The following is a 56979-nucleotide window of genomic DNA, read 5'->3' as shown; positions in this document are numbered from 1 at the left end:
GCCGTCCTGAATCGACACCTCGCCCGCGGCAAACCCCGGCAGACGCTCGGCCGCGACCGGCTCGTCCAGCGTCAGGCCCTCGGCGCAATCCGCGATCGAGGTGGCCGCGATACCGGCCTCGGCCCAGCGCGCGCGCAGGCCGTCCCGCGTGGCGCGACGCGCGTTGACGCGTACATGCATTGGCGCGCGCGCATTGCCGGCGGCCAGGACCGCCGGGGCCTCGGTGCCCCAGTCGTCGGCGATCATGCCGGCCAGCCAGTCGGGATAGCTTTCACGCACCGCAACGCTGGCATCGTCCAGCGACGCCGGTTCGCGCTGGTGCCCGCGCAGCACCGCGTTGACCAGCCCTCGCGCCTTGGCCAGCTTGAGTTTTTGCGTCGCGGCTACGGTGGCATGCACCGCCGCATGCGGCGGCACCCGCGTGGCCTCGAGCTGGTAGAGCCCGACTCGCAGCAGCGCATCGAGCAGCGGCTGGGGTTTCTTTCTCAACCGGGGCGCCAACAGCGCGCCCAGCCGACGATGATCGCGCAGCGTGCCGTAAGCCAGCAGCCGCGCCAGCGAGCGATCGGCCCCGGCCAGCGTGGGTGGCCAGGCGGCAATGGCGGCATCCAGGCTGCGGCCCCGGTCGATCACCGCCGCGACCGCACGCGCGGCGTGAACGCGCGCTGCCGTGCCCGCGGAATCAACCAAAACGGACGCCAATCCAGGCGCGGCCGTTGGCGGCATCCGCCGCGCTCATACGGCGCTTGCCGGGCAGCTGCAGCTCGGTGACGCGCAACACGCCGTCGGCCGTGGCGATATCGATGCCGTCGCGCCCGGCGGCGATCACCGCGCCCGGCGCGGCCGGCGCCGTCTCATCCCGGCTGACCGCCTGCCAGAATCGCACCCGATCGCCATCGAGCTCGGCATGCGCCACCGGCCAGGGCGAGAATGCGCGCACGAGCCGGGCGATGCGCACCGCCGGCTGCGACCAGTCGACCGCGGCCTCGGCCTTGTCGAGCATGGCGGCGTAGGTCGCGCGCCCGTCGTCCTGGGCGGCGGGCGTCAGGCCATCGGGCAGCGCATCGAGCACCTCGACCAGGGCCGCGCCGCCCTGGTCGGCCAGCACGTCGTGCAAATCGCCGGCCGTGGTGGTCTCATCGATCGGCGTGCGGCGCACGGCCAGCATGTCGCCCGTATCCAGCCCCACGTCCATCTGCATGATGGTCACGCCGGTTTCGGCATCGCCGGCCTCGATGGCGCGTGCAATGGGGGCCGCGCCCCGCCAACGCGGCAGCAACGAGGCATGCACGTTCAGGCAACCCCAGGTCGGCAGGTCGAGCACGGCCTTCGGCAGGATCAGGCCGTAGGCCACGACCACCATCACGTCCGGCGCGAGTTCGGCGAGTCGATCGAGCGCCTCGGTGTTGTTCTTCAGTTTTTCCGGCTGCAATACCGGCAGCCCGAGCTCGAGCGCGCGCGCCTTGACCGGCGACGGCTTGAGCCGGCGCCCGCGACCGGCCGGGCGATCCGGCTGGGTGAACACGCCCACCAGTTGGTGGCCGCTGGCCGCGATCGCCTCCAGCGTGGGCAGCGCGAATTCGGGGGTCCCGGCGAAGACGATGCGCATGGGTCAGTCCGCCTTGGCGCTTTCGCGCTTGGCCGCCTTGGTCAGCTTGCGCCGGATGCGCTCGCGCTTGAGCCGGGAGAGCTTGTCGATGTACAGCCCGCCGTCGAGATGGGCAAGCTCGTGCTGCACGCACTGCGCCAACAGGCCTTCGGCGTCCATTTCGTATTCACGTCCGTCGCGATCCTGGGCGGCAAAGCGCAGCCGCGTGGCGCGGGTGACGCGATCAAAGTGTTCCGGCACCGACAGACAACCTTCGTCGACCACTTCCTCCCCCTCGGACCAGAGAATGCGCGGATTGCACATCACGATGCGCTCGCTCTTGTCCTCGGAACAATCCATGACCGCCACACGCCGCGTATCGCCGACCTGGGTCGCGGCCAGCCCCACGCCCGGCGCGTCGTACATGGTCTCGAACATGTCGTCGATGAAACGTGACAGCGTGTCGTCGAAAACCGTGATCGGGTCGGTCACCGCGCGCAGGCGCGGATCGGGGAAATGCAAAATCTCGAGAATGGCCATATTCTGTCGGCAGTTGACTGACGTCGATTGTTCAGACGGCGGCGGTATGGCCGCGGTCGGCGGTCGAAACGCGGGAGTATAACGGTTTGAGGCAGATGCGGATTGGGGGATGGCGGCTGCTCGGGCTCGGCCTGGCGCTGCTCGCGTCGGGCTGCGCGCACGGGCCCGGCCAACAGGCGGGCGGCGCGCAGGCGAACGGAGCCACGGCCGGCGCGACGCGCGATGCCGGCCGGACCACGCCCCTGCCTGCCAGGCCCGCCCCCGTGCCGAAGAACCTGACCACGGCGAATCTGGCCGGACACATGCGCGACAACGCGCCGCTGCGTTATGTGGTCAAGCGCGGCGATACACTCTGGGATATCGCCAGCAAGTATCTCGATGATCCCTGGTACTGGCCACAGCTATGGGATGCCAATCCCGACATCGCCAATCCGCATCGGATATACCCCGGCGAAGTCCTGGTGCTCACACGTGGCATGAACGGCCAGCCGCGGCTGGCGCGCGGCAAAACGGTGCATCTGGAACCGCAGGTGCGCGAGGAACCGTTGCCGCAGGCGATTGCGGTCATCCCCTATGCCGCGATCCGCGATTTTCTGCAAAGCCCGCGCCTGGTCGACGGGAAAACGCTCGAGAACGCGCCCTACGTGGTGTCCTTCGACGATCAGCATGTGGTCGCCGGCAACGGCGCCACGGTGTATGTTCGCGGTGCCGATCGCAACGGGCCCGACCACTATGAACTGGTCCATCCGGCCGGCCCCTACCGCGACGCGGAAACCCACAAGGTTCTGGGCCGCAAGGTCGTGCCGGTCGGCCGACTGACCATCCAGTCCTTCGGCCCGAAGATCGCGACGGCCCGGATCGACAAGACCTACCGCGAAGCCCGGCGCGGCGATCGCCTGCTGCCGTTGACCCATGAAAACCTGCTGCACGATTTCTATCCCCATGCGCCCGGCAAGGCACTGAGCGCCCATATCATTTCGGTCTACGGCGGCGTCGACGAGATCGGCCAGTACGATGTCGTCACGCTCGATCGCGGCCACAACATCGGGCTGCGACGCGGCGATGTCCTCGACATCTACAAATCCGGGCGCACCGTGTCCGACCCGGTCGCCGGCGGCCAGGTCACGCTGCCCGAGGTGAAAGCCGGCTATCTGATGGTGTTCAAGGTCGACGACAAGGTGAGCTTCGCGCTGGTCATGCATGCCACGCGCGCCATCCACGTCGACGACGTCGTGCATTCGCCCGCCGCCACGTGAGCGATCGCTCGGCCTGGCTGCGCCTGGCGACCACGCCGGGGATCGGCGCGACTCTTGCCGGACGCCTTGTCGCGCGTTTCGGCAGCGCGCAAGCGGCGCTCGCGGGCAGCGACGCCGGCTGGCGCGACGCCGGGCTGCCGGCGCCAGCGCGCCGGGCGCTGGCCGAACCGCCCGGCGATGTGATGGCGAGAACCGAGGCCTGGCTGGCCGAGGACGGACACCATTTCCTCACACTCGACCATCCGGCATATCCACCGGCGCTTGCCGAACTCGATCCGCTACCACCGTGGCTGTACGCGCTGGGCGATCTCGATCTGCTGGATTATCCGGCCATCGCCATCGTCGGCAGCCGCAATCCGAGCCACGCCGGGCGCGACGCCGCACATGAATTCGGGCGCGCGCTGGCAGCGGCCGGACTGGTGGTGGTCTCCGGCCTGGCCCGCGGCATCGATGCCGCCGCGCACGAAGGCGCGCTGGCTGCCGATGGCTACACCATCGCCATCACCGGCACGGGGCTGGACCGGGTGTATCCGGCGGCCAACAAGGCGCTGGCCGAACGCATTGCCGAACGCGGCCTGCTGTTGTCGGAATTCGGCCTCGGCACCCAGCCGCTGCGTGGCAATTTCCCGCGGCGCAATCGCGTGATCGCCGGTTTGTGCACCGCCACGCTGGTGGTCGAGGCGGCGCGCGCCTCCGGCTCGCTGATCACCGCGCGCATGGCCAGTGCGGCCAACCGCGAGGTCTTCGCCCTGCCCGGTTCGATTCACAATCCGCTGGCGCGCGGCTGCCATCAACTGATTCGCGAAGGCGCCAAGCTGGTCGAAACGACCGACCACATCCTGGAGGAGATCGCCGGTTCGATCGGCGGCTATCGCCGGGGCCCGGCGCCGCGCGCCAGCACGCAGAATCCCGAAGCGCCGGAGGCCGACGGAAACGACAATACCGCCGAACTGCTCGCGGCCGTCGGCCACGATCCGGTGCGCGTCGATGATCTGGTGGCGCGCACCGGCTGGCCCGCGGACGCCGTATCCTCGACACTGCTGATACTGGAGCTCGAAGGACGCATACAGGCCGTGGCCGGCGGCGCCTACGTTCGTTCGGGCTGAGTCGTCACGCGCGTCATCGGCCCGCCCGTTGCAATGATCATGGTAAAGTTGGCGGCATGAACGAAAATGTCCTGGACGTCCTGCTGTATCTGTTCGAGAACTTTTCGTTGACGGACGTCGGCGCGACCGGCGACGTCCGCCGGGATCTCGGCGACGCAGGGTTTTTCCCCGACGAGATCGACGACGCCTTCGACTGGTTGCGCGCTGCCCAGCCCGAAGGCCGGGCGCCGATCACGCCGCCTTCGAACGACAGCATCCGTATCTATGCCGGGCCGGAACTATACGTGCTCGATGCCGAGTGCCGCGGTTACATCGTGCGGCTGGAGCGCGCCGGCGTGCTCTCGGCGGCCAACCGCGAGTTGGCCATCGACCGGCTGATGGCGCTGGTCGACGATGAGTACGAAGGCGCCGAGCTCGAGCAGGTGAAGTGGGTCGTGATGATGGTGCTGTCCTCCGCCGACGGCCACGAGACCGCGCAGGCACGGATGGAAGCCATGCTTCACGCCGAGGCCCCGGGCGCGAGTCACTAGGGTCTTTTAACGCTGCCCGCATGGAGCGCGCCGGCCGGCGGCTGTCGAAGTTCGACGTTGACAGGCTGTTTGCGCTCGCCTCGATGGCTTGCAAGCCGCGCGCTCGATCCGCCTCGTCCGGTCGACGTATCTTGACGCTGGCGCATCGCGCGTGCTTCAAAGGCTGTGCTAGGGTTCGCCACGCGGTGTTGTTGCCGTCTTATCCATCCCCTTTCAAGTGTGAGTCGATGAGCCGAAATCTCGTCATCGTGGAGTCCCCGGCCAAGGCCCGGACCATCGAGAAATATCTGGGCAAGGACTATCAGGTCCTGGCTTCGTACGGCCACGTGCGCGACCTGATCCCGAAGGAAGGCGCGGTCGATACCGACAACGACTTCGCGATGCACTACGACATCATCGACCGCAACGCCAAGCAGGTCGACAAGATCGCGAAGTCGCTGAAGCAGTCCGATACGCTGCTGCTCGCGACCGACCCCGACCGCGAAGGCGAAGCGATCGCCTGGCACCTGTTGGAGCTGCTCAAGGATCGCGGCCTGCTGGAAAACAAGCACGTGGCGCGGGTGGTCTTTCACGAGATCACCAAGCGCGCCGTGGCCCACGCGGTCGAGCACCCGCGCTCGATCTCGAACGATCTGGTCAACGCCCAGCAGGCGCGCCGGGCGCTCGACTATCTGGTGGGCTTCAACCTGTCGCCGCTGCTCTGGCGCAAGGTCCAGCGCGGCCTGTCCGCCGGCCGCGTGCAGAGCCCGGCGTTGCGCCTGATCTGCGAGCGCGACGCCGAGATCGAGGCCTTCGTGCCCGAGGAATACTGGCGCATCGAGGCCAAGGCCGAGAAGGACGACATCCCCTTCTCCGCGCGGCTGGCCCAGCTCGACGGCGAAAAGATCGAGCAGTTCACGATCAACGACCAGGGCGGCGCGGACGCCGCCTACGAAAAACTGGTGGCCGCCGCCCAGGGCCAGCTGCGCGTCGCCACGGTCGAGAAGAAACAGCGCCGGCGCAATCCGTCGCCGCCGTTCACCACCTCCACGCTGCAACAGGAAGCCGCGCGCAAGCTCGGCTTCAACGCCCGGCGCACCATGCGCACCGCCCAGGGCCTGTACGAAGGCGTCAAGCTCGGCGACGGCGAAGAGACCGGCCTGATCACCTATATGCGAACCGACTCGGTAAATCTGGCCAACGACGCGCTCACCGAGATCCGCCAGACCATCGGCGATCGCTACGGCGACAAGAATCTCCCGGATTCGCCGCGCACCTTCAAGACCAAGTCGAAGAACGCGCAGGAGGCCCACGAGGCCATCCGCCCGACCGCGAGCGCGCGTATTCCAAGCGAGATCAAGCAATACCTGACCTCCGACCAGTTCCGGCTGTACGAGCTGGTCTGGCAGCGCACGGTGGCCAGCCAAATGGTGCATGCGCTGTTCGATACGGTATCGGCCGATCTGGCCGCGGGCGACGACAACCGGCATCTGTTCCGCGCCAGCGGACGCACGCTGCGCGAGGCCGGCTTCCTGTCGGTGTACAAGGAAGGCCGTGACGACGGCGACAAGGCCGACGACGACAACGACAAGCGCCTGCCCGCGCTGGAAGAAGGCGAAACGATCGCCCTGCAGGAAATCGTGCCGACCCAGCATTTCACCGAGCCGCCGCCGCGCTTCACCGAAGCCGCGCTGGTCAAGACGCTCGAGGAATACGACATCGGCCGGCCGTCCACCTATGCCGCGATCATCTCGACGCTGCAGGATCGCGAATACGTGGAAATGGACGGCAAGGCCTTCATGCCGACGCCGCTGGGCAAGATCGTCAACAAGTTCCTGACCGATCACTTCACCCGCTACGTCGACTACGAGTTCACTGCCAACCTCGAGGATCGACTGGACGCCGTCTCGCGCGGCGAGCAGGAATGGCGGCCGCTGCTGGCCGAGTTCTGGGAGCGTTTCTCGGATCAGATCGAGGCCAAGCAGGATCTGTCGCGCGAGGAGGTCGCCCAGGCGCGCGAACTCGGCACCGACCCCAAGACCGGCAAACCGGTGATCGTGCGCATCGGCCGCTATGGCCCGTTCGTGCAGATCGGATCCAAGGACGACGAGGAAAAACCCAAGTTCGCCGGCCTGCGCAAGGGCCAGGACATGGACAAGATCACGCTCGACGAGGCGCTGTATCTGTTCAACCTGCCACGCGACCTGGGCGAAACGCCGGAGGGCGAGGAGATCCAGGTCAATATCGGCCGCTTCGGCCCCTACGTGCGCTATGGCAAGAAGTTCGCCTCGCTCAAGGAGGATGACCCCTACACGATCTCGAAAGAGCGCGCGCTGGAGGTGATCGCCGCCAAGAAGGAAGCCGACGCCAAGAAGCTGATCAAGCACTTCGAGGCCGAGAACATCAAGGTCCAGCATGGCCCGTTCGGCCCCTACATCACCGACGGCAAGAAAAACGCCAGCGTGCCGAAGGACATGGAGCCCGAATCGCTGACGCTCGAGCAGTGCCGGGAGATCATCGCCAAGGCGCCGGAAAAGAAGAAACGCGGCCGCAAGAACGCGAAGACGAGCGCCAGCAAGAAGGCCTCGAGTAGCGCCAAGACCGGCCAGACGACGGCATCGAAGGCCAAGACCTCGAACAGCAAGACGGGCAACGGCAAGACGGCCGCCAAAAAAGCAGCCTCGTCGAAAAGCGCATCGCCCCGCAAGAGCGCGGCCAAGACCAAGACAGGCAAGACCAGTTCGAGCCGCGGCAAGTCATCCAGCGGGCCGGCTTCCAGCTGACCGGATTCAGCGCCGGTGCAGCCCACAGGCCGCTGATCCAGCGTACAATTCGAGGCCGTTTTCCGGGTCGCCGCCCGGGGCCGTGGCCCCGGTGACCCGGTCTCGTTTCCGGGGGACCCGACATGAACGGTATGCATGTATCGCCGCATCGACTGCGCCGGGCGGCGCGCACACTGGCCGAGGGCGGCATCGTCGCGCACGCCACCGAAGGCGTCTGGGGCCTGGCCGCCGACGCCTTCGATGCGGATGCGGTGTGGCGCGTCATCGCCGCCAAGCAGCGCGACGTCGCGCGCGGACTGATCGTGGTCGCCGCCGACTCGGCCCAGCTTGCGCCGCTGGTCGACCCCGATGCCGGCGCCGCCTGGCAACGCGCCGTCGAATCCTGGCCCGGGCCGACCACCTGGCTGTTGCCCGCGCGGGCCGGTGCACCGCAGTGGCTGACCGGCGGCCAGCCCACGATCGCCCTGCGCGAGACGGCCCACGCGCTGACACGCGCCCTGTGTGGCGAATTCGGCGGTCCGATCGTCTCCACCAGCGCCAATGTTTCCGGCCGCCCGCCGGTGGACTCGCCATGGCGCGCCCGGGCGTGCTTTGGCGACCGGATCGACATGGTGCTGGGCGGACGCGCCGACACGCCCGGCCGGGCCAGTACCATCCGCAACGCCAGTACCAACGAGACCATCCGTGGCTGAATCCAATCCTGCGCGCGACGTCGCCGACCCCGATGCCGCGACCGCCTATTTCCGCGACCTGCAGAACCGCATCGTCGAACGTCTGGCCGCCTTCGAACCCAGCGCGCGTTTTCATGCCGACACCTGGACCCGCGCCGAGGGCGGCGGCGGCGATACCCGCGTCCTGGCCGACGGCGAGGTATTCGAACGCGCCGGCGTGAATTTCTCGCGCGTGCTGGGCGGTGCGCTGCCGGCCTCGGCGTCGGCGCGGCGGCCCGAGCTTGCCGGGCGCTCGTTCATTGCCACCGGCGTGTCGCTGGTCATCCACCCGCGCAACCCCTATGTCCCGACGTCACACGCCAACGTGCGCCTGTTCGTGGCCGAAAAGGCGGGCGAGGATCCGGTCTGGTGGTTCGGCGGCGGCTTCGACCTGACCCCCTACTATCCGTTCACCGAAGACGCCGTGGCCTGGCACCGTGCCGCGCACGCCGCCTGCGCACCGTTTGGCAAGGATCTGTATCCGCGCTTCAAGCACTGGTGCGACGAATACTTTTATCTGCCGCACCGCAACGAAACCCGCGGTATCGGCGGGCTATTCTTCGACGACTTCAACGAATTGAGCTTCGCCGACGCGCTGGCCTTCGTACAGTCGGTAGGCGATGGCTTCATCGAAGCCTACGCGCCGATCGTGGAAAAACGACGGCATCACGACTGGGGCGAGCGCGAGCGCGCGTTCCAGTTGTACCGGCGCGGGCGCTATGTCGAGTTCAACCTGCTCTACGACCGGGGCACGCTGTTCGGCCTGCAGTCGCGCGGGCGCACCGAATCGATCCTCATGTCGATGCCGCCGCTGGCGGCCTGGCAGTACGGCTTCAAACCCGAGCCCGACTCGCCCGAGGCGGCCCTCACCGAACGTTTTCTGGTGCCGCGTGATTGGCTGGCGGCGGAATAGACTATAAGCTTGATAGACGATGCATATCACACTCACCGAACTGCGTTATCTGATCGCGCTCGACAAGGAGCGCCACTTCGGTCGTGCGGCCAAGCGCGCGTTCGTGAGTCAGCCGACGCTGTCGGTTGCGGTCAAGAAGCTGGAGGGCGAACTCGGCGTGACCGTGTTCGAGCGCAACCGCGGCGAGGCCCGGGTCACGCCGATCGGCCGGCGCATCATCGAACAGGCCTATCGCGTGATGGGCGAGGTCAGCGCGCTGGAAGCGGTGGCCGAACAGGGCCGCGACGAGCTCAAGGGCCCACTCAGGCTCGGCGTGATCTATACCGTCGGCCCCTATTTGCTACCGCACCTGATCCCGCGCCTGCGCGAGAGCACGCCCGAGATGCCGCTGATCATCGAGGAGAATCTCACCGGCAACCTCACCCAGCAGCTGCGTAACAATGAGCTCGACGCGGTCATCGTGGCAATGCCGTATGAGGTGCCGGGCGTGGCGACCTGGCCCATCTACGATGAATCGTTCGTGGTGGTCATGCCACAGAATCATCCCTGGACCGAACGCGATGCCATCGAGCCCAATGAGCTGGCGCGCGACAACCTCTTGCTGCTCGGGCCGGGCCATTGCTTCCGCGACCAGGTGCTGGCGCTGTGCGCCGAATGTCGCGAATCCGAGGACGCCAATCGAGCCCGCTCCGGGTCCAGCCTGGAAACCATTCGGCATATGGTCGCCAGCGGCCTCGGGGTAACGGTCCTGCCGCGTTCGTCGATCCCCAATCTGGCCGCCGAGTCGCGTCTGCTCGAGACCCGGCCGTTCGCCGGCGAGCCCCCGCAGCGCCAGATCGCCATCGCCTGGCGCCGAAGCTTCCCGCGGCCCAAGGCGATCACGGCCCTGCGTGCGGCCGTGATGCAATGCGACCCCGCCGGGGTCACGCTGTTGCCTGATGCCGTCGCCAGCAACGCCGACGACACCATTCTGGACGCCTCCTAGGGCCCCGATACCAACAGCGGATACGGTACACTCGCCCGATCATCCGCCGACTCCGATCCGCCATGCGCGCGCTCTTGATCGCCGCCGGCCTCGCTTGTGCCGGGCTCGCCCACGCCGCCAGCAGCGACGCCATGCGCAGCGAATTCCTCGACGCGCTGTCGGCAGCGCGTCACGGCAACCTGGACCAGAAATCGGCCGAAGTCGCGGATCTGCGCGACTATCCGCTCTACTATTATCTTGAAGCCACCCAGCTCCGAGCCGAGCTGAGCATCAACCCGGGCCAGGGGCTGGATTCGCGCATCGCGCACTTCATTGCCGCCCATCCCGACCTGCCGCCGTCGCAGCGGCTGCGTCATGCCTGGATCGCCAACCTCGCCGATCGTGACCGGTGGCAGCGGGTGATCGACGAAACGCGCGCTTCCGATGGCACCAGCGCGCAGTGCCGGGCAGTACACGCGGCCATCGAGCTGGGGCGCTCACCCGCCGGCAAAGCGATCGACCTGTATACCGTCGGCCAGAGCCAACCCTCGGCCTGTGACCCGGTCTTCGCCTGGCTCAAGCATACAGGCCGGCTGACCGCCGCGGTGATCCGCCAACGCGCCCACGCGGCAATCCTGAACGATCAATACGGCCTGGCGCGCTATCTTTCGCGGCAAATGCCGACCGCCGATACCCCGACGATCGATCGCTGGCTCGATGTCGCCGAAACACCGTCGCATCTGACTGACGCCCCGGCCGATCTCGACCCGGACATCGCAGTCTACGCGTTCAAGCGACTGGCCCTGCGCGACCTCGACCGCGCGGCCGGCCTGATCAAGCCGCTGGTCGCCCGGCTCGGGCTCAACGACACCCGGCGCTACCGGATGCGGCGCTATGTCGCGCTGTTGTATGCCGAGGATCATCGTCCCGAGGCCCTGCTATGGTTCGCGCGCATCGACCATGCCCGCATGACCGGCGACGAACATGCACTGGGCTGGGAGATTCGCGCGGCGGTCTATCAGCAGCGCTGGCCACTGGTGCTCGATGCCATCAACAGCCTGCCGGCCGAGGCCGCCAGCGACGAACAATGGCAATACTGGAAAGCGCGCGCGCTGGCGAAAACGGGCCGGAAACAGCAGGCCCGCGCGATCTACAAGCGCCTGGCGGCCCATCGCTCCTATCACGGCTATCTCGCCGCCGATGCGATCGGGCACGGCTACAGCTTCAACGCACAGCCCGTGCCGGACAACGCGGCGGCGCTGGCCCGCGTCGAGGCCCACCCGGCGCTCGCGCGTGCCCACGAGCTGCACGAGCTCGGCATGACCCACGATGCCTATCTGGAATGGCGGCACCTGATCGCGAACCTGAATTCGGCCGAGCTGGCCCAGGCCGCGAAGCTTGCCTATCAGTGGCAGTGGTACGCCCGGGCGATCACCACCCTGGCCAAGGCTGATTACTGGGACGATCTGGATATCCGCTATCCGACACCGTTCGCCGCCGCCGTGCGCCGCGCCGCGCACAACAACGGGCTGGACCCGGCCTATGTATTCGCCATCATGCGCACCGAATCGCTGTTTCAGCCGACCGTGCGCTCGCCGGTCGGCGCCCGCGGCCTGATGCAGCTCATGCCGGGCACGGCCGATCACCTCGCCCGGGCCATGGGCCGGGCCGCGCCGTCGACGCACGACCTCAACGACCCGTCCACGAACATCAGCCTCGGCGCGCGCTATCTGCATGACATGCTGGCCGATTGGTCGGGCAACATCGCCCTGGCCACGGCCAGCTACAACGCCGGCCCGCGCAAGATCGCGCATTGGTTGCCCGACGCCGATATGCCGGCCGATATCTGGATCGCCAATATCCCGTACACGGAAACCCGGCATTACGTACAACGCGCCATGTCGCACATGACCGTCTTCCAGCATCGTCTGTCGGAATCCGTCGTCCCGCTCGACAAGCGCATCGACGACGTGAAACCGAGCTATCCGGACGACACCCAGACGACCTTCTGATGCAGCGCTATCTGGTCGGCGGCGCCGTACGCGACGCATTTCTGGGGCTGGCGATCTCCGATCGCGACTGGGTCGTGGTGGGCGCCACGCCGGAGGAGATGACCGCGGCCGGCTACACGCCGGTCGGGCGCGATTTTCCGGTTTTCCTGCACCCGGATACGCACGAGGAACACGCGCTGGCGCGCACCGAGCGCAAGTCCGGGCGCGGCTATCACGGTTTCGTTTTCCACACCGGCGCCGACGTCACGCTGGAGGCCGACCTCGCCCGGCGCGATCTGACCATCAACGCCATGGCGCGCGCCGACGACGGCACGCTGATCGACCCCTACGGCGGCCATGCCGACCTCGATGCGCGCGTGCTTCGGCATGTCTCCGACGCCTTTGCCGAGGACCCGGTGCGGCTGTTACGGCTGGCGCGCTACTACGCCCGCTTCGCGCCGCTGGGCTTCACCGTGGCCGAGGAAACCATGACGCTGGCACGCGAAATGGTTGCTGCCGGCGAAATCGATCATCTGGTGCCCGAGCGGGTCTGGGCCGAGATGGAGCGCGCCCTGATGAGCGCCGAACCCCAGCTTTTCTTCCACCTGCTGCGCGCGACCGGCGCCCTGGCCGTCGTACTGCCGGAACTGGATGCACTGTTCGGCGTGCCGCAACCGGTGCAATACCACCCCGAGATCGACAGCGGTGTGCATACGCTGCTGGTACTCGCCCAATGCGCCCGGGCCGAAGCCAGCCTGGCGGCGCGTTATGCCGCGATCTGTCACGACTTCGGCAAGGCAGCCACACCGGCCGGGCTGCTGCCGGGCCATCGCGGCCACGAGGAACGCGGCGTCGCGCCCACCGACGCCGCCAGCGCGCGCCTCGGCGTACCCAAGCGCCTGCGTGAAACCGCGCGCCTGATCACGCGCTGGCACACGCACTTGCACCGCATCGACGAACTCAGGCCGGGCACGGTCCTCAAACTGCTCGAAGCCATGGATGCCTTTCGCCGGCCCGAACGACTCGAGGATCTGATCGCGGTATGCGCCGCGGACGTGCGCGGCCGGCTCGGTTATGAGGATCGCGCCTACCCGCAGGCCGGGCGGATCCAGGCCGCGCGGGCGGCGGCCGTGGACATCGATGGCGCGGCGCTGGCCGAACGCGGCCTGAAGGGCCCGGAGATCGGCCGGGTTCTGCGCCAGGAACGCATCCGCGCGATCGCGACCGCACTCACCACTGCCCCGACCGACGCCGGAGCGCAACCATGACCGACCCGCAATCCGCCGTCGAAACGGCCCCGGTCGTCGTCACCGGGGCCAATCGCAACGTGGGCACCCACCTGGCGCATCGGTTCCTCGACGACGGTTTCGCCGTGATCGCGCAATATCGAACCCCCACGCAGGCCATCGCGGGTCTGGCCGATCGCGGCGCGCTCGCGATTCAGGGCGATTTCGCCGACACCGATTCGATTCTGGCCGTGGCGGACGCGATCGCCGGGCGTGCATCGCGTATTCGCGCCCTCATCCACAACGCCTCGGCGTTCTCGCCGACTGACGACGATGCCGAGGCGGCGTCCGCACAGTTCCAGGCGTTCTTCGAGGTACACATGCGCGCGCCCTATCTGCTCAACACCCGGCTGGCCGATCGTATTCGGGCGGCCGAGGGCGCCGGCGACATCGTGCACATCACCGATATCTATGCCGACAACCCGGCGCCGCAGTACGATATTTACTGCGCCACCAAGGCGGGTCTGCAGAATCTGGCGATCGCCTTTGCCAAGCGGCTGGCGCCGGCGGTGAAGGTCAATGTCATCCAGCCCGGGCCGATCACCTTCGAGGACTGGGCCGATACGGAGCAGCGCACCCAGGTGCTCGACAGCACACCGCTCGGTCGCACCGGCGCGCCGGAAGACATCTATCGCGCGGTGCGCGCCGTACTGGACAACGACTACCAGACCGGGGCCGTGATCGCGGTGGACGGCGGACGGCGATTGGGACGATAACCCCGATCACGGCCGCTCACCGGGCCGGCAACCACTACGACGGGTCAAGCCCGAGGCATGTCGGTTCCCGTGTTGTGCCGGACGATGGTCTGGCACGAGGCAAAACGCGCCGCGACGTCCGCAAACCGCCCGGCCAGGACGCGCGTCGCGCAAGCGGGCCGGCCTCTCGGCCCGCGAATATCTTTGACGAATCCTACTGCGCACGCAGCGCGTCGAGCGTGATCTCGGTCAATGGCTGGTCCGGCCGATCGAAGGTCGCCCAGAGTTCGCGATAGCTTCGGCCATCGATTGGATGCCGGGCCTGCGGGCGCATCTCGGCGAGCGGGCGCAGGACGAAGGCGTAATCGAGAATATCGGCCCGAGGCACCCGAATATCGCCGTTGTCGAACACGGTGTCGCCAAACAGCAGCATATCGAGATCCAGCGTTCGCGAACCATCGCGCGCGGCAAGATCGCGTCCGCCCTCGGCCTCGATCGCGCGCAGACCGGCCTGGACTGCTTCGATTGGCTCGCCGGTGTCGAACGCCACCACGAGATTGACGAAATCGGCGCCCGAAAAACCAACCGCCGGGCAACTATAGACCGGGGACACATCAAGCCTGCCGAAGCGCTCGGCCAGCCGTCCGAGCGCAGCACACACATGCCGCCGGGGCTCGATATTGGAGCCGACACCGACCACGACTTCCGTCATCGACCGCGCTCCCGCGTGATCCGGATGCCTACCCCCTGCGCGCCGCGCAGCGCATGCGGCTTATCCAGGCGCAGCGTAACCCGCGTGACCGGGAACTCGTCGAGGATGACCGCCGCGATGCCCTCCGACAGCGTTTCGACCAGATCGAACTCGCTCGCCTCGACAAAGGCGATCACGCGTTTGGCGACGGCCTTGTAGTCGAGCGTCTTGTCCACGTCGTCGCTGGCCGCGGCCTGGCGAATGTCGAAATCCATCTCCAGGTCGACGATCACCCGTTGCCGGATCCGGCGCTCCCAGTCGTACAACCCGATGACGGTATCGATGGCCAACTGATCGATGAAGATCGTATCCACGCATGCTCCCAGCCCGTTGCGGCGAGGCGCAGCTTATCAAAACCAAACCCCGCGCAATTACACTGAGCCGACGCGTACGGTGTCTGTTGCGACCCGCGGCGCGGCTGATGCGCGCGGCGGCGCCAGATCCTCCAGTGGCCAGCGGGCCACCGCCGCGGCCGGCGCGATGCCGGGCCGGAACTCGCCACGGCGCAGATAGCCGGTCAGCGCGATCATGGCGGCATTGTCGGTACAGAACGCCTGGCGCGGGAAATACAGCGCGAAGCCGTCGCCGGCCGCGCGTTCACCCAGCCCGGCACGCAGCGCGGCGTTGGCCCCGACGCCGCCGGCGACGACCAGCCGCCGCATGCCCGTCTGCTGGATGGCGCGCGCGCATTTCGCGACCAGCGTATCGACCACCGCCTGCTGAAAACTGGCGGCGATGTCGGCGTAGGCCGGGCGCGAGGCCTCGGCCGCCTTGACCGCCAGCATCACCGCCGTCTTGAGCCCGGAAAAAGAAAAATCCAGCCCGGGCCGCTTGAGCATAGGACGCGGGAAAGCGTGGGCGGCCGGATCGCCCTCGGCCGCCAGCGCGGCCAGCGCCGGTCCGCCGGGATAACCGAGCCCCAGCATCTTGGCGCTCTTGTCGAAGGCCTCGCCGACCGCATCATCCACGCTGCGCCCGAGCAGTCGGTAACGACCCAGGCCCTCGACCGCCACCAGCAGCGTATGCCCGCCCGACACCAGCAAGGCAACGTATGGGAATGCGGGCGCCGGCTCTTCCAGCAACGGCGACAGCAGATGGCCTTCCATGTGATGCACGCCAAGCACCGGCAACCCCAGACTCATGCCCAGCCCGGCCGCCACCGAGGCCCCGACCAGCAAGGCGCCCATCAAACCCGGCCCGCGCGTATAGGCGATACCGGCGAGTTCGGGATGGCCGGCATCCGCACGAACGCGCTCGATCAGCGGCAGGAGCTTGCGGATATGATCGCGCGACGCCAGCTCCGGCACCACGCCACCGTAGTCGGCATGCAGCGCCACCTGGCTGTGCAGCGCATGGGCCTGCAGACCGGCATCGCTGTAGATGGCGGCGGCGGATTCGTCGCAGGAACTCTCGATGCCAAGGATCGCGAAGGGGCGTTGCAAAGTGGCGCTCTCGGGCGTATTATTCATCGCCCTATTCTAGCCGGTCGTTCCAACTCGGTCACCGGCACGAAAGCTACACATCAGATTTCCCGGAGAGTGATGCTCAATGCCTAGCGTACGCGTCAAAGAGAACGAGCCGTTTGAAGTCGCACTGCGTCGTTTCAAGCGCAGTTGCGAAAAAGCCGGCGTCGTGACCGAAGTACGCCGTCGCGAGTTCTTCGAAAAGCCCTGCCAGACTCGCAAGCGCAAGCGCGCGGCCGCCGTCAAGCGCCACGCCAAGCGCATACAGCGTGAACAGCAGCGTTTTACGCGCCAGTATTGATTCTGGCCGTCGCATCGATTCACGAATCGATTGCGGCAATCGATTTGAATCGATGATTGCAGCGGCCCCGGGGCCGCTGTTTTTGTGTCGGTATCTCGTGCGTATTTCATCACTCGTGTCAGGGAGTTCGAACGTGAACATCAAGGATCAGTTGTCCGAGGACATGAAGTCGGCCATGCGGGCCCGCGACAAGGAACGCCTGTCGGTCATCCGCATGGTCAACGCCGCGATCAAGCAGCGTGAAATCGATAACGGCACCACGCTCGAAGACGCCGACGTGCTCACGGTGATCGAAAAGATGGTCAAGCAGCGCCGTGACGCCGAATCGCAGTATCGCGACGCAAAACGCGACGAACTGGCCGACGCCGAGGCCGCCGAGATCTCGGTGCTCGAACACTACCTGCCCGCCCAGTTGTCCGAATCGGAAATCGATGCCGCCGTCGATCGCGCCATCGCCGATACCGGCGCGGCATCCATGCAGGACATGGGCCGGGTCATGGGCCAGCTCAAGGGCGAACTGGCGGGTCAGGCCGATATGTCGGTGGTCAGCCAGCGGCTGAAGGCCAAACTGCAGTAGCCTGCCCGTCCGGGCTCACGCGAGTCCGGCAGGACCCTGCGGGCCGGCTACCCGATTGGCCTGAACCGCCGCGCCGTGTTGCGCGCAGCGGCCTATCCGTCGTTTAGAATGGCTTCATGGCGCGCATCCCCCAGCACTTCATCGATCAGCTGCTCGAACGCACGGATATCGTCTCGCTGATCGACGCGCGTGTTTCGCTGAAGAAGGCCGGGCGCGAATACACCGCCTGCTGCCCGTTTCACGACGAAAAGACCCCCTCGTTCACCGTCTCGCCCGTCAAGCAGTTCTATCATTGCTTTGGTTGCGGCGCGCACGGTACGGCGATCAGTTTCCTGATGGAGTACGATCGCCTGGAATTTCGCGACGCGGTGGAAGTGCTCGCCGATGCCGCCGGCATGGAAATCCCCGAGGAGGCGACCGCATCGGCGCCCAGCGGGCCGCCGCGCGAGCCGTTGCTCGACGCCATGCGCCAGGCCGATCGTCATTATCAGGCGGCACTGCGCCGTAATCCGGGCGTAATCGACTATCTGAAAAACCGCGGCGTATCCGGCGAAATGGCCAAGATCTACGGCCTCGGCTTTGCCGCCGACGCCTGGGACGACCTCACACGCCGTCTGCCCAACAAGGCGGCCGCCGCCCAGGCGGGCCTTTTGATCGAGCGCGACTCCGGCGGTTACTTCGACCGCTTTCGCAATCGCCTGATGTTTCCGATCCGCGATACGCGCGGCCGCACCATCGCCTTCGGCGGACGCACGCTCGGCGACGACAGCGCCAAATACCTGAACTCGCCCGAAACCCCGCTGTTCCACAAGTCCGACCACATGTACGGGCTGTACGAAGCGCGCCAGGCCCTGCGCCAGCTCGACCGCCTGCTCGTGGTCGAAGGCTATATGGACGTCATCGCCCTCGCCCAGCACGGCTTCCCCAACGCGGTGGCCACGCTGGGCACGGCCACCACCGCATCGCATCTAACCACGCTGTTTCGACATACCGAGGAAGTGGTCTTCTGTTTCGACGGCGATGCCGCCGGCGTTCGTGCGGCGAGGAAAGCGATGGAACATAGCCTGGCCGTGATGCGCGGCGCGCGGCGCGTACGTTTTCTGTTTCTGCCCGACGGCGAGGATCCGGACAGCCTCGTGCGCGGCGAAGGCGGCCGCGAGGCCATGGCCGCGGCGATCGAATCCGCCCGACCGGCCTCGGAGGTATTGCTGGGCGAACTCCGGGAGGGCCTCGACCTGGCCACGCCGGATGGCCGTGCCCAACTGGTCGAGCGCGCGCGCGCGCCGATCAACACCCTGCCACCGGACGCCTTTCGCGCCGAAATGGTCGCCGAGATCAGTCGCCTGTCCGGCCTGCCGGCGGATGACATTCGTGAGCTCTACGCCGCGAATCAGCCGGCCCCGCGCGCCGGCAACGGCGCGCACGGTACGGAATCGAAAAAAAACGCCTACAGCGCCGAGCTGCCACCCGTGACCCGCGGTTTCATGCTGTTACTGGCCGACCCGAGCCTGGCCGGGCGCATCGAAACCACCGACGGATTGCGCGACAACGACAATCCCGGCGCGCAAATTTTGGCCGAAGCGATTGACTTTTTCGCAAGCAACCCAAACGTATCCGTTGCGCAATGGCTTGAACATCACCGCGAACATCGGTTTTTCCATCGCCTGCAGCGGCTGGCCGCGGCCAACCCGCCGGGCGACGAAGAACAGCGCGCTGGCGAATTCGTCGATGTGGTCGCGCGGCTGCAGCAACAGAGCCGCTCCCGCGCGAATCTGCGACAACGCTACAACGCACTGGTCGCACAACAGGAACGCGGGCCGCTCGATGCAGCGGCCGCAAAGGAGTTGAAGGAAGTCTTGAGCCAACTACAAGGTCGATCTCAGACCCCGCCCTGAGGCCGCACGCACCGCATCGAATCGATTCGGCGCGGCAGCGATGCTATAATGGTCGGTTATCGCCGAGTGCGCCTTGCCCCACGAGCCCAACACGCAGCGAGTCACATGAGCAAAGACAAGAAATCCCAGCTTCGGCTACTGATCGCCCACGGCAAACAGAAAGGTTACCTGACCTACGCCGAGGTCAACGATACCTTGCCGGACGATATTGTCGATCCCGAGCAGATCGAAGATATCGTCAACATGATCAGCGACATGGGCATCACGGTGCACGAACAGGCGCCGGATGAGGACGATCTGGTCATCGCCGGCAACACTGTCAACGATGACGATGACGACGACGCCGAGGAAGCCGCCGCGACGCTGGCCGCGCTCGACCCGCAGTTCGGCCGGACTACCGACCCGGTGCGCATGTACATGCGCGAAATGGGCTCCGTGGAACTGCTCGACCGCGAAGGCGAAATCCGTATCGCCAAGCGGATCGAGGAAGGCCTGTCGGAAATGATGTTCGCGCTGGCCTATTTCCCGGCCACCACCGGACGTCTGCTTGAGTTGTGGGATCAGGTCGCCGCCGAAGACAAGCGCCTGACCGACGTGCTGGCCGGCTTCGTCGACCCCGACACCGGCGACCCCGTGGACAGCGGCAACGACGACGCCGAAGCGGCCGACTCGGCCGGCGAAGACGAAGAAGAGGAAAGCTCCGCCCCGGCCAACGATGGCCCGGACCCGGAGGAAGCCAAGGCCCAGTTCGCCGAGTTGCGTCGCCTGCACGACGCCGCCGTCGCCTCGCTGGAGGCCAACGGTCGCGAACACGCCGAAACCGAGGCCGCCCTGTCGGCTCTGGCCACGCACTTCATGCGCTTCAAGCTGGTGCCCAAGACCGCCGACGACCTCACCCTGCAGCTGCGCACCGCCATGATCGATATCCGCTCGGCCGAGCGCGACATGCTGCGCATCTGTGTGACCGAAGCCGGCATGCCGCGGCGCGACTTCGTGCGTCAGCTGCCCGACAACATCACCAACGAAGACTGGCTGGAAAAGCTGATCCGCGCCAAGCGTCGTTATTCCTCGACCATCGCCAGCCGGCGCGAAGAACTCGTGCGCCACATGAACCGCGTGCGCGAGATCGAGGCCGAATCGTCGCTCGACGTCAATCACATCAAGGAAATCAACCGCAAGATGTCGATTGGCGAGGCCAAGGCCCGCCGTGCCAAGAAGGAAATGGTCGAGGCCAACCTGCGTCTCGTGATTTCCATCGCCAAGAAATACACCAATCGCGGCCTGCAGTTCCTGGACCTCATTCAGGAAGGCAACATCGGCCTGATGAAGGCGGTCGACAAGTTCGAATACCGCCGCGGTTACAAGTTCTCGACCTATGCGACCTGGTGGATCCGGCAGGCCATCACCCGCTCGATCGCCGACCAGGCACGCACCATCCGTATTCCGGTGCACATGATCGAAACGATCAACAAGCTCAACCGCATCTCGCGCCAGATGCTGCAGGAAATGGGCCGCGAGCCCACGCCCGACGAGCTGGCCGAGCGCATGGAAATGCCGGAAGAAAAAGTGCGCAAGGTCCTCAAGATCGCCAAGGAACCGATCTCCATGGAGACGCCCATCGGCGACGACGAGGATTCGCATCTCGGCGACTTCATCGAGGACATCAACGCCGTAGCCCCCGACGACTCCGCCTCGGGCGAATCGCTGCGCGAAGCCACGCACAACACCCTGGCCAGCCTCACCCCGCGCGAGGCCAAGGTCCTGCGCATGCGCTTCGGCATCGACATGAACACCGACCACACCCTCGAGGAGGTCGGCAAACAGTTCGATGTTACCCGCGAGCGCATCCGCCAGATCGAAGCCAAGGCCCTGCGCAAACTGCGCCACCCCTCGCGAGCGACCTTCCTCAAGAGCTTCCTCGACGAGTAAGCCCACCGAACGCTTGGCGGGCCCGCCGCCGCCAAGCTATAGTTCCGCGCCGGGCGTGCAACGCGCCCGGCGCTTTCATTTGGGGCCTGTAGCTCAGCGGTTAGAGCAGGGGACTCATAATCCCTTGGTCGTCAGTTCGAATCTGACCGGGCCCACCATAAAATCAATAGTTTATAGCCCCACATTGCTCGCCCTAATGCCCAGAGGTACATTATAGGTACACTCGTCGTGCAACAGGCATACGATCGCTGCCCTCTGCAGGCCGCTGGAAAGCGGTCTTACGGTAATCCCCCCGGAAAATAGCGCGCTAAAAATGGGAGGATTACCTCTCGGTCAGATTCGCCAGATAGCATTTCTTAAGCTCTACATCACGATCCGTGATCGCGATGCTCGACTCAGGGTCAAGCCGGTCGATACGCCATGTTTTGGCGGTAGCGAATGGCAAGCTTGGCTCAAGCTCAAGGACGAGGTCGTCGAGCCGCTCCTCGCCTTCATTCGTTATGCTCAGTTGCTGCAGCAGTGGCACAGCATTCTGATGCGATGCCAGCCCCAGCTTGGCGCTGACGACCCCCTCGATCGAAATCGCCATGTCCCCCATTCCCGCGATGCCGGCTTAACAAATGAATCATAGGATGGAACAGAGGAATTTTCGAATGTTCCGAGCAGTTGAATCGCTCAACGCTACTGTTCTGGTGCATTAGTCATGCCCCCAGTGGCCACTCGGCCCTATGCGGCACCCAGATTGGCGCCCTTATCAGCAGACACCACCGGAACAGTTCCGGCCAGGACGCTTGGCAAGCTATAATGCATCCATAACGCTAGCGAAATGGATATGTCCCATGAGCACGCTCGTCGTAAAAGATCTACCAGCGCATCTACACGAGGCGCTTAAAGCGCGTGCACGGCGCCATCATCGATCGCTTAATAAAGAGGCGGCCAGCATCATCGAACAGGCGGTTCATGCAGGGGATATGCAGTCGATACAACATGGGCCGGCGCCGATGGGCCAACCGCTGACATTGGAGGAACTCGACGTCGCTTTATCCGACGATCGATACTGCAGCCTTGGCACACTGGCTGACGTGGAAGAACTGATGGACGAGCTACGCGCCGAGCGTGGCGATCCCCGAGAATGAGCGAGCTCTCCTCGTTACCCGATGTCTCGCTGTATCTCGATAGCAATGTGTTTATCTACATGGCATTCGAGGGTGATACCGGCCCGCTGCGAGATTCAGCATCGCTGATCGTTCGGCGTGTTTTTACAGGCGAGAGCGCAGCCTACACGAGCGTTTTGTCGCGAGCTGAGGTGCTCGTCCATCCGCTGGGAAAAAGGCAAGTCGAACTCGCAGACCGCTACCGACGTTTGCTCACTGGTGCCGGCCCTATCAATGTAACGTCTGTAGAGCCTCGCATCGCCGACCTAGCCGCCGAACTACGAGCCGACTACCCGAGCCTGAAGTTACCCGACGCGCTTCACATCGCTACTGCCGTTCAAGCCGATTGCGGCGCCTTTATCACGGGCGACAAGCGGCTAGCAATCGTATCCGCACGAATTCCCGTGGTCCTTCTCGACCAGATCGCGACGGAATAATCGGTCACCAGCCGCCGTTCTGGCGAAAGCCAATCTATCGGCCTGATCCTGGAATCCACCGGCGGGCTCACGAGCGCTCTCAACGTGTTGCTGCATTGCGTGGCCGCCGAGCGCGAGCGTATGGAAGCCTACCGGGCGCGGGTGCAGAACCTCAGGCTCTATACGAAATAAGCGGTTGTGTGCTGGGGTCGATGGCCACGACCCCGCCCCGAACCGGACCGTCGCTCGCCAGGCGGCGCCGCATCGCACCTGGCGTTGTGCCGTGCACGCGCACGAACGCCCGCGTGAAGCTTGGCGCATCCGCAAAGCCGGTCTCGTGCGCGATCTGTGCAATCGAATGAGCGGACTGCAACAGTCGATCGCGAGCCCAGTTCAGACGCCGGGCCAGCACCGCTTGTTGCGGCGGCACGCCATAGTGGCGCCGGAACCACTGATTGAGCGCCGAACCGCCCATGCCCAGATGCCGCTGCAATTCGGCGTTACTCGGCGGCGAGGCCAGTCGCGCATCCACCAGCGTTTGAAAGCGTTCGTGTTTCGAATCGGTCGTCCCGGCGGCCCGATCGGCGAGCAACCGGTAGACCTGTACCGCCAGCATCGTGGCCCACTGATGCGCCAACAGCCGGCTGCCGTTCGGCACCCGGACCAGTTGTGAAGCCGCACACGCAATCAGCAACCGGAGCTCGGCCGGCATGGCGAACGCGCGCGGCGCCTCGAACAGCTCATGCAGCCCGGCGCACGGCTCGATTGTCTGGATCTGCTGCACGGTATCGTCGTCCAGAAAAAGATCGACCACCAGGAGCCGGCTGTCCTCGCTGCGGCCGGCAAAGAAGTGCCGCGCATGGCAGGGCACGATGCCGATGCGGCCGGTCGATACTTCGAATTCCGCGCTCGCCATCTCGCAGCGAACGGCGCCGCCCAGCCCGAACAGCAGCTGAGTGAAGGCATGCCGGTGTTCGCCGTGGCCGCGCCGGATCGGGTTCAATCGAGCGTGAGTCTGGTTCATATAAGAGCGGATCCGGGGCCGAGTTCAACGTCGCGCACGCGTAATACTGAACAATTGATGCGCAAAATCGAACAACACGAACAGCCACAAGAACGCTAGGCTGAAGGATTATGCGTCCGGGGCCAACGCGGCGGCGAGCCACTTTCGAACCGAGAGAGGCGCGCGCCGGCCGTCACCACGATGCGTACCGTCGCCGATGGGCACAAAGCGGAATTTTCACCACGGGAGTCGCGCAATGCAATGGTCAGCACCCAGAGTCTATGACGATCCGAGCTATCAGAACGTGCTCGCCACTTATCGGGTGGACGAGGCCGAGCAGGTTTCGCGGCTGCTGGAGATCGCGGCGCTGGACGAGGATACGGCGGGCGCCGTCGAATCCGACGCGGCCAGGCTGGTCGAGGTGGTGCGCGAAAAAGCCACCGAGGGCGGCGGCATCGATGCCTTCATGCAGGAGTACGAGTTGTCCAGCGCCGAAGGCGTGGTGCTCATGTGCCTGGCCGAGGCCCTGCTGCGCATCCCGGATTCGGAGACCGTCGACAAGCTGATCGAGGACAAGATCGGCGGCTCCAACTGGGAGTCGCATCTGGGCGAATCCAAGTCCTGGTTCGTGAATGCCTCGACGTGGGGGCTGATGATATCCGGCCGCATGCTGCGCCGCGAGGACCTGCCCGAGCGCAACTTCCGCAGCACCATGCGGCGTATGGTGCGCCGCTCCGGCGAGCCGTTCATCCGCTCGGCCGTGCGCCGCGCCATGCGCGTGATGGGGCATCAGTTCGTTATGGGGCGTTCCATCGAAGAGGCGCTGCGCAACGCCAAGTCGCTGGAACGGCGCGGCTACTCCTATTCCTACGACATGCTCGGCGAAGCGGCGCGCACCGACGCCGACGCCCAGCGCTACTTCGACGACTACCACCACGCGATCGAGGCCTGCGGCAAGGTCAGCGCCGAGCGCGGGCCGGAGGACGCCCCCGGCGTCTCGGTGAAACTGTCCGCCCTGCACGCGCGCTACGAGCTCGGCCATCGCGATCGCGTGATCGACGAACTGCTGCCCCGCCTGCAGCAGCTGGCACGGCTGGCCGCGCAGTACGACATCAACCTGACCATCGACGCCGAGGAGGCCGACCGGCTCGATCTGTCGCTGGAAATCTTCGAACTGGCCTCTGCCGACGACGAGCTGGGCGACTGGCAGGGCCTCGGGCTGGCGGTCCAGGCCTACCAGAAGCGCGCGCTGGACGTGATCGAATGGCTGGCCGATCTGGGCCGGCGCCATCGTCGCCGCATCATGGTGCGGCTGGTAAAAGGCGCCTACTGGGACACCGAAATCAAGCGTGCCCAGGAAGCCGGCCTGGCCGGCTACCCGGTGTTCACGCGCAAGGCGAACACCGATGTCTCCTACATGGCCTGCGCACGCCGGATCCTCGCGCACGACGATGTGTTCTACGGCCAGTTCGCGACCCACAACGCGCACACCCTGGCTTATATCCGGCATCTGGTCGGCGAGCGGAGCGACTTCGAATTCCAGCGCCTGCACGGCATGGGCGAGGATCTGTACTCCGAGATCGTGGAAAAAGCCGCCAACGACAAGCGCCCGCGCTGTCGCATCTACGCCCCGGTCGGCGCGCACGAGGATCTGCTGGCTTATCTGGTCCGGCGCCTGCTGGAAAACGGCGCCAACAGTTCATTCGTCAATCGCCTGGTCGACGAGAACGAGCCGATCGCCGATATCGTGGCCGACCCGGTTCGCGTGGTGCGCGAGCAGGATCAGGTCCGGCATCCACGCATCCCGCTGCCGCAGGATCTCTACGGCGAGCGCCGGCCCAATGCCCGCGGCATCGATCTGTCCGACCTGCGCCAGCTGACGCAGCTGTCCGAGACCATGGCCGAAGCCGCTAGCCGAAACTGGCAGGCCGGCCCGCTGATCGGCGGCAAGCGGCCCAGGCGCGCATCGGACGCGCTGGCCAACAACCAGGCCGAGGCCGTGATCAACCCGGCCCACAACGACCAGGTCGTGGGCCATGTCGCGCTCGCTGCTGACGACGACGTGGAAGCCGCGCTGGCGGCGACATACGAGGCCGCCCCGCGCTGGTCGGATACGCCGGCCGCCGAACGCGCCGCCTGCCTGCGCCGCTATGCCGATCTGCTGGAAGCCCATATGGGCGAACTGATCGCGATCTGTACCCGCGAGGCCGGCAAGAACGTGGCCGACGGCGTGGCCGAAGTGCGCGAGGCGGTGGATTTCTGCCGCTACTACGCGGTCCAGGTCGAGGATGAATTCGCCACCGATCACGTCCTGCCCGGCCCGACCGGCGAGCGCAATACCTATGGCCTGTACGGCCGCGGCGTGTTCGTCGCGATCTGCCCGTGGAACTTCCCGCTGGCCATCTTCTCCGGCCAGGTGGCGGCGGCACTGGCAGCCGGCAATGCCGTGATCGCCAAACCCGCTGAGCAGACCTGCCTGGTCGGTTCGCGGGCCATCGAGCTAATGCACGAAGCCGGTTTCCCCGGCGACGTGCTGGCCTTCCTGCCCGGGGCGGGCGACATCGGCGCCAAGCTGGTCGCCGATTCGCGCATCGCCGGCGTCGCGTTCACCGGATCGCTGGCCACGGCGAAGAAGATCAACCGCACGCTGGCCGAGCGCGACGGCCCGATCATTCCGCTGATCGCCGAAACCGGCGGGCAGAACGCGATGATCGTGGATTCCTCGGCCCTGATCGAGCAAGTCGTGGCCGACATCATCCGCTCCGGGTTCCAGAGCGCCGGTCAGCGCTGTTCTGCCCTGCGCGTGCTGTACGTGCAGGCCGACATCGCCGATACGCTGATTGAGATGCTCTCGGGTGCCATGGCCGAACTCTCGGTCGGCGACCCATGGCATCTCGGCACCGACGTCACCCCGGTGATCGACGCCGAGGCCCGGCGCAATCTGGCGGCCTATGCCGAATACGCCGACCAGACGTTCAAGGCGCACTACAGCTGCGAACTCGACGAGGCGCACACCGACGGCACCTATATCGCCCCGCGCATCTACGAGCTGGACTCGATCGAACAACTCGGCGAGGAACAGTTCGGGCCGATCGTGCACATCATCCGGTTCAAGGCCGACGAAATCGATCGCGTGGTCGACGACATCAACGGCCTCGGCTACGGCCTGACCTTCGGCATCCACAGCCGGATCGACACCACGGTCGAACGGGTCCTGAAACGCCTCAAGGTCGGCAACGCCTACGTCAATCGCAACATCATCGGCGCGGTGGTCGGTGTGCATCCGTTCGGCGGCGAAGGCCTGTCCGGCACCGGACCGAAGGCCGGCGGGCCGCACTATCTGCATCGCTTCGCCACCGAGCGGGCGGTTTCGCGCGATACCACGGCCGCCGGCGGCAACGCCTCGCTCATGTCGCTGGAAGAAGACGAGCCGGCCGAACACGTGTTCGTCACGCCCGAGCCGCAGCGCTTCAACCGGCCGGCGGAAACGAACCGGGAGACCGAAGCCGCCGAATAGGAGCACAAAAAAGCGCCGCTCGGTTTCCCGAGCGGCGCGATTGTGGCCCGTGTCAGCTGTCGCCGTCAGTGCGTGGGCATGGCAAACGCGTTAGCGTCGTCCGGGGCATCCGGCCAGCGCTGGGTGACGGTCTTGAGCTGGGTGTAGAAGCGCACCCCGTCCGGGCCGTGGGCATGCAGCACGCCGAAGCGCGAGCGCTTCCAGCCGCCGAAGGAATGGAAGGCCATCGGCACCGGGATCGCCACGTTCACGCCCACCATGCCGACGCGAATCTGTTCGTAGAACTTGCGCGCCGCGCCGCCGTGGTTGGTGAAGATGCACACGCCATTGGCGAACTCGTGCGCATTGACCAGCGCGATCGCGTCCTCCAGCGATTGCTGGCGCACCACCGAAAGGACGGGCCCGAAGATCTCTTCTTTATAGATCCGCATGTCGGGCGTGACGTGATCGAACAGGCAGCCGCCGAGATAGTAGCCATCCGGGTTGTCGTTCGATGCGAAGCCACGGCCGTCCACGACCAGCTTCGCGCCCTCTTCCACGCCGAGATCGACATAGCCGCGCACCTTGTCGCGGTGTTCGGCGCTGACCAGCGGGCCCATCTGCGGCTCGGGATCGGCCAGGCCGTCGCCGACGGTCAGCGAGGCCAGGCGTTTTTCGATCGCGGCGACCAGGCGATCGGCGGTTTCCTCGCCCACCGGCACGGCCACCGACACCGCCATGCAGCGCTCGCCGGCCGAGCCATAGGCCGCGCCCATCAGGCCGTCGACCACGGCGTCCATGTTGGCATCCGGCAGCACGATGACGTGGTTCTTGGCGCCGCCGAGCGCCTGCACTCGCTTGCCGTTGGCCGCCCCGCGGGCATAGATGGATTCGGCGATCGGGGTCGAGCCGACGAAGCTGAGCGCGGCCACGCGTTCATCGTCGATCAGGGTGTCGACCGCCGCCTTGTCGCCGTTGACCACGTTGAACACGCCATCCGGCAGGCCGGCCTCGGTCAGCAGCTCGGCCAGCCGCAGGGCCGTGGCCGGATCTTTTTCCGACGGCTTCAGGATGAAGGTGTTGCCACAGGCCAGCGCGATGGGGAACATCCACATCGGCACCATGGCCGGGAAGTTGAACGGGGTGATGCCGGCCACCACGCCGACCGGCTGGCGCAGCGAGAAGGAATCCACCCCGGTGCCGACATTGAGGCTGTGCTCGCCCTTGAGCAGTTCCGGCGCGCCGCAGGCATATTCCACGACCTCCATGCCGCGCACCACTTCGCCCTTGGCATCCGAGAACACCTTGCCGTGTTCGCGCGTGATGAGCGCGGCCAGCTCGTCGATGTGTTCGTCGAGCAGCTGCTTGAAGCGGAACAACACCCGCGCCCGGCGCACGGGCGTGGTCGCGGCCCAGCCGGGCAGCGCGGCTTCGGCCGCGGCGATGGCGACCTCGACCTGGCTTTGATCGGCCAGCGGCAGGTCACCGAGTTGCGCGCCGGAGGCGGGATTATGGACGGGCAAGGTGCGGCCGCTGTCGGCCGTGACGAGACGGCCATCGATCCAGTGGCCGTAGTTCGAAGCAGTCGAGCTCATGAGATTCTCCTCAATACGATAGATCAGCCGGCCGTGGTCAGCACATCGCCGGCCGGCGTGTAATCAAGGCCGAGGTTGGCAGCCACCGCTTTGTGTGTGACCACACCGCGATGCACGTTCAGCCCGGCGGCCAGGTGCGGATTGTCGGTCAGTGCCTGTTTGTAGCCCTTGTCGGCGAGCTGCAATACGTAGGGCAGCGTCGCATTGGTGAGCGCGAAGGTCGACGTGCGCGCGACACAGCCCGGCATATTGGTCACGCAATAATGCACGACATCATCCACCGTGTACGTCGGCTCGGCATGACTGGTCGGCCGGCTGGTCTCGAAGCAACCGCCCTGGTCGATCGCGACATCCACCACGGCACTGCCGGGACGCATGCCGGCGATCATCTCACGAGTGACGAGCTTGGGCGCGGCCGCCCCCGGCAACAGCACCGCGCCGATCACCAGATCGGCCTCGGTCACCGCCCGTTCCAGATTGTCGGTGTTGGAATACAGCGTGGTCAGGCGGTTACCGTAGGCGTCGTCGAGCTCACGCAGCCGATCGATGGATTTGTCGAGTACGGTCACATCCGCGCCCAAGCCGGTGGCCATGCGCAGCGCGTTGGTGCCCACCACGCCGCCGCCGACCACGGTGACCTTCGCCGGTGGCACACCCGGCACACCGCCGAGCAGCACGCCAGCACCGCCGGCCACGTTTTCCAGCGCGGCCGCGCCCGCCTGCACCGACAATCGCCCCGCGACCTCGCTCATCGGCGACAGCAACGGCAAACCGCCGTGGACGCCGGTGACGGTTTCATAGGCGATGGCGATACAGCCGGCATCCATCAGACCACGGGTCTGCTCGACGTCCGGCGCCAGATGCAGATAGGTGAACAGGATCTGGTTTTCGCGCAGGCGCCGGTATTCGACCGGCTGCGGCTCTTTCACTTTCACAACCATGTCGGCGGTCTCGAATACCGCCTCGGCCGAGTCGAGGATTTCAGCGCCCTGCGCCGTGTAGGCATCGTCGGTAAAACCGGCCGCCGCACCGGCGCCGGTTTCGATGAACACACGATGGCCATGGCCGATCAGTTCGCGCGCGCCGGCCGGCGTGAGGCCGACCCGCGCCTCCGCGGGCTTGATTTCCTTGGGTACACCCACTTGCATCATTCGTTATTCCTTTTCAGTGCCGTACTGGCGCCTGGCAGCCACGTCGGGCGCGCGAGATTTCCGGTTTCCAGGGTTCGCGCGCAATCAAGACGCCCGGCGTCGAACATGAACCGATCCAGCTGGATCAGCGCTTTTATCGTCTGTATGAATCGGCGTCGATCCGCGAATCGACAGGCCCTAGTCAACGCTGCGAATCGACGCGTCCAGCACTTCGCACATGAAATCGATGTCCGCGCGTTCGGCGATGAAAGGCGGGCCCAGCTGGACGGTATTGCCGCCAAAGCGCAGATACATGCCGCGCTCCCAGGCGGCCTTGGCAATGGCCCAGGGCCGGTACGTGGGATCGTTGCCGGCGGTTTCGATCTCCAGCGCGCCGGCCATGCCGAGATTGCGGATATCGGTCACATGCGGCGCACCGCGCAGGGCGTGCAACTGGTCCTCGAAATACGGCGCCAGCTCGGCCGCACGCTCGGCCATGCGCTCGTTCTCGAACACATCCATCGCCGCGAGGCCGGCCGCGCAAGCCAGCGGATGCGCGGAATAGGTATAGCCGTGGGCGAGTTCGACCGCGTGCGGCGGTAGATCGGCGTCCATGAACGCATCGTAGATCGCGTCGCTCGTGACCACCGCCCCCATCGGCACCGCGGCGTTGGTCAGATTCTTGGCCAGCGTCATGATATCGGGCGTCACGCCGAACAGTTCGGCGCCGAAAGTGGCACCCAGCCGACCAAAACCGGTGAGTACTTCGTCGAAGATCAGCAGGATGTCGTGGCGATCACAGATCTCGCGCAGGCGCTTGAGATAGCCGGCCGGCGGCACGATCACACCGGCCGAACCGCTCATCGGCTCGACCATGACCGCGGCCACGGTTTCGGCACCGTGGTCGAGAATGCGCTGCTCGAGCGTATCCGCCAGTTCGGCCCCATACTCGGGCACGCCGCGGGTGAAGCGATTGCGCTCGAGCAATGTATGCGGCAGATGTTCGGTCGCCAGCATGTCGCCGAAAAACGCCTTGTTGCCGGGGATACCACCCATGCCGGTGCCGCCGACGTTGACGCCGTGATAACCCTTCTCGCGGCCAATCAGGCGCGTCTTTTCCGGCTGACCACGCCTGACCCAGTAGGCGCGCGCGATCTTGATCGCGGTATCGGCCGACTCCGAACCGGAGTTGGTGAAAAACACATGTTCGAGGCCGTCGGGCACGATCTTCCTGACCCGCTCGGCCAGTTCGAACGCCATCGGATGGGCGTACTGGAACGGCGGCGCATAATCGAGCGTCTTCGCCGTTTTGGCGATGGCCGAAGCGATCTCGTCGCGGCCATGACCGAAGCTGGTACACCACAGCCCGGACAGGCTGTCGAAGATCCGGCGGCCGGCGGCATCGGTGTAGTGGCAGCCGTCCGCCGCCACGATCAGGCGCGGGTCCGCCTTGAACTGACGATTGCCGGAAAACGGCATCCAGTAGCTATCGAAATCCAGCGATTGCGCAATATCGGCCATGACGACCTCCGGGTGGCGAACAATAGCGTTAGGTTAGGCCTCTACGATACGTGATTAAATATATAAGTTTTTTAATTCGCGTATAGATTTATTAACACATGAGCCGGAGGCCGATATGGAACGCGGCATCGAGCGACTGGGCCAGATCAGCGACATCGATCTGCGCCTGCTGCGGGTATTTCGCGCCGTCGTCAACGCCGCGGGGTTCACGCCCGCCGCGGCGGCGCTCGGCATCAGCCGTTCGGCGGTGTCGATCCACATGGGCGAGCTGGAAACCCGGCTGGGCTTCACGCTGTGCCAGCGCGGGCGCTCCGGTTTCGTGCTCACGGCCGAGGGCGAGGCCATGGACCAGGCCGCGCGCCGGCTGATCGCGCATCTGCAGAGTTTCCGCAACGAGGTGAACGCCCTGCATCGCGACCTGCGGGGCGAACTCAACATCGGCATCACCGACAATCTGGTCACCCTGCCCGAGATGCGGATCACCGATGCGCTCGCCGAACTCAAGGATCGCGGGCCGAACGTGCACACCAATATCCATATGATGCCGCCGGGCAACATCGAGTCCGCCGTGCTGGACGGCCGGCTGCACGTCGGCGTCACGCCCGCAGTGTCGCGTCTGGCCGCGCTCGACTATATCCCGCTCTATACCGAGCAGACCCTGCTTTATTGCGCCGCCGGGCACCCGCTGGCGGCCGCGGATCGAGTACCGACGACCGAAGACATCGCGGCAGCCGATGCCGTGCTGCCCGCCTACCCGCTATCGGACGATGCACAAGCCGTGGTCGATCGCCTCAACCACACCGCAACCGCGAGCGAGCGCGAGGGCATCGCCTTTCTGGTACTCACCGGCCGCTATATCGGCCTGCTGCCGGAACACTACGCCCAGCGCTGGGTCGACGCCCGCCGGCTGGTCGCCGTGCGCCCGCGTGAATTCAGCTATCGCATCGACTACCACACCATCACGCGCAGCGGTCGGCGCCCGAATCGCGTACTGGATACGTTCCTGGACAGCCTCGTGCGCGGGCAGGCGCTCGAGCCGCCTGGCGCCACTTCAGTAGGCCACCCGAGCCGGAAGAATTAATCCACAGATTTCGCAGATGACGCAGATTTTTAAAGCAGTGAAATACGGCGGCTTGCCCACGCTGGCACGGATGCCGCTACCGCGTGCCATCCATGCATCACAACAAGACAACAATCCCGCCTTCTTCAATCTGTGTCATCTGCGTAATCTGCGGATAACCGAAGAACGCAGCGTTCCGACTCAAGCAGCCGCCACCGAACGCGTCGATTCAAGCGCCTCGGGCTCCAGCAGCTCGATCCAGTGGCGTACCGGGCGCTGGGCGGCGGCTTCCAGATGCAGTTGGCAACCGACGTTGGCGGTGACGATTACGTCCGGGGCCTCGGCATCCAGCGATTGCAGCTTGTCCGAGCGTAGCCGGTTGGCCATTTCCGGCTGGAGAATGGAATAGGTGCCGGCCGAGCCACAGCACAGATGCGCATTCGAGACGTGGGTGAGCTGATAACCCGCCTGGGCGAGGATTTCGGCCACATGATCGTGCAGCCCGGGCGCATTCTGCAGCGTGCAGGGCGGATGATAAGCCACCCGCCGGCCGCCGCCGATAGCGCCCAGCGCGGAGAGATCCTCGCTGGCCAGCACATCGCTGAGATCGCGCGCCAGCTCGGACACGCGCGCCGCCTTCTCGGCATAGGCCGGATCGTTGCGCAGCATGTAGCCGTATTCGGTGATGGACGCGCCGCAGCCGCTGGCCGTGATCACGATCGCCTCGGCGCCCTGCTCGATGTACGGCCACCAGGCATCGATATTGGCACGCGCGAAATCGTGGGCTTCCTCGCGGTGGCTCAGATGCTGCGACAACGCACCGCAGCAGCCCGCCGTGGACGGTGCGACCAGACGGACTCCGAGCCGCGCCAGGATGCGCGCGGCATGCGCATTGGTGTTGGGCGTGGCCACCGGCTGCACGCACCCTTCGTGAACGAGCATCAAGCGCCGGGTATCGCTGGCCTGCGGCCAGGCGACGCGCGGCCGTTGCGGTGGCAGCTTCTGGCGCAGGGGTAAAAGCGGGCCGACCAGAAAAGGCCGCGCGATCTGGCCGAGCGCGTGCACAATGGCGAAGCGCCGCCGATATGCCACCACGTGACGCAACAACCAGCGCAGCCAGCGTTCCCGAGCCGGCCGCTCGACCTGCTGGTCGACCAGATCGCGGCCGATGTCGGCCAGCTTGGCGTACTCGACCCCGGAGGGGCATGTCGTCTCGCAGGCCCGACAGGTCAGGCAGCGATCCAGATGCTGTTGTGTCTTTTCGGTCGGCGTTTCGCCTTCCAGCACCTGCTTGATCAGGTAAATACGCCCGCGCGGGCCGTCGCGCTCGTCGCCCAGCACCTGATAGGTCGGGCAGGTCGCGGTACAGAAACCACAGTGGGTACAGGCGCGCAGGATACGGTCGGCCTCGCGGCCGTCCTCGGTATCGCGCAGGGCGTCGATGATCGATGTCTGCATGGCAAGACCTAGAAATCGGGACAGAAACGGCCCGGGTTGAGAATCCCCGCCGGGTCCATCGATTGTTTCAAGCGCTTGTGCAGCCGTAGCAGCGGCGCCGGCATGGGGTGTTGGCGCGGGCTGATGGCGCCGCGGTAAACGCTCGCATGCCCGCCGTGGGCGGCCACGGCTTCACGTACCGTCTCGGCGGGCCGATCCGAGATCAGCCAGCGCTGGGCGCCGCCCCAGTCCATCACGGTCTCGCCCACGAGATCCAGCGGCGGCGTCGCGGGCGCGACCGACAGACGCCAGAGCGGCGAGCGGTTGTTGGTGAAAAAAACACGCCGATGCTCGCGCACATCGGTCCAGAACGTATCGTCCTCGGCCAGCGTTTCCCCGCCCAGCGTTTCCATCGCGGCCCGCACCGACGACTCCGCGCCCGACAGGCGCAGATAGGCCCGGCCGTCTTCCCAGTACGCCCCGGTGATCGGCCAGGGTTTCAGGCCCCAGGTGTTGAATCGTTCGATCGCGGCGGCCTGGTCGTATTCGAACACACGAGTCCGGGTAAAGCGCGGCGCCGGCAGCACCTTCAGGCTGATTTCCAGCAGTACGCCCAGCGTGCCGAAGGCGCCCACCATGAGCCGCGACAGATCGTAGCCGGCCACGTTCTTCATCACCTCGCCGCCGAAACGCAGTACCTCGCCGCGACCGTTGATGATGCGCGTGCCGAGCACGAAGTCGCGGGCCGCGCCCGCATACGGCCGGCTCGGCCCGGAGACGCCGGTGGCGATCGTGCCGCCCAGCGTGGCCGCTTCGCCGTAGTGCGGCGGCTCGAAGGCCAGGCGCTGGCCCTCGGCATCCAGCGCCGCCTCGATTTCGGCCAGCGGCGTGCCGGCGCGCGCGGTGATCACCAGCTCGCCGCAATCGTAGGAGACGATGCCCCGGTGGGCCCCCAGTTCGAGCGCAGCGGCATCCCGGTCGAGGGCTTCGCCGAGAAACGGCTTGCTGCCGCCCCCGGTGAGGGCCAACGGCGAGCGGCTGTGATGCGCCTCGGCCACCTGCGCGGCCAATGCTTCAGTCAGATCGGCCATGGTCGCTACAACCGTTCCAGTTCGGGATGCGGCAATTCGCCGTTGTGCACATGCATGGCCCCGAACTCGGCACAGCGATGCAGCGTCGGGACCGCCTTGTCGGGGTTGAGCAGCCGCCTGTCGTCGAAGGCGGCCTTCACGGCATGAAACTGCGTCAACTCGGCCGAGGGAAACTGCACACACATCTGATCGATCTTCTCCACGCCCACGCCGTGCTCGCCGGTGATGGTGCCGCCGTGCTCCAGGCACAGCCGGCATATTGCGCCGCCGAAGGCTTCGGTATTCTCCAGTTCGCCGGGCTGGTTGGCATCGTAGAGAATCAGCGGGTGCAGGTTGCCGTCGCCGGCGTGAAAGACATTGGCCACGCGCTGGCCGTATTGTTCGGACAATTCGCCGATGCCCATCAACACATCGGCCAGCGCGTGCCGCGGGATGGTGCCGTCCATACAGTAGTAATCGGGCGAGATCCGCCCCATGGCCGGGAAGGCGGCCTTGCGCCCGGCCCAGAACAGCGCGCGTTCGACGTCGTCGCGCGAGATGCGCACGTCGGTGGCGCCGCTTTTCTCCACCACGTCGCGCACCCGCGCCATATCGTCGGCCACTTCGCCTTCGGTGCCGTCGATTTCGCACAACAGAATGGCCGCCGCATCGGTCGGATAGCCGGCATGCACGAATTCCTCGGTCGCCCGAATCGCCGGATTGTCGAGCATTTCCAGACCGGCCGGTACGATGCCGGCCTTGATGATATCGGCCACGGCGTTGCCGGCCTTGCGTACGTCGTCGAAGGCGATCAGGGCGCACTGGGCCAGTTCCGGCTTGGGCAGCAGCTTGACCACTACCTCGACGATGACGCCGAGCAAGCCTTCCGAGCCCGTCATCAGCGCCAGCAGGTCATAGCCCGGCGAATCCAGCGCCGGACTGCCGAGCGTCAGCCGCTCGCCTTCGATGGTCACGATTTCGACCTGCACGATGTTGTTCGTGGTGAGCCCGTATTTCAGGCAGTGCACGCCACCCGAATTCTCGGCCACGTTGCCGCCGATCGAACAGGCGATCTGCGACGAGGGGTCGGGCGCGTAGTACAGACCGAGATGGTCGACTGCCTGCGATATCGCGAGATTGCGTACACCGGGCTGGACGGTCGCGCGCCGGTTGGCGGTGTCGATATCCAGAATGCGATTGAACTTGGCCAGCGACAACAGCACACCGGATTCCAGCGGCAGCGCCCCACCGGACAACCCGGTGCCGGCGCCGCGCGCGACCACCGGCGTGTCGTGCGCATGGCAGATGCGTAACACAGCCTGGACCTGCTCGATGGTCGTGGGCAGAACCGCCAGCATGGGCAGACGCCGATAGGCCGACAGTCCATCGCATTCGAACGGACGCAGATCCTCTTCGGCGTGCAGCACGATTTCATCAGGCAGTTCGGCGGTCAGCGCCGCCCGCACCCGCATCTTGTGTTGCGTATCGGGCGCGGTTGAACCTGCCCCGGCTGCTGCTGCAGCGGGCCGTTGCGACATATTCTCCTCCCTTGGCCACGGTCTGAGCCGCGTGGCATGCGGCCGGGCGCCGTGGGGCATGGCCGCTGATTGTTTTTATCGACTATACGCCCGGCACGAAGCCGGTCAAGCGCTCGGCGATGGCCGCCGCGTCGAGCCCGGGCCGTCGCCGAACGGCCGCCCCGGGGATCGCTCGGTCGGCTGCCGCACGCGGGGCCAGCGACGCCGTGGCGGCAGTCACCGCGCGCGCCGGGGCGCTTCGCCGCCCGCGGCGTGTTCGACCTGCTCGCGCAGCCAACGCTCCATCTTGCGGCGGGCACGGCGATTGGTCAGACGCCGGCTGTAGATCGACTCGGGACACAGGCGGTCGCGGTTCTCGCCGTGGACGATAAAAGTGCGCTGTACGCCGATGGCCTGACCGGACGGGCCATTGTTGCAGATCACCGTCAGCTTGAAGTCGCATACGCCCATGCGCTTGACCGGGTCTTCGTTGCCGTTGATCAGATCGTGCTGCTGACCCGACTGGCGCAACAGGGTCTGAAACGTGCCGAGGTTCATGTAGCAGCCGGTATCCAGCGGCCCCTGACGGGTCACTTCGCGCGGGTCGTTCCTGGCATTCCAGGGCTCGGCGTCGTCGAAGTCGGTGACCGAATCCCGGAATTTGCGCCCGTCCTCGAGCTTGATGCTGAGCACGACACACTGGATATAAACCGGCTCGTGACTCATGTTGCTGACGATCGCCACTGAATTGATCTGTTCGCCCCACCCCTGGTTGATCAGAATCCGAGCCTGGCGCTGACGCTTGAACGCCTGATACAGCAAATGGGCATAGAACAGCCAGATGACCATCGTGCCGAAACTGGCGATGACCGACAGCGGCTTGGCGTTGGCCGTGAAAAAATCCCACATGACCTGTTCCTGTGCTCACACGGCAGAGCAGAGCATGGCGCTTTGCTTGCGCCCGTGATGCCTTGCCGGTCCGGGGCCGCGCTATCCGGTCGGGCCGTGCCCGTCGGTACGATGAAACGCGCAGGTATGCAGCGCGGTCTGAACGCTCTGGCCGCTTTGCCAGCAGTTGGCCTGCGGTTGCACGTGCGGGGTGGGGATATCGACGCGGTTCGCGCGACGTTTGTCGGAGTCCACACCCAACCGGCGATCGCGCGCGGCCAGCTTTTCGGCGTCGATCTGGCCATCCTCGGTGAAGGCCATCATCAGCTGCGGCACGCCATACGGAAAATCGTCGCGATCGACCTGCCAGGTATGTAAGGTCTTGCCGTAGGTGGTCACCAGATCCTCGAAGTACGCATGCTCGGCCATCTCGGGCATGCCGGGCGCGACCAGCTGGCCGGATTTGATCTCGTAGTGATGGCTGTGCCAGAGCCGTTTCTCGTCATCGGGCAGTCGCGCGTAACGTTCGGCACTGATGATGTATTCGATGCCGATCAATTTCGCGTCCTTCGCGTTGGCATCGAAGATCACGCACTGATGCAGATCCGGCGCCAAGTGCATGCAGAAATGGCTGGCCTCCACCTGGCGGCCCATGTCATCCGCATACATGTGGAAACCGTTGAGATACGTGTTCATCGACTCCAGCGGAATCTTGCGCTGGGCCAGCGCGGCGGCGGTATCGAGGGCCTGGTGCCTGGGCGGATGCCCGCCGCCGGTGGGCACGGCGCGGCTCAGACGCCGGCCGAGCCAGAAGCCGCCGGCTACGGCCAGCCCAGCGGCAAAACCCAGCGCCCCTTCGGCACCGACAGGCATCGAGCGGCGCGCGCTTGGCAAGAGATCGAATTTGGCGGAATCGAATCGGGACATGACGCGGCCTCGGATTGCAGGCGAGCGAGGCCCCTCGCTCGCGGTGAACCGTTGCCCCGAGTGTGGTCGGATCGAGGCCATCGCGTCTGTCCGGGCAAACCCTGACGTGGCAGGATCGATAGGGGAACACCCGAATTTTCGCGAGCGCCGGGCTGCCCGATGCTGATGCGCCTCGTGTCTTGATCGAGCTTTCACGCATGCAGACCGAAAACCTGACGGCGACGGTGCACAACAGCTGCCCGCAACTGGACGCGGCGCGCGTCGCCCAATGCACCCTGATCACGCTCGATGCACTCGGCGAACACCTGAGCGAGGACACCGGCGCACGCATCGCCTCCGGCTTGCCGAACGACGCGGGTGCCGCCCTGCGTTCGGGCGCCCAGCGCCCGGACACCACTGGCGAGCCGATGAAGATTGCGGTGTTTCTCGACAAGATCCGCGACCGGACCGAACTGCCGCCGGAACAGGCGGATTCGTTGACCTACGCGGTCGCGATCACGCTCGCGCATATGCTCGACGCGGATCGCTTGAAGCAACTGCGCGACGAGTTGCCCTGGGAGCTCGACCGCCTGTTTCGCGACTGATGCCTACCCGCTTGCCGGCGGGCCCGGGCGCAGAGCACGCAAACCGGCTATTGCGCCCGACCGCAGATATGCCATAGCTCGGCCAGCAACCAATCCGGATCGAAGGGTTTCTGAACAAACTCGGTATTCGGCGGCAGATTCGGCGGCATGCCACGGTCGGCGAACTGCGTGCCACTCATGAGAATAAGCGCCGGGTGCGGGCCCGAGGCAGCCAGCCGCTGACACAGCGTCGCGCCGCTCATGCCGGGCAGCAACCAATCGATCATGAGGCAACAGAAACGGGAGGTCTCGTCGGCATCGATGAATGCCTCGGCCGAGTCGAACAGCCGAACATCGAAGCCATCGCTGCCGAGCAACGCGGCCATCGACATGGCGAAACCCGCGTCGTCGTCGATCACCGCGACCCGAAATTGTCGAACGGTATCCAGCATGGCAATAGCCCGGAGAGGTTCTGTTGGAGGTTACGTCGACAGCGCCGGCGACGATGCAGGGCGTGCCGCGCTCAGTGCACCTTGACCCGCGGCCCGTGATCGAGCGAAAACAGGTCGGCGAGCAGGCGTCCGGTGCCACGTGCCGCACCCAGCACGACCATTCCGTGCTGGCGTTCGAGCCCGCGGTAAGCCGCCGCCGCCAGCCGGCCCCGGATCTGCAGATCCCGGCCGAACCCGCTGCGCAGACGGCCAACCGCGCCCGCGGCACCCAGCGACATCAACGTGCCCTTGTGCCGATACTCGAACGCACGCGGCATCTCGCCGGCGCAATAGCGCGGCAACTCGCGCGCCAGATGCGTGGCCTGCTCGCTCGCGGCCTGGGCGGTGGGCGGCGCCTCGGAGCCCTCGACCGCGGCACAGTCGCCAAGCACGAAGACATCGCGGGAGGTTAAGCTCTGCAGCGTCTTGCGCACCCGCCACTGACGTTTGTCGTTGGCGCACAGCGTAGCAATTTCGTCGACCACGGGCGGGCCGACACGCCCCGTTGCCCAAACCGTGAGTTGCGAGTCAAAACGCCTTCCGTCATTGGTTTCGACATGGTCGGGCGCTACCCGGCTGATCTGGCAACCGGTCCGAATCGTGACGCCGGCTTTTTGCAGACGCTCGCGAACCGCCGCACGCTCGGCGTCACCCATCGACGGCATGAACTCATCCATGGCCTCGACCAGCGTGACACGCAGGCCGGGCCGGGCATCGCGCGGCGCCACCGCGGCCGGCTGGGCGTCGGTCGCCAGATAAGCCGCAAGCTCGACGCCGGTCAGCCCGGTGCCGACGATGAGCACATCCATCACCGGATCACGAGCGTGAACGGTCGCTGCCAGCGCAGCCAGCGACAAGCGATTGAATACCGCCTCGGCGTCTTCCGCGCGATCCAGCATGAAGGCATGTTCGGTCACGCCCTCGACACCCAGATCGGGGGTTACCCCGCCCAGCGCGAGCACGAGCACGTCGTACGCGAGTTCGCGCGCGCCGACCACCTTGCGCTCGCGAGCATCGTCCATGGCGCCGAGTTCGATGCGGCGCGCCTCCGGGTCGACATCGCACAGGCTGCCCTGCACGAACACGAAACCCCAGCGCTCCGCAAGACCGGCATATTCCATCTCGTCGACCATGCTCCGTCGGGCACCCGCCGCCATCTCGTGCAACCGCGGCTTCCAGATATGTGTGTCCGACTGATCAACCAGAAATACCCGGATGCCACCCTGACGAGCCAGCCGGATGGCCAGTTCGAGGCCGCCGGCGCCACCGCCGGCAATCACCACGCGCGTCGAAGTCACGCTCATGATCCATACCCTCGCTGATCGCGGTTTTTTTCAACGCCCATGGTGGCTCAGGTGCGGGGGCGAATTGATCCGGGAAAGCACATAGATCACCGACGCCAGGCGAATCACGAACCCGGTGGGCGTTCGAGGGCAGGCCCTAATCCCCGGCAAGGCATGGCACCAAGGACCCGGGACATGGGCCCGGCCGCCCCGCCCGCCGGACGCCCGGGCAAGCCGCCCTTGAATACGCCCGCGGCACCGGGGACGATCACGTCCGACCGTCTGGCAACCATTTTCAATGACTTTGACAGCGGCAAACCCGACGGCATGGGGATGGGGCGGTCGGTCAGCCGGGCACTGGCCGAACGCCATGGTGGCCGGCCTTGGGACGAAGCCGATACAACCGAGGGTGCTCGCCCCGTGCCGGAACGCCCCAAGAACGATCCGGGCGACAGCGCGCCCGACAACTACCGGCGCCGCTCGGGCCCGCGGTTGCGGGCTGCACTCGGCGACTCGCCGGTGGCGGTCAGGTGCAGGCGGACCAGTTCGGCCAGCGAGCCGGCGCGCATCTTGTTCATCACGTTGGCACGATGCAATTCGACCGTTTTCGGACTGATGCCGAGGCGTCGTGCGATATGCTTGTTCGACCAGCCCGCGACCACTTCGTGCAGCACGTCGGCCTCGCGCGGGGTAAGCAACGCCATCCGGGCGCACACGCTCTCGCAGTGTTGATGCTCGGCCAGGATCTCGCGGCTACGTTCGATCGCCTCGCGCACTTCGGCCAATAACAGCTCGCCGTTCACCGGCTTGGTGAGGAAATTGGCCGCCCCTTCGCGCATGGCCGATACCGAGGCCTCGACGTCGCCGTAGCCGGTCATGAAGATCACTGGCAGATGCGGGGCCTCGTCGGCCAGCGCGCGCTGAATATCCAGCCCGCTCATGTCGGGTATGCGCAGATCGAGCAGGACACACCCCGGACGCATGTCGCGCTCGCGCGCGACGAACGCCCGCCCCGTGGAGTACCCGGCACTCACAATCTGGATCGAGTGGAGCAAACAACGAAGCGAATCACATACCGCGTCGTCATCGTCGACGACATGAACCAGCGGTTCCATCACATTACCGCCTGCGTGTGGTGCCTCAAGGCTAGCAGCCGGCGAGCCGGGTCGAACCCCGTATTTGCCCGCATGTCGCCAATTGACGTCAGTATCGGCGAACGGGACCGAACACCTAGGGATTGTCACGGATTGGGTGGCCGGCCTGTTGTACCTACGGTGGCATGGCCATTCGATATGGATACCTGCCATGTCTCGAACCGTCGGAGATTTCATCGTTGCGCGCCTGCGCGAATGGGGCGTGACCCGTTGCTACGGTTACTCGGGCGACGGCATCAACGGGGTCATGGCCGGTCTGCGCCGCGCCGAAAGCGGACCGCGTCTGATCCAGCCCCGGCACGAGGAGCTGGCCGCATTCATGGCCAGCGCCCACGCCAAGTTCACCGGCACGCCGGGCGTGTGCATCTCGACCTCGGGCCCGGGCGCGATCCATCTGCTCAATGGGCTGTACGACGCCAGGAAGGATCACGTGCCGGCGGTGGCGATCGTCGGCCAGCAGTCGCGCATGAGCCTCGGCACCGATTACCAGCAGGAGATCGATCTGATCTCGCTGTACAAGGATGTGGCCGGTGATTATGTCCACATGGTTAGCGATCCACGCCAGACGCGACACCTGGTGGATCAGGCCATGCGCATCGCCATCGGCCGGCGCGCGGTCACCGCGCTGATCGTACCGGCCGATATCCAGGACGCGCCGATGGCACAGCCACCGGCCACGCACGGGGCGACATTTTCCGGCATTGGCTACAACCCGCCGGTGACGTGCCCCGCCGAAGCCGATCTGGAGGCCGCCGCCAAGGTTCTCGACGCGGGCGAACGCGTGGCCATCCTCGCCGGCGCCGGCACCAAGGACGCAGTCGACGAGGTACTGGCCCTGGCGGACAAGCTCGGCGCGGGCGTCGCCAAGGCCATCCTGGCAAAAACGATGATCCCGGACGACGTCGACTGCGTTACCGGTACCATCGGCCTGCTGGGCACCGAGCCGAGCGCCGACATGATGGCCGGCTGCGATACCCTGCTGATGATCGGCACGCGTTTCCCCTACGCCGAATTCCTGCCGGCCGACGATCAGGCGCGCGCGGTGCAGATCGATATCGACGCCGAAGCGCTCGGCCTGCGCTACCCGACCGAAGTCAACCTGCACGGCGAGGCCAAGGCCACGGCCGCTGCGCTGACCGAGCGCGTCAGTCGCAAGACCGATCGCAAATGGCAGAACAAGCTCATCGAGAAGACCCGCGCCTGGTGGGGCACCATGGCCGAACGGGCGCAGATGAGCGCCGATCCGGTCAATCCGCAGGCGATCTTCGCCGAGTTGTCGAACCGGATGCCCAGCGACATCATGCTGACCTGCGACGTCGGCTCGGCGACCAACTGGTATGCGCGTTATCTCAAGATCCGGCGCGGCATGATCGGATCGGTGTCCGGCGGGCTGGCGTCGATGGGCAACGGCGTGCCCTATCTCGCGGCGGCCAAGTTCGCCTATCCGGACCGTCCCGGCATCGCCATGGTCGGCGACGGCGCGATGCAGATGAGCGGCAACCAGGCGCTGACCACGATCGCCAAGTACTGGACCGAGTGGCCGAATCCGACGGCCATCGTGCTGGTGCTCAACAACCGCGATCTCAACCAGGTGACCTGGGAACAGCGGGTCATGGAAGGCGATCCCAAGTTCGAGACCTCGCAGGACCTGCCGGACTTCGCCTACGACCAGTACGCCGAGCTGCTGGGCCTGAAAGGCCTGCGCATCGACTCGCCCGACCAGATCGAAGGCGTCTGGCGCGAAGCGCTGGCCGCCGACCGGCCGGTGGTGATCAACGCCTATACCGACCCGGAGGTCGCCCCGCTGCCGCCGCATATCAGTTTCGAGCAGGCCAGGCACTTTATGTCGTCGATGGTCAAGGGCGATCCGGAGTCGGCGCACATCATTCGCGAATCCTTCATGCAGATGTGGGCCAAGTGGCGTCACTGACGGCCACGGCCGGCGACCCGGCGCGTCACCCCGCATCGGCAGGCCGCGTGGCCAGCACTGCTGGCCGTTCTCTTTCCTCGGGAACGAGACACAGCCGGCGGCGCTGCATGCCCGCCCCGACCGCCCGGCGTCCGCTCCAGACGGTCAACGGCACCGCGAGGGCCGGGCCGAGGATGATCGGCGCGGCCCATAACGTGGCGCCGAATCCGGCGGCGCCCCAGAGCGCCGCGGCCATCCCGACCCCGGCCAGCGTATGTGGCGCCAACGGCGGCCAGGCGTCACGCCAGGCGATATCCAGGCGATCCCGATTCTGTCCGCCCCAGGCCACGCTGCGGCCGAACATCAGCCCGATCAGAAACAGCGTGATTGACAGCGCCACCACCGGCGCAATCAGGACCGATGACAGCAGTTCAACCAGCACGGAGGCCGCAAACACGACGCTGCCGCCGTAGCGGGCCGTGTCGTGGGCGGACAACAGCACATCGAGTACCCCGGCGATCTTGGGCGTGATCGCCAGCACGAACACGCCCACGAACAGGCCGAACCCGAGCCGCACGTCGCCCAGGCTGAGATCGCCGAGCACGCCGCCGATACAGCTTGCCGCGATCATGCCGATCCAGGCCGCCGGCGCGATATACATCCCGATGGCCTGCAGCAGCTGGAAGCGGCTCACCGGCCGCAGCCCGGGCGTGCCGAGTAGCCGCAGGTACTGCATGTTGCCCTGGCACCAGCGCAGTTCGCGGCGAATGAAATCCAGCAGCGTGGGCGGATTGATCTCGTAGCTGTCGCTCTCGACCGGCACCACGCGCACCTCGTAGCCGGCCCGGCGCATGAAGGTCGCCTCGAGTTGATCGTGGCTGAGCACTGCGCCGCCCCACGGCGGGCGTCCCGACAGCCGGGGCAGCCGGCAATGCGACCGAAACGGCGCCACGCGGATCACTGCGTTGTGCCCCCAATAAGCCCCACAGTCGGCGGTCCACCAGGCCGCGCCCGTGGTGAAAGCCCGCATCGCATGGCGCATACCGAACTGGAATACACGCGTGAAACCACTGTGGCTGGGCATGCCCACCACGAGGCTCTGCAGAATGCCGATCTCCGGCCGCGCCTGCATGACCCCCACCAGGCGCACGATGACCTCGCCCGACATCAGGCTGTCGGCATCGAGCGGGATGAAATAGTCGAAGGCCGCCCCGCGTTGCGCCAGGAAATCCGCGATATTGCCCGCCTTGTAGCCGCGGTTGTGCATCCGCCGGCGGTAGATCGGCGCGGGTTCGCCGGGCGCGGAATGGTCGCGGAAGGCGGCAAAGGCGGCACGCTCGGCGGCGACGATATCGGGCTCGTCGGAATCACTGAGCACGGCGAACGTGAATCGATCGATGCCGCCGGTCGCGGCCAGCGAGTCGCGCATGCACGCCAGGCGTTCGAATACCGGCGCGGTGGCCTCGTTGCGCAACGTCATCACCAGCACCGTACTGCAAGCGAGCGCCGGCAACTCGGCATCGGCGTCGGTCAAAGCGGCCACCCCGGGCATGGCACGCACCTGCTCGGGGCGGAGATGGCGCAGGGCCAGCCCGATCACGGCATTCCAGAAACCGAGTACCGTGTACGGCATGCTCAGCAGGAAACCGAAACCGATCAGGCCTTCGGACAGCGTCAGGCCATCGGCGGCCAACAAGGACAGCATGGCCGCGAAGGCCGCGGCCAGCGTGACCAGGTTCAGGGCGAGAACGAGATAGCGGCGGCGGCGGACGTCGACCGGTGCGGACATGAAATGGCGGACCTCGGGCGGACGATCATTCCGAGTCTAATCGCCCGAGGCAGACATCTCGATAGCGATCTCCCGAGGGCCTTGTTTCCCGGGCCCGATACTGCCAGAGCGTGGCCGGCGGCCAGTTCTGGGCAACGCGGCGATAGCGTTCGGCGCGATAATTCCAGGCGCGCAGATGGCGCTGGCGCACCGGGGAGCCGGGCAGATAGGTGATCTGGGTGAAAGTGGCCCCGGGCGCGGCGCGGGCGAAACACTCGTCCAGCACGGCACGCTGGGCGGTGCGCCCGAAGTGCAGGATGGGCAGCGTCGAGATGACCGCCGCGATGCGGTCGATACGGCGCGTCTCGAACAACGGGTCGAGCGCCCGCGCATCCGCCCGGGCGACAAGATCGCGACCGAAACGCCGGCGCAGATGCGCGGCGAGTTCGGCATTCGCCTCGACGATGCACAATCGCTGTCGATCCACGCCCGCCGCCAACATCGCCGATGTCACCGGGCCGGTCCCGGCCCCCAGTTCGACAATCGTGCCTTCATCGGGGGCCGCCGCGACGGCGTCGACGAAAGCGGCCGCCACGGCGGCACCGCTCGGCGCCAGGGTAGCGATCTGGCGCGGTTTCGCCAGCCACAACCGCCAGAGAAGCGTGAGTTCCGACATGGAAGAAATATCCGGGATTTCGCCCAGATTTAGCAGCGCTTCGTGACCCGGCGATGACGTCCGGCCTTTCACGGCGCGGTCATCTCAAGGTCATCGAGTCATCACATGCCCGGTCGAGAATCGGGGCCGTTAATCCGGTCTCTGGAGGCCATCGCATGTCCATCGCGACCCGTATCGAACGCGCTCCGCGCGGCTTCTATTACAGTTTCGCCCAGACCGAAGAGGACGTCCGCGACAGTCTGGCCCTGCGTCACCGCGTATTCGTGGAGGAAATGGGCGCCCGCATCGAACCGGGCCCCGCCGGGCTGGAAACCGATGCCATGGATGAATATTGCCTGCACCTGATCGTGCGCGAGGCCACCACCCACCGCGCCGTGGCCAGCACGCGCATCCTCACCCACGAAGCCGCCATCGCCGCCGGGCGCTTCTATTCCGCCACCGAGTTCGATATCGACCGTCTCCTGGCGCGCCCGGGGCGGTTTCTCGAGATCGGGCGTACCTGCGTCGATTCCGCGCACCGCGGCGGCGCGGCCATCGCCATGCTGTGGAACGGGCTGGCAGACCTGATTCGGGCCGACGACTACGATCATCTCATCGGCTGTGCCAGCATCGACCTGCGCGACGGCCTGGACCGGGCGCATGCCATCTGCCGCGACATCCTGGCGCGCCAGCCGGTGCCTGCGCCGCACCGCGTGGCGCCGCGGCGCCCGCTGCCGGCCGCCTCCAACCGGCTGGTCCGTGCCGTGCGGATGCCGCCGCTGATCAAGGCCTATCTCCGGCTCGGCGCGCGCGTCGGCGGCCCGCCGTGCCATGACCCCGACTTCGGCGTGGCCGACGTGTTCATGCATCTGGATGTCGCCCGGCTGTCACCGCGCTATGCCCGGCATTTTCTCGGCACGACGGCGGCCGACGATATCAGGCTCACGGCATAAACGCCCGGTCGCACGGCCGGATCGAGCGCTCAGGTAAACTAGGCGTTTTTTGAGGGCGAAGTCTTGGCCGACCTGTTCAATGTCACGCTGCTCGGCATCATCGAGGGCATCACCGAGTTCCTGCCCATTTCCAGCACCGGCCATCTGCTGATTGCCGAACGCTGGCTCGGACAACGCTCGGATCTGTTCAACATCGTGATTCAGGCCGGCGCCATCCTCGCCGTCTGTCTGATCTACCGGCAGCGTATCGTCGCCTTGTTCACCAACTGGCGCGACCCGGTGCAGCGCGATTATCTCGCCAAGCTGACGGTGGCCTTTCTGATCACCGCGGTGCTGGGCCTGATCGCGGTCAAGGCCGGCTTCCAGCTGCCGAAACACCTGTATGGCGTGGCCTGGGCGCTGATCATCGGCGGCTTCTGGATGATTGCGGCCGAGCAGATCGCCGCCCGGCGGCCCGAGTCGTCGAAGATCACCTGGACCGTGGCCATTCTGGTCGGCATCGCGCAGATGGTCGCCGGCCTGTTCCCGGGCACCTCACGCTCGGGCGCGACCATCTTCATTGCCCTGCTGGCCGGCACCAACAACCGTAGTGCGGCCACCGAGTTCGCGTTTCTGGTCGGCATCCCGACCATGTTCGCGGCCAGCGGCTATGAGTTGTTCCACAGTATCCACCACGGCCAGGTCGGCAACGTGAACTGGACCGCGGTCGCCATCGGATTCGTGGTCTCCACCATTGTGGCGTTTGTGGCGGTGAAATGGCTGCTGACCTATATCCAGAGCCATCGATTTACCGCGTTCGCCATTTACCGCATCATTTTCGGGGTGGTGCTGCTGGCGCTATTGCCCGGCGCCGGCTGAACGGGTACAGCTTAAGGGGCGCCCATACCGGATACGCCCCATGAACCACGCCCTGGCCGAACTGCTGAATATTCGCCACCCCCTGATCCAGGCGCCAATGGCCGGGGGGCCGACCACGCCGGCACTGGTCGCCGCGGTATCGAACGCCGGCGCCCTCGGCTCGATCGGCGCCGGCTATCTTGCGCCGGAGGCGCTGGCACGCATGATCGCCGCGGTGCGCGCCGCCAGTGAACGCCCGTTCGGCGTGAACCTGTTCGTGCCGGGTCCGTGCACGCGCGATGCGGCACGGGTGGCAGCGGCCAATGCGCATATGGCCGAATTCCGACGCGAACTCGACATCGAAGCGCCGTCGGATATCGCCGACATCGCCCCCGATTTCGAAGCACAGTTCGAGGCCGTGCTGGCCGCGGCACCGGCGCTGGTCAGCACCACCTTCGGCGCGTTGACGGGCGCCCAGGTCGACCAGTTGCAGACGGCCGGCTGCCGGGTGGCCGGCACCGCCACCACGGTCGCCGAAGCCCGTCATCTCGAAGCCACTGGCGTGGATGCGGTCGTCGCGCAGGGGTTCGAGGCCGGCGGCCATCGCGGCAGCTTTCTCGATGATTTCGAGCGCTCGGCAGTGGGCACGCTCGCGCTCGTGCCGCAGATCGTGGATGCGGTGCGCCTTCCGGTGATCGCCTCGGGCGGCATCATGGACGGACGCGGCATCGCCGCCGCGCATTGCCTGGGTGCGGCCGGGGTGCAGATGGGCACCGCCTTTCTCGCCACCGACGAATCGGGCGCCAAACCCGAGCACAAGAACGCCCTGCCCGGCGCCGCCGATACCGCGACCACGCTCACGGCCGCGTTTTCCGGCAAGCCGGCCCGCGGGCTGCGCAATCGCTTCACCGAAGCCTTCATGCACCACGTCGACCCATTGCCGGATTACCCCGAACAGAATGCCTGGACCCAGGACATCCGGGGGGCCGCGGCGGCCCAGCACCGGCCCGAGTTCATGTCGTTATGGGCCGGCCAGGCCGCCGGCCTCGCCCGTCCCCTGCCGGCCGGCGAGCTGGTCGCCATCCTGGTCAAGGAAGCCCACGGCCTGATTCCGGGCTGTATCTAGGGCCTGTCCCACTCGGCTGTTCACCGCTGGCCGCGATCACCGCCCCGGCACGGTCGCGGCGCGCATATTTCATTTGTATTTTTATGTATACAACCGTATAAATTATGACAAAGACGTAATCACGGCGGGTGCCCGATTCGATGAGCAGCGATCATGCGGCCTATGATGTTCTGATCGCCGGCGGCGGCAACGCCGCGCTGTGCGCGGCGATCACGGCCGCCCGCGCCGGCGCCTCGGTGCTCGTGGTCGAGCGTGCACCGATGCCCTATCGTGGTGGCAACACCCGGCATACCCGCAATATGCGCGTGGCCCACGAGGCCGGCAACGAGATCCTCACCGGGCCCTATCCGGTGGATGAGTTCTGGGAGGATCTGCTACGGGTGACCGCCGGCCACACCGATCGCGAACTCGCCCGCCTGACGCTCGAGAAATCCGTTGAGCTCTGGGATTTTCTCTACGCACAAGGTGTGCGCTATCAGCCCTCGCTGGGCGGTACGCTGTCGCTCGGCCGTACCAACGCCTTCTTTCTGGGGGGCGGCAAGACCCTGTTGAATGCCCTTTATCGCACGGCCGGGAAGCTGGGCGTCGTCGTGCGCTATGAAACAACCGTCGTGGACATGGCGATCACCGGCAGCCGTTTCGAATCGGCTACGGTCGAACACGAAGGCGGACGCGAGACCATCCGGGCGAATGCTTTCGTTGCCGCCTCCGGCGGCTTCGAAGCCAACCTCGAATGGCTGACCGAAGCCTGGGGGCCGGCCGCCGCCAATTTCCTGATCCGCGGCACGCCCTACAACCGTGGCGAACTGCTGCGGCTGCTACTCGAGAACGGCGTGGCTCAGGTCGGCGACGCCACCCAGGGGCACGCCGTGGCCATCGACGGACGGGCGCCGAAGTTCGACGGCGGCATCGTCACCCGTCTGGACTGCGTGCCCTTCGGCATCGTGCTCAATGCCGAGGCACAACGTTTCTACGACGAAGGCGAGGATTTCTGGCCCAAGCGCTATGCGATCTGGGGCCGGCTGGTGGCGGGCCAGCCCGAACAGGTCGGGCATGTGTTCATCGATGCCAAGTCGATCAAGTTGTTCATGCCGTCGGTGTTCACGCCGGCAAAAGCCGACACGATCGAGGAACTGGCCGCAAGGATCGGCCTCGACCCGGCGGCAACCCGGGCGTCGATCGATGAATTCAACGCCGCCTGCCGGGTCGGGCATTTCGACCACACAGCCTACGACGCATGTCATACCGAAGGCATCGAGCCGCCGAAATCGCACTGGGCGCGGCCGATCGATACCCCGCCTTACTATGCCTACACCCTGCGTTGCGGTATCACCTTCACCTATCTCGGCGTGAAGGTCGATCGCGGCGCGCGCATGCAGATGGCCGACGGCCGGCCGGCCGATAATCTCTATGCCGCGGGCGAAATCATGGCCGGCAATGTGCTCGGCCAGGGGTATCTGGCCGGCATCGGCATGACCATCGGCAGCGTATTCGGCCGTCTGGCCGGCGAAGGAGCCGCGAGCCATGTCTGACGTCAATGTTTCCGATTTCAATCTGGCCGAACTGACCCGCATGGATCAGGACGAGGCCGCGCGCCAGATGTCGATCTGCAACGCCTGTCGTTATTGCGAAGGGCTGTGCGCGGTCTTCCCGGCGATGGAACTGCGGCGTGCCTTCGACGGAACCGATGTCGATTATCTGTCGAATCTCTGCCACAACTGCGGCGCCTGTTATGACGCCTGCCAGTACGCACCGCCGCACGAGTTCGGCATCAACGTGCCGCAGGCCATGGCCGATCTACGCGAGAATTCCTACCCGCGTTATGTCTGGCCCGCGGCGTTCTCCGGTCTGTTCACACGCAATGCGTTCTGGATCGGGCTCGCCGCCGTGACCTTCGTGGCGGCATTCATCGCCGGCGTGATCGGCTGGCATACCGCGGGCGCGATGTTCGCCACCCATACCGGCAACGGCGCCTTCTACCGCCTGATCCCGCACGGCATACTGGTGGCGATCTTCGGCACGTTGCTCGGCTATGCGATTCTCGCCATGGCGCTGAGCGTGCGCCGCTTCTGGCGGGCCACCCACGGCGGCGAACCGCTGGCAGCGGGCTCGATCCGACAGGCGATCCACGACACGGCCACGCTACGTTATCTGCACGGCGGCGGTCCGGGTTGTACCGGCGTGTCGGGCCGGCCGAGCGATCATCGGCGCTGGTGCCACCACGCCACGGCTTACGGCTTCGTGCTGTGCCTGGCCTCGACCAGCCTGGCCACGGTCTGTCACTACCTGGGCTATGAGGCGCCCTACCCGGTCTGGCACCCGGTGGTCATCCTCGGCGTGCTCGGCGGTATCGGGCTGATCGCCGGCCCGATCGGGCTGTTGACCGGCCGGCCGGCATCGGCCCGGGGCAAATCGCGCCCGGCCGACATCGGGCTGGTGTTCATCGTCATGCTGCTGGCGACCAGCGCCTCCGGACTGGCCGTGCTGATTCTGCGTGCCACACCCTTGATGGGCCTGGCGTTGACCCTTCATCTGGGCATTGTCGCCGCACTGTTCGTCAGCCTGCCCTACGGCAAGTTCGTGCACGGCCTGCACCGCGTGGCCGCGCTGGTGCGCCACGCTCACGAGCAGCGGGCCGCGGCGCGCGGCTGATCGGGTCCATCCAATACGATAAGCTCGCTGAAAAACGCATCGGCGAGCGCGAGATCAACGAGGAGAAATGGCCAATAACGTATCCCGCGGCGAAGCCGCCTACCGGCAGCTCAAGGAAGCGATCCGGTCCGGCTCGCTGGCACCCGGCACGCGCGTGCGCGAGGTCGAGATCGCCGAGCGCTTCGGCATCAGTCGTACCCCCGCCCGCGAGGCCATCCGGCGGCTGGAGAGCAAGGGGCTGATCTCGATCGTGCCGCATCAGGGTGCGGTGATTTCGTCGCTGGATCACCAGCAGACCATGGAGCTGTACGACCTGCGCGAAATTCTGGAAGGCTCGGCGGCCGGCTTCGCGGCCCGCCATGCCTCGGCCGCCGAAGTCGAGGAACTGGCCGAGCTGGTCTCTTCCGAACCGCCGTTCGCGGACGATCCGCACCGGCTGGCCGAGCTGAACCGGGTGTTTCATGCCTCGCTCTATCGCGCGGCCCATAACCGGTTTCTCGAACATGCCCTGCTCGACCTGCGCGATGCCATGGCACTGCTCGGGGGTACCTCGCTGCGGGTAGTCGGGCGCTACGACAGCGCCCACGACGAACACGAAGCGATTATCGCGGCCTTGAAAGCCCGCGATGAAACAGCCGCCGAAACGGCCGCGCGGGCCCATATCCGCAACGCCCAGCGTGCACGCCTGAAGCTGATGCGCGCTAAGATGTTCAACGCCGACGAAACCGGCGCGGCCTTCGAATAGGCGCCGGTGTGGTCGCGGTAGCCCGCGATCTACAACATTAGTCGTCTATCACCGTACGCATTCCTGTGTATACATTGATGTACGAATGCGGCGGGCCGGCCGCTTTGGGGTCATGAAACAGGGTGAGACGAGTATGAGATATTCCCAAAAGAATCAAAGCGTTGGTTTCAAGTGGGTGGGCGGCGCGCTGGTCGCGACGTTCGCCTTCCTGGGCGCCCAGAGCGCCAGTGCTGCGGACCTGACTATCCGCATGGCCTGGTACATGCCGCCCAATACGGCCGTGGCCGACCAGGGCCAGGAGATTGCGAACAAGATCGAGTCGATGAGCCACGGCAAGATCGCCGTGCAGACCTTCCCCTCCGGCTCGCTGCTCAAGGAATCCAACATCGGCCAGGGCGTAGCGAACAACACCGCCAACATGGTTATCAGCGGCATGCACTGGTGGTCCAACCAGGCACCATCCCTGCAGTGGGATACCATCCCGTTCCTGGTCGACGATGCCTCCAACCTGCTGAAGAAACTGCACGGCCCGCTCGGGCAGGATGTGAACAAGCAACTCAACCGTTTCGGTACCCAGGTGATCGGTTGGAGTTTCTACGGCTATGCGCTGAGCTATATCAACAACAAGCACCCGATCAAGGTGCCCTCCGACCTCAAGGGCCTGAAGCTGCGCTCCGAGGGCAAGCTCTCGGCCCAGTTCCTGAAATCCGAAGGCGCCACCCCCGTTGCGATGGACTCCAGCGAGGTCTATACCGCCATGCAACGCGGCACGCTGGACGGCGGCGTATCCGGCTTGTCCTCGATCGTGTCGCGCAAGTGGTATGAAGTCGGCAAGTACGTCACGGCCATTCACTATGCGCCGCTGGTCTACCCGGTGCAGGTCAACCGCCAGTGGTGGATGAGTCTGAAGCCGGGCCAGCGCGCAACGATCAAGAAGGCCGTGGCCAGCACCGAAAACGATGCGGTCGCCGCGATCGAAAAAGAGTTCAAGGACGACATCGCGCGGATGAAGAAGAACGGCAATGATGTCTATCGTCCGACCGACGCCCAGCTCAAGACCTGGCAGCAGGCCACCGAAGCCCAGGCACGCAAGAACTATCTCAAGGATGCGGGCGCCGAGGGCAAGAAGATTCTGCACGACGTCGACGCCCCCGTCAGTCAGTAACCGGATCAGGCCATGACCAGCGAGCGTCACCCTCTCTCGCGATCCGACAGCGCGCGCCGGCCTGTGCTGGCCGGCGCCGCCCGGGTATTCGGGTGGCTCGGGCAGACCGCCGGGGCGGTCGCCGCGGTCATCACCCTGATGCTGACCACCTCGGTACTGCTTGGCATTACCCTGCGATCCGTGTCGATCGACAATTCCTGGACCTACGATCTCGACACCTTCGCCCTGATCTGGCTCGCCTTCCTCGGCGCCGCCTACACCGGCTATCGCGGTGCCCACGTCACCTCCGGCATCTCGCTGGAACATCTGTTGGGGCGCGGGGCGATGGTGCTGGTCCTGGTGCGATTCGTGCTGGTCGCCGGCTTTCTCGCGGTGTTTATCTACTCGGGCTACACGCAGGCGCACAGCAGCTGGATGTTCAACGAGAAGACGCTGGACACCGCCCAGTGGCCGGTCTGGGTTGCCAAACTGGCGTTGCCGGTGGGCGGCGCCGGCTGGCTGGCCGCCGAGGTTCACAAGCTGCTCGCGCTTTTGGCCGGCACCGCACCCGCAGCGACCCAGCCCGCCGACTGACAGGACGCCCCGCCGCCCTTCCGACCCTCTTCCCACCTCGCGTGTTTTTTCGGTAGCCGACTATGCATTTCATCCTGATGCTCGTGGCCCTGTTCGCCCTGCTGATTCTGGGCGTGCCGATCGCGATCGCACTCCTGATCAGCGGCGTACTCGGCTACATGCTCACGATCGGCGTCGATCCCGGCATCAACGCCCTGGCCCAGATTTCGTACTCGGACGTGAACTCGTTCGTGATCATCGCCATCCCGCTGTACATCCTCATGGGCCAGATCATGCTCAAGGGCGAGGCCGGGCGGGACCTGTTCGACTTCGCCCAACGCATGACCCGGCGTCTGCCAGGCGGACTGGTCATCGCCGCGATCCTGGCGAGCGCCATTTTCGCGGCCATTTCCGGCTCGTCGACCGCCACCGCCGCCACCATCGGCTCGATCAGCATTCCGGAGATGATCCAGCGCGGCTATGACAAGCGCATGGCCGCCGGCGCGGTGGCCGTCGCGGGCAGCCTCGGCATCCTGATTCCGCCGAGCATCTCGCTGATTCTCTATTCGCTGGTCACCGGCGCCTCGGTCGGCAAACTGTTCCTGGCCGGCATTCTGCCCGGCCTGATGCTGGCACTGCTGTTCGCGGCCTATACGGTGGTCCGTACCGCGGGCGGCGCGCGCGCTGCGGCCGGCGCGCCGGCCCGCACGGCCACCGCCGATACCGGGGACGACCTGCCGCCGATGTCGCTCGGCATGATCGGCAGCCTGGCCATGATCGTGGTGGTGCTGGGCAGTATTTACGCCGGCCTGGCCACGCCCACCGAGGCCGCGGCCATCGGCGTCGCCTATGCACTGATCCTGACCCTCGTCGTGAAACGCACGCTGGGCGCCCGCCTGCTGGGGCTGGCCACGCTGGACAGCGTCAAGACCAGCGCGATGATTCTGATGCTGATTGCCGGCGCCTCGGTGTTCGGCAATACCTTATCGCTGCTGCGCGTGCCGCAGGACGTGGCAAGCTGGCTCGACAGCCTGCAGCTCGCCCAGTGGCAATTTCTGATCGCCATCAATGCGTTGTATCTGCTGCTCGGCATGTTCATGGATGCCTCGGCGGCGATCCTGGTCACCGTGCCGATCCTGCTGCCGGCGCTCAAAGCGCTGGACATCGATCTGATCTGGTTCGGCGTGATCCTGGTGATCAACATGGAGATCGGCGCGGTGACGCCGCCCGTCGGCATGAACCTGTTCGTGGTCCAGTCGCTATCGGACGACTACACCATCACCGACGTGCTGCGTGGCTCACTGCCCTACGCGCTGATGGGGCTGGTCGGTCTGGCCCTGGTGATTGTCTTCCCGCAGATCGCGCTCTGGCTGCCCTCGTTCAGCCGGTAGGCGCCGCATGACCGATCTCCGGCGCGCGGCCGCTGCGCTGCGACCCCTGGCCGCGGCCCTGGCAGCCGCCACCGCCGGTGGCGGCGTGTTCGCGCTCGCCCATCTGCCCATGCCCTGGCTGCTGGGCGCGATCACCGGCACCGCGATCACGGTGATGAGCGGCGTCACCGCGCGTATCCCCAAGTGGCTGCGCAACGTCGTGCTGGTGGTGATCGGGCTGATGATCGGCGCCACGCTACAGCCGTCCATTCTCGGCAATCTCGCGCGCTGGCCGATCTCGCTGTGCGCGGTGGCACTCTACGTCGGGCTGGTGACCACCGCCCAGTATTTGTTCTTTCGCCGCGTCGGCGGCTACGACGCGCCCACGGCCTATTTCTCGGCCGCGCCGGGCGGCTTCATGGCCATGACCGTGATCGGGGCCGACTACGGCGGCGCCGAACGCGTGATCGCCCTCATGCATGCCGTTCGGATCGTGCTGGTGGTGTTCGTGCTGGTGTTCGGCTTCCATCTGCTGGCGGGCCACGTCGGCCCGGGGCACGCGAACCGTTATGTCGCGCTGGCCGATGTGCCGGCCAGCCACTGGTTGATCCTGGTCGGGGTCGGCGCCATCGGCGCCGCGGCCTCTAAAGTGCTGCGGCTGCCGGGTGCGATCATGCTCGGGCCGTTGATGGCGATGGGCGTGGTTCAGGTCAGCGGCCTGGCCACCGTCCATGTACCCAATGCCCCGATCCTGATCGCCGAAGTCGTGCTCGGCAGTTCCATCGGCGCACAATTCGCGGGCGCCAGCTTCGCCGAGGTCCGGCGGGGACTGCTGTTGTCGCTGGCCTCGACCCTGGCCATGCTCGTCATATCCGCCGGCTTCGCCTTCAGCCTGCATGCCCTGACCGGACTGGACCTGGAGGCCCTGTTCCTGGCCTTCTCACCGGGCGGCATGTCGGGCATCTCGCTGATCGCCCTGGCACTCGGCATCGAACCGGCCTTCGTGACCGTACACAACATGCTGCGCGTGCTGATCATCCTGATCGCCGGCCCGGCGGTGTTTTCGGCGCGCCAACGCACACAATAAAAAAGCCGGAGCCCGCCACGCGGACTCCGGCCCGGCCAGCGCGAAGCTGGCGCTTTAGCAGTCGATCAACTGCCCAGTTTCTTCTTCACCGCGGCCAGCGCGTCGCCCGAGCCGTCGGCGGTCTTCACGCCGTCCAGCCACTGGGCGACCGTATCCATATGGCCCTTGATCCAGTTGTCGGCCACTTTCTTCGCCGAC

52 protein-coding genes and 1 tRNA gene (2 of these 53 only partly in view) are annotated in these 56979 nt (G+C 66.1%); 31 read left to right on the top strand and 22 right to left on the bottom strand.

All coding sequences use genetic code 11. The features are described 5' to 3' along the window. The 3 genes in view from rsmB to def are tightly spaced (at most 3 nt apart) and all read right to left on the bottom strand, a layout consistent with a single transcriptional unit that may run on beyond the window. Positions 1-690, bottom strand: the 5' portion of a protein-coding gene (gene rsmB, locus ACS8Y6_RS02645) for a 16S rRNA (cytosine(967)-C(5))-methyltransferase RsmB (protein ID WP_440850972.1). 606 nt of this gene lie to the left of the window's left edge; 690 of the gene's 1296 nt are visible here — the first part of the coding sequence; it begins with the start codon at positions 688-690; its stop codon lies beyond the left edge, outside the window. Then, positions 683-1609, bottom strand: coding sequence for a methionyl-tRNA formyltransferase (fmt, locus tag ACS8Y6_RS02640; RefSeq protein WP_440850971.1), 927 nt, complete (start codon positions 1607-1609; stop codon positions 683-685). Before fmt ends, rsmB begins: the two co-directional genes overlap by 8 nt. A 3-nt stretch (positions 1610-1612) precedes the next feature. Continuing rightward, positions 1613-2128, bottom strand: a complete 516-nt coding sequence (def, locus tag ACS8Y6_RS02635; RefSeq protein ID WP_440854919.1) for a peptide deformylase — start codon at positions 2126-2128, stop codon at positions 1613-1615. Between the two features lie 95 nt (positions 2129-2223). Here def and ACS8Y6_RS02630 point away from each other — a divergent pair, with 95 nt between their 5' ends. The 10 genes from ACS8Y6_RS02630 to ACS8Y6_RS02585 all read left to right on the top strand — a co-directional run bounded on the left by ACS8Y6_RS02630 (position 2224) and on the right by ACS8Y6_RS02585 (position 14362). Then, positions 2224-3384: a LysM peptidoglycan-binding domain-containing protein gene (locus ACS8Y6_RS02630; RefSeq protein WP_440850969.1), complete on the top strand. Its 1161-nt coding sequence runs from the start codon at positions 2224-2226 to the stop codon at positions 3382-3384. After that, positions 3381-4490 (top strand): DNA-processing protein DprA, encoded by a 1110-nt coding sequence (gene dprA / locus ACS8Y6_RS02625; protein WP_440854918.1) that lies wholly within the window; start codon positions 3381-3383, stop codon positions 4488-4490. The genes ACS8Y6_RS02630 and dprA overlap by 4 nt, the downstream gene beginning before the upstream one ends. A gap of 56 nt (positions 4491-4546) precedes the next feature. Next, positions 4547-5020 carry a DUF494 family protein gene (locus tag ACS8Y6_RS02620; RefSeq protein ID WP_440850117.1) on the top strand — a complete coding sequence of 158 codons (474 nt, stop codon included), beginning with the start codon at positions 4547-4549 and terminating at the stop codon, positions 5018-5020. Between the two features lie 227 nt (positions 5021-5247). Beyond that, the gene (locus tag ACS8Y6_RS02615; protein WP_440854917.1) at positions 5248-7782 is read left to right on the top strand and encodes a DNA topoisomerase I; all 2535 of its coding nucleotides are present in this window, start codon (positions 5248-5250) and stop codon (positions 7780-7782) included. 122 nt (positions 7783-7904) lie between these two features. After that, the gene (locus ACS8Y6_RS02610; protein ID WP_440854916.1) at positions 7905-8474 is read left to right on the top strand and encodes an L-threonylcarbamoyladenylate synthase; all 570 of its coding nucleotides are present in this window, start codon (positions 7905-7907) and stop codon (positions 8472-8474) included. Continuing rightward, positions 8467-9405 carry an oxygen-dependent coproporphyrinogen oxidase gene (hemF, locus tag ACS8Y6_RS02605; RefSeq protein WP_440854915.1) on the top strand — a complete coding sequence of 313 codons (939 nt, stop codon included), beginning with the start codon at positions 8467-8469 and terminating at the stop codon, positions 9403-9405. Before ACS8Y6_RS02610 ends, hemF begins: the two co-directional genes overlap by 8 nt. A 25-nt stretch (positions 9406-9430) precedes the next feature. Continuing rightward, positions 9431-10390, top strand: a complete 960-nt coding sequence (locus tag ACS8Y6_RS02600) for a hydrogen peroxide-inducible genes activator (protein ID WP_440854941.1) — start codon at positions 9431-9433, stop codon at positions 10388-10390. 62 nt (positions 10391-10452) lie between these two features. Beyond that, a complete protein-coding gene (locus ACS8Y6_RS02595) occupies positions 10453-12381 on the top strand; it encodes a transglycosylase SLT domain-containing protein (RefSeq protein ID WP_440854914.1) in 1929 nt (642 codons plus the stop codon). Next, complete coding sequence (locus tag ACS8Y6_RS02590) at positions 12381-13628, top strand: multifunctional CCA addition/repair protein (protein ID WP_440850122.1); 1248 nt, start codon at positions 12381-12383, stop codon at positions 13626-13628. The genes ACS8Y6_RS02595 and ACS8Y6_RS02590 overlap by 1 nt, the downstream gene beginning before the upstream one ends. Further along, positions 13625-14362 (top strand): SDR family oxidoreductase, encoded by a 738-nt coding sequence (locus ACS8Y6_RS02585; protein ID WP_440850123.1) that lies wholly within the window; start codon positions 13625-13627, stop codon positions 14360-14362. The genes ACS8Y6_RS02590 and ACS8Y6_RS02585 overlap by 4 nt, the downstream gene beginning before the upstream one ends. 193 nt (positions 14363-14555) lie before the next feature. On the opposite strand, the gene folK is transcribed toward ACS8Y6_RS02585, so the two are convergent. Genes folK through tsaD form a run of 3 tightly spaced genes read right to left on the bottom strand, consistent with a single transcriptional unit; the run spans position 14556 to position 16561 of the window. Further along, the gene (gene folK, locus ACS8Y6_RS02580; RefSeq protein WP_440850124.1) at positions 14556-15053 is read right to left on the bottom strand and encodes a 2-amino-4-hydroxy-6-hydroxymethyldihydropteridine diphosphokinase; all 498 of its coding nucleotides are present in this window, start codon (positions 15051-15053) and stop codon (positions 14556-14558) included. Further along, positions 15050-15406: a dihydroneopterin aldolase gene (folB, locus tag ACS8Y6_RS02575; RefSeq protein WP_440850125.1), complete on the bottom strand. Its 357-nt coding sequence runs from the start codon at positions 15404-15406 to the stop codon at positions 15050-15052. Before folB ends, folK begins: the two co-directional genes overlap by 4 nt. A 57-nt stretch (positions 15407-15463) precedes the next feature. Continuing rightward, positions 15464-16561: a tRNA (adenosine(37)-N6)-threonylcarbamoyltransferase complex transferase subunit TsaD gene (gene tsaD, locus ACS8Y6_RS02570; protein WP_440850126.1), complete on the bottom strand. Its 1098-nt coding sequence runs from the start codon at positions 16559-16561 to the stop codon at positions 15464-15466. A gap of 79 nt (positions 16562-16640) precedes the next feature. Between tsaD and rpsU the strand changes: the two genes are divergently transcribed. From rpsU to ACS8Y6_RS02545, 5 genes are all read left to right on the top strand, one after another. Beyond that, positions 16641-16856 (top strand): 30S ribosomal protein S21, encoded by a 216-nt coding sequence (gene rpsU / locus ACS8Y6_RS02565; protein WP_109992449.1) that lies wholly within the window; start codon positions 16641-16643, stop codon positions 16854-16856. A 133-nt stretch (positions 16857-16989) separates the two neighbouring features. Continuing rightward, positions 16990-17433 carry a GatB/YqeY domain-containing protein gene (locus tag ACS8Y6_RS02560; protein WP_440850127.1) on the top strand — a complete coding sequence of 148 codons (444 nt, stop codon included), beginning with the start codon at positions 16990-16992 and terminating at the stop codon, positions 17431-17433. A 116-nt stretch (positions 17434-17549) separates the two neighbouring features. Further along, positions 17550-19328 carry a DNA primase gene (gene dnaG / locus ACS8Y6_RS02555; protein WP_440854913.1) on the top strand — a complete coding sequence of 593 codons (1779 nt, stop codon included), beginning with the start codon at positions 17550-17552 and terminating at the stop codon, positions 19326-19328. A 48-nt stretch (positions 19329-19376) separates the two neighbouring features. After that, positions 19377-21257: an RNA polymerase sigma factor RpoD gene (gene rpoD / locus ACS8Y6_RS02550; RefSeq protein ID WP_440850129.1), complete on the top strand. Its 1881-nt coding sequence runs from the start codon at positions 19377-19379 to the stop codon at positions 21255-21257. An 82-nt stretch (positions 21258-21339) separates the two neighbouring features. Beyond that, positions 21340-21415: transfer RNA gene (locus tag ACS8Y6_RS02545), tRNA-Ile, on the top strand. 164 nt (positions 21416-21579) lie between these two features. Here ACS8Y6_RS02545 and ACS8Y6_RS02540 read toward each other — a convergent pair. Continuing rightward, positions 21580-21846, bottom strand: a complete 267-nt coding sequence (locus tag ACS8Y6_RS02540; RefSeq protein ID WP_440854912.1) for a hypothetical protein — start codon at positions 21844-21846, stop codon at positions 21580-21582. Between the two features lie 250 nt (positions 21847-22096). Between ACS8Y6_RS02540 and ACS8Y6_RS02535 the strand changes: the two genes are divergently transcribed. Together ACS8Y6_RS02535 and ACS8Y6_RS02530 are read left to right on the top strand one after the other, a co-directional pair. Then, positions 22097-22393, top strand: coding sequence for a FitA-like ribbon-helix-helix domain-containing protein (locus ACS8Y6_RS02535; protein WP_440850131.1), 297 nt, complete (start codon positions 22097-22099; stop codon positions 22391-22393). Then, positions 22390-22848 carry a type II toxin-antitoxin system VapC family toxin gene (locus ACS8Y6_RS02530; RefSeq protein ID WP_440854911.1) on the top strand — a complete coding sequence of 153 codons (459 nt, stop codon included), beginning with the start codon at positions 22390-22392 and terminating at the stop codon, positions 22846-22848. The genes ACS8Y6_RS02535 and ACS8Y6_RS02530 overlap by 4 nt, the downstream gene beginning before the upstream one ends. 151 nt (positions 22849-22999) lie before the next feature. Here ACS8Y6_RS02530 and ACS8Y6_RS02525 read toward each other — a convergent pair whose 3' ends face one another. Then, positions 23000-23851 carry a helix-turn-helix domain-containing protein gene (locus ACS8Y6_RS02525; RefSeq protein WP_440850133.1) on the bottom strand — a complete coding sequence of 284 codons (852 nt, stop codon included), beginning with the start codon at positions 23849-23851 and terminating at the stop codon, positions 23000-23002. Between the two features lie 235 nt (positions 23852-24086). Between ACS8Y6_RS02525 and putA the strand changes: the two genes are divergently transcribed. Further along, positions 24087-27347 (top strand): bifunctional proline dehydrogenase/L-glutamate gamma-semialdehyde dehydrogenase PutA, encoded by a 3261-nt coding sequence (gene putA / locus ACS8Y6_RS02520; RefSeq protein ID WP_440854910.1) that lies wholly within the window; start codon positions 24087-24089, stop codon positions 27345-27347. A 65-nt stretch (positions 27348-27412) separates the two neighbouring features. Here putA and ACS8Y6_RS02515 read toward each other — a convergent pair whose 3' ends face one another. The 3 genes from ACS8Y6_RS02515 to ACS8Y6_RS02505 all read right to left on the bottom strand — a co-directional run bounded on the left by ACS8Y6_RS02515 (position 27413) and on the right by ACS8Y6_RS02505 (position 31572). After that, positions 27413-28921, bottom strand: coding sequence for a CoA-acylating methylmalonate-semialdehyde dehydrogenase (locus ACS8Y6_RS02515; RefSeq protein WP_440854909.1), 1509 nt, complete (start codon positions 28919-28921; stop codon positions 27413-27415). Positions 28922-28944: 23 nt separating this feature from the next. Then, positions 28945-30069 carry an alanine dehydrogenase gene (ald, locus tag ACS8Y6_RS02510; protein WP_440850181.1) on the bottom strand — a complete coding sequence of 375 codons (1125 nt, stop codon included), beginning with the start codon at positions 30067-30069 and terminating at the stop codon, positions 28945-28947. Positions 30070-30249: 180 nt separating this feature from the next. Then, the gene (locus tag ACS8Y6_RS02505; protein ID WP_440854908.1) at positions 30250-31572 is read right to left on the bottom strand and encodes an aminotransferase class III-fold pyridoxal phosphate-dependent enzyme; all 1323 of its coding nucleotides are present in this window, start codon (positions 31570-31572) and stop codon (positions 30250-30252) included. 115 nt (positions 31573-31687) lie between these two features. On the opposite strand from ACS8Y6_RS02505, the gene ACS8Y6_RS02500 reads away from it, so the two are divergent. Next, entirely contained in the window at positions 31688-32653 is a 966-nt protein-coding gene (locus tag ACS8Y6_RS02500) for a LysR family transcriptional regulator (RefSeq protein WP_440850137.1), read from the top strand. Between the two features lie 180 nt (positions 32654-32833). Here the strand turns inward: ACS8Y6_RS02500 and glcF are convergent, their stop codons facing one another. The 5 genes from glcF to ACS8Y6_RS02475 all read right to left on the bottom strand — a co-directional run bounded on the left by glcF (position 32834) and on the right by ACS8Y6_RS02475 (position 38417). After that, a complete protein-coding gene (gene glcF, locus ACS8Y6_RS02495) occupies positions 32834-34090 on the bottom strand; it encodes a glycolate oxidase subunit GlcF (RefSeq protein ID WP_440854907.1) in 1257 nt (418 codons plus the stop codon). Between the two features lie 8 nt (positions 34091-34098). Beyond that, complete coding sequence (gene glcE / locus ACS8Y6_RS02490; protein ID WP_440854906.1) at positions 34099-35160, bottom strand: glycolate oxidase subunit GlcE; 1062 nt, start codon at positions 35158-35160, stop codon at positions 34099-34101. Positions 35161-35165: 5 nt separating this feature from the next. Beyond that, positions 35166-36611: an FAD-linked oxidase C-terminal domain-containing protein gene (locus ACS8Y6_RS02485; protein WP_440850182.1), complete on the bottom strand. Its 1446-nt coding sequence runs from the start codon at positions 36609-36611 to the stop codon at positions 35166-35168. 282 nt (positions 36612-36893) lie between these two features. Next, positions 36894-37565 (bottom strand): hypothetical protein, encoded by a 672-nt coding sequence (locus ACS8Y6_RS02480; RefSeq protein ID WP_440854905.1) that lies wholly within the window; start codon positions 37563-37565, stop codon positions 36894-36896. Positions 37566-37646: 81 nt separating this feature from the next. Further along, a complete protein-coding gene (locus ACS8Y6_RS02475; protein WP_440854940.1) occupies positions 37647-38417 on the bottom strand; it encodes an OBAP family protein in 771 nt (256 codons plus the stop codon). A 251-nt stretch (positions 38418-38668) separates the two neighbouring features. Between ACS8Y6_RS02475 and ACS8Y6_RS02470 the strand changes: the two genes are divergently transcribed. Next, positions 38669-39055: a DUF2267 domain-containing protein gene (locus ACS8Y6_RS02470; RefSeq protein ID WP_440854904.1), complete on the top strand. Its 387-nt coding sequence runs from the start codon at positions 38669-38671 to the stop codon at positions 39053-39055. 47 nt (positions 39056-39102) lie between these two features. On the opposite strand, the gene ACS8Y6_RS02465 is transcribed toward ACS8Y6_RS02470, so the two are convergent. From ACS8Y6_RS02465 to ACS8Y6_RS02455, 3 genes are all read right to left on the bottom strand, one after another. Next, positions 39103-39486, bottom strand: a complete 384-nt coding sequence (locus ACS8Y6_RS02465; protein WP_440850143.1) for a response regulator transcription factor — start codon at positions 39484-39486, stop codon at positions 39103-39105. Between the two features lie 71 nt (positions 39487-39557). Continuing rightward, positions 39558-40829, bottom strand: a complete 1272-nt coding sequence (locus ACS8Y6_RS02460) for an NAD(P)/FAD-dependent oxidoreductase (protein ID WP_440850144.1) — start codon at positions 40827-40829, stop codon at positions 39558-39560. A 446-nt stretch (positions 40830-41275) separates the two neighbouring features. Then, on the bottom strand, positions 41276-41923 hold the full coding sequence (locus ACS8Y6_RS02455; protein WP_440850145.1) for a response regulator transcription factor: 648 nt from the start codon (positions 41921-41923) through the stop codon (positions 41276-41278). A 190-nt stretch (positions 41924-42113) separates the two neighbouring features. Here ACS8Y6_RS02455 and ACS8Y6_RS02450 point away from each other — a divergent pair, with 190 nt between their 5' ends. Continuing rightward, a complete protein-coding gene (locus ACS8Y6_RS02450) occupies positions 42114-43892 on the top strand; it encodes a thiamine pyrophosphate-requiring protein (RefSeq protein ID WP_440854903.1) in 1779 nt (592 codons plus the stop codon). 25 nt (positions 43893-43917) lie between these two features. Here the strand turns inward: ACS8Y6_RS02450 and mdoH are convergent, their stop codons facing one another. Both mdoH and ACS8Y6_RS02440 read right to left on the bottom strand, forming a co-directional pair. Continuing rightward, a complete protein-coding gene (mdoH, locus tag ACS8Y6_RS02445) occupies positions 43918-45660 on the bottom strand; it encodes a glucans biosynthesis glucosyltransferase MdoH (protein ID WP_440850147.1) in 1743 nt (580 codons plus the stop codon). 25 nt (positions 45661-45685) lie between these two features. Continuing rightward, complete coding sequence (locus ACS8Y6_RS02440; RefSeq protein WP_440854902.1) at positions 45686-46315, bottom strand: class I SAM-dependent methyltransferase; 630 nt, start codon at positions 46313-46315, stop codon at positions 45686-45688. A gap of 155 nt (positions 46316-46470) precedes the next feature. Between ACS8Y6_RS02440 and ACS8Y6_RS02435 the strand changes: the two genes are divergently transcribed. From ACS8Y6_RS02435 to ACS8Y6_RS02390, 10 genes are all read left to right on the top strand, one after another. Beyond that, the gene (locus ACS8Y6_RS02435; protein WP_440850149.1) at positions 46471-47247 is read left to right on the top strand and encodes a GNAT family N-acetyltransferase; all 777 of its coding nucleotides are present in this window, start codon (positions 46471-46473) and stop codon (positions 47245-47247) included. A gap of 63 nt (positions 47248-47310) precedes the next feature. Then, positions 47311-48105, top strand: a complete 795-nt coding sequence (locus ACS8Y6_RS02430) for an undecaprenyl-diphosphate phosphatase (RefSeq protein WP_440850150.1) — start codon at positions 47311-47313, stop codon at positions 48103-48105. A 40-nt stretch (positions 48106-48145) separates the two neighbouring features. Continuing rightward, positions 48146-49210 carry an NAD(P)H-dependent flavin oxidoreductase gene (locus ACS8Y6_RS02425; protein WP_440850151.1) on the top strand — a complete coding sequence of 355 codons (1065 nt, stop codon included), beginning with the start codon at positions 48146-48148 and terminating at the stop codon, positions 49208-49210. A gap of 140 nt (positions 49211-49350) precedes the next feature. Next, on the top strand, positions 49351-50742 hold the full coding sequence (tcuA, locus tag ACS8Y6_RS02420; RefSeq protein WP_440850152.1) for an FAD-dependent tricarballylate dehydrogenase TcuA: 1392 nt from the start codon (positions 49351-49353) through the stop codon (positions 50740-50742). Further along, entirely contained in the window at positions 50735-51862 is a 1128-nt protein-coding gene (gene tcuB / locus ACS8Y6_RS02415) for a tricarballylate utilization 4Fe-4S protein TcuB (protein WP_440854901.1), read from the top strand. Before tcuA ends, tcuB begins: the two co-directional genes overlap by 8 nt. A 67-nt stretch (positions 51863-51929) precedes the next feature. Continuing rightward, complete coding sequence (locus ACS8Y6_RS02410; protein ID WP_440850154.1) at positions 51930-52607, top strand: GntR family transcriptional regulator; 678 nt, start codon at positions 51930-51932, stop codon at positions 52605-52607. A 133-nt stretch (positions 52608-52740) separates the two neighbouring features. Next, the gene (locus ACS8Y6_RS02405) at positions 52741-53772 is read left to right on the top strand and encodes a TRAP transporter substrate-binding protein (RefSeq protein WP_440850155.1); all 1032 of its coding nucleotides are present in this window, start codon (positions 52741-52743) and stop codon (positions 53770-53772) included. A 12-nt stretch (positions 53773-53784) separates the two neighbouring features. Further along, positions 53785-54345, top strand: a complete 561-nt coding sequence (locus tag ACS8Y6_RS02400) for a TRAP transporter small permease (protein ID WP_440850156.1) — start codon at positions 53785-53787, stop codon at positions 54343-54345. Positions 54346-54407: 62 nt separating this feature from the next. Then, complete coding sequence (locus ACS8Y6_RS02395; RefSeq protein WP_440850157.1) at positions 54408-55715, top strand: TRAP transporter large permease; 1308 nt, start codon at positions 54408-54410, stop codon at positions 55713-55715. 7 nt (positions 55716-55722) lie between these two features. Next, the gene (locus ACS8Y6_RS02390) at positions 55723-56781 is read left to right on the top strand and encodes an AbrB family transcriptional regulator (RefSeq protein WP_440850158.1); all 1059 of its coding nucleotides are present in this window, start codon (positions 55723-55725) and stop codon (positions 56779-56781) included. A 65-nt stretch (positions 56782-56846) separates the two neighbouring features. On the opposite strand, the gene ACS8Y6_RS02385 is transcribed toward ACS8Y6_RS02390, so the two are convergent. Next, positions 56847-56979, bottom strand: partial view of an ABC transporter substrate-binding protein gene (locus ACS8Y6_RS02385; RefSeq protein WP_440850159.1) — the 3' end only. Its footprint extends 809 nt past the window's final position; only the last 133 of its 942 coding nucleotides appear in the window; the start codon falls outside the window, past its right edge — the gene reads right to left on this strand; it ends in the stop codon at positions 56847-56849.

Source organism: Salinisphaera sp. RV14 (assembly GCF_052044135.1).
Lineage (GTDB): Bacteria > Pseudomonadota > Gammaproteobacteria > Nevskiales > Salinisphaeraceae > Salinisphaera.
Note: the sequence above shows the minus strand (reverse complement) of the source record. Positions and strands in the feature narration are given on the sequence as shown.

Excerpts from the sequence above, each read along its gene's own strand:
- ACS8Y6_RS02400 (WP_440850156.1), top strand. The coding sequence starts at position 53,785 with ATGACCAGCGAGCGTCACCCTCTCTCGCGATCCGACAGCGCGCGCCGG.
- ACS8Y6_RS02530 (WP_440854911.1), top strand. The coding sequence starts at position 22,390 with ATGAGCGAGCTCTCCTCGTTACCCGATGTCTCGCTGTATCTCGATAGC.
- ACS8Y6_RS02450 (WP_440854903.1), top strand. The coding sequence starts at position 42,114 with ATGTCTCGAACCGTCGGAGATTTCATCGTTGCGCGCCTGCGCGAATGG.
- rpsU (WP_109992449.1), top strand. The coding sequence starts at position 16,641 with ATGCCTAGCGTACGCGTCAAAGAGAACGAGCCGTTTGAAGTCGCACTG.
- ACS8Y6_RS02585 (WP_440850123.1), top strand. The coding sequence starts at position 13,625 with ATGACCGACCCGCAATCCGCCGTCGAAACGGCCCCGGTCGTCGTCACC.
- rpoD (WP_440850129.1), top strand. The coding sequence starts at position 19,377 with ATGGTCGGTTATCGCCGAGTGCGCCTTGCCCCACGAGCCCAACACGCA.
- ACS8Y6_RS02455 (WP_440850145.1), bottom strand. The coding sequence starts at position 41,923 with ATGGAACCGCTGGTTCATGTCGTCGACGATGACGACGCGGTATGTGAT.
- glcF (WP_440854907.1), bottom strand. The coding sequence starts at position 34,090 with ATGCAGACATCGATCATCGACGCCCTGCGCGATACCGAGGACGGCCGC.
- tsaD (WP_440850126.1), bottom strand. The coding sequence starts at position 16,561 with ATGAATAATACGCCCGAGAGCGCCACTTTGCAACGCCCCTTCGCGATC.
- ACS8Y6_RS02485 (WP_440850182.1), bottom strand. The coding sequence starts at position 36,611 with ATGCGGGTGCGGGCGGCGCTGACCGCCGAACTGCCTGATGAAATCGTG.
- ACS8Y6_RS02460 (WP_440850144.1), bottom strand. The coding sequence starts at position 40,829 with ATGAGCGTGACTTCGACGCGCGTGGTGATTGCCGGCGGTGGCGCCGGC.
- glcE (WP_440854906.1), bottom strand. The coding sequence starts at position 35,160 with ATGGCCGATCTGACTGAAGCATTGGCCGCGCAGGTGGCCGAGGCGCAT.
- ACS8Y6_RS02505 (WP_440854908.1), bottom strand. The coding sequence starts at position 31,572 with ATGGCCGATATTGCGCAATCGCTGGATTTCGATAGCTACTGGATGCCG.
- ACS8Y6_RS02480 (WP_440854905.1), bottom strand. The coding sequence starts at position 37,565 with ATGTGGGATTTTTTCACGGCCAACGCCAAGCCGCTGTCGGTCATCGCC.
- ACS8Y6_RS02540 (WP_440854912.1), bottom strand. The coding sequence starts at position 21,846 with ATGGCGATTTCGATCGAGGGGGTCGTCAGCGCCAAGCTGGGGCTGGCA.
- ACS8Y6_RS02410 (WP_440850154.1), top strand. The coding sequence starts at position 51,930 with ATGGCCAATAACGTATCCCGCGGCGAAGCCGCCTACCGGCAGCTCAAG.
- tcuB (WP_440854901.1), top strand. The coding sequence starts at position 50,735 with ATGTCTGACGTCAATGTTTCCGATTTCAATCTGGCCGAACTGACCCGC.
- dnaG (WP_440854913.1), top strand. The coding sequence starts at position 17,550 with ATGGCGCGCATCCCCCAGCACTTCATCGATCAGCTGCTCGAACGCACG.
- ACS8Y6_RS02515 (WP_440854909.1), bottom strand. The coding sequence starts at position 28,921 with ATGAGCTCGACTGCTTCGAACTACGGCCACTGGATCGATGGCCGTCTC.
- ACS8Y6_RS02405 (WP_440850155.1), top strand. The coding sequence starts at position 52,741 with ATGAGATATTCCCAAAAGAATCAAAGCGTTGGTTTCAAGTGGGTGGGC.
- ACS8Y6_RS02465 (WP_440850143.1), bottom strand. The coding sequence starts at position 39,486 with ATGCTGGATACCGTTCGACAATTTCGGGTCGCGGTGATCGACGACGAC.
- ald (WP_440850181.1), bottom strand. The coding sequence starts at position 30,069 with ATGCAAGTGGGTGTACCCAAGGAAATCAAGCCCGCGGAGGCGCGGGTC.
- ACS8Y6_RS02425 (WP_440850151.1), top strand. The coding sequence starts at position 48,146 with ATGAACCACGCCCTGGCCGAACTGCTGAATATTCGCCACCCCCTGATC.
- ACS8Y6_RS02525 (WP_440850133.1), bottom strand. The coding sequence starts at position 23,851 with ATGAACCAGACTCACGCTCGATTGAACCCGATCCGGCGCGGCCACGGC.
- ACS8Y6_RS02595 (WP_440854914.1), top strand. The coding sequence starts at position 10,453 with ATGCGCGCGCTCTTGATCGCCGCCGGCCTCGCTTGTGCCGGGCTCGCC.
- ACS8Y6_RS02435 (WP_440850149.1), top strand. The coding sequence starts at position 46,471 with ATGTCCATCGCGACCCGTATCGAACGCGCTCCGCGCGGCTTCTATTAC.
- ACS8Y6_RS02500 (WP_440850137.1), top strand. The coding sequence starts at position 31,688 with ATGGAACGCGGCATCGAGCGACTGGGCCAGATCAGCGACATCGATCTG.
- ACS8Y6_RS02475 (WP_440854940.1), bottom strand. The coding sequence starts at position 38,417 with ATGCCTGTCGGTGCCGAAGGGGCGCTGGGTTTTGCCGCTGGGCTGGCC.
- ACS8Y6_RS02610 (WP_440854916.1), top strand. The coding sequence starts at position 7,905 with ATGAACGGTATGCATGTATCGCCGCATCGACTGCGCCGGGCGGCGCGC.
- ACS8Y6_RS02390 (WP_440850158.1), top strand. The coding sequence starts at position 55,723 with ATGACCGATCTCCGGCGCGCGGCCGCTGCGCTGCGACCCCTGGCCGCG.
- ACS8Y6_RS02615 (WP_440854917.1), top strand. The coding sequence starts at position 5,248 with ATGAGCCGAAATCTCGTCATCGTGGAGTCCCCGGCCAAGGCCCGGACC.
- tcuA (WP_440850152.1), top strand. The coding sequence starts at position 49,351 with ATGAGCAGCGATCATGCGGCCTATGATGTTCTGATCGCCGGCGGCGGC.
- ACS8Y6_RS02630 (WP_440850969.1), top strand. The coding sequence starts at position 2,224 with ATGCGGATTGGGGGATGGCGGCTGCTCGGGCTCGGCCTGGCGCTGCTC.
- def (WP_440854919.1), bottom strand. The coding sequence starts at position 2,128 with ATGGCCATTCTCGAGATTTTGCATTTCCCCGATCCGCGCCTGCGCGCG.
- folK (WP_440850124.1), bottom strand. The coding sequence starts at position 15,053 with ATGACGGAAGTCGTGGTCGGTGTCGGCTCCAATATCGAGCCCCGGCGG.
- ACS8Y6_RS02535 (WP_440850131.1), top strand. The coding sequence starts at position 22,097 with ATGAGCACGCTCGTCGTAAAAGATCTACCAGCGCATCTACACGAGGCG.
- ACS8Y6_RS02395 (WP_440850157.1), top strand. The coding sequence starts at position 54,408 with ATGCATTTCATCCTGATGCTCGTGGCCCTGTTCGCCCTGCTGATTCTG.
- ACS8Y6_RS02470 (WP_440854904.1), top strand. The coding sequence starts at position 38,669 with ATGCAGACCGAAAACCTGACGGCGACGGTGCACAACAGCTGCCCGCAA.
- fmt (WP_440850971.1), bottom strand. The coding sequence starts at position 1,609 with ATGCGCATCGTCTTCGCCGGGACCCCCGAATTCGCGCTGCCCACGCTG.
- ACS8Y6_RS02440 (WP_440854902.1), bottom strand. The coding sequence starts at position 46,315 with ATGTCGGAACTCACGCTTCTCTGGCGGTTGTGGCTGGCGAAACCGCGC.
- putA (WP_440854910.1), top strand. The coding sequence starts at position 24,087 with ATGCAATGGTCAGCACCCAGAGTCTATGACGATCCGAGCTATCAGAAC.
- mdoH (WP_440850147.1), bottom strand. The coding sequence starts at position 45,660 with ATGTCCGCACCGGTCGACGTCCGCCGCCGCCGCTATCTCGTTCTCGCC.
- ACS8Y6_RS02620 (WP_440850117.1), top strand. The coding sequence starts at position 4,547 with ATGAACGAAAATGTCCTGGACGTCCTGCTGTATCTGTTCGAGAACTTT.
- ACS8Y6_RS02590 (WP_440850122.1), top strand. The coding sequence starts at position 12,381 with ATGCAGCGCTATCTGGTCGGCGGCGCCGTACGCGACGCATTTCTGGGG.